The sequence below is a fragment of the Streptomyces sp. CNX435 genome (assembly GCF_059570575.1).
Genome location: NZ_JCANTA010000011.1, coordinates 1 through 56,292 on the forward strand (window position 1 = coordinate 1; position 56,292 = coordinate 56,292).

The 56,292-nt window shown below is 73.1% G+C and carries 55 protein-coding genes, 1 rRNA gene and 4 pseudogenes (1 of these 60 only partly in view); 28 read left to right on the forward strand and 32 right to left on the reverse strand.

The features are described from left to right. Positions 1-188, reverse strand: a 16S ribosomal RNA gene (locus T328_RS19085); the annotation flags it as partial. Between the two features lie 627 nt (positions 189-815). Here T328_RS19085 and trpS point away from each other — a divergent pair. Further along, a complete protein-coding gene (gene trpS, locus T328_RS19090; protein ID WP_496497296.1) occupies positions 816-1,892 on the forward strand; it encodes a tryptophan--tRNA ligase in 1,077 nt (358 codons plus the stop codon). Here the strand turns inward: trpS and T328_RS19095 are convergent. Beyond that, complete coding sequence (locus T328_RS19095) at positions 1,870-2,028, reverse strand: hypothetical protein (protein ID WP_496497297.1); 159 nt, start codon at positions 2,026-2,028, stop codon at positions 1,870-1,872. The genes trpS and T328_RS19095 overlap by 23 nt on opposite strands. 24 nt (positions 2,029-2,052) lie before the next feature. Beyond that, positions 2,053-3,900 carry a sensor histidine kinase gene (locus tag T328_RS19100; protein WP_496497298.1) on the reverse strand — a complete coding sequence of 616 codons (1,848 nt, stop codon included), beginning with the start codon at positions 3,898-3,900 and terminating at the stop codon, positions 2,053-2,055. 109 nt (positions 3,901-4,009) lie between these two features. Between T328_RS19100 and T328_RS19105 the strand changes: the two genes are divergently transcribed. Beyond that, positions 4,010-4,735 carry a DedA family protein gene (locus T328_RS19105; protein WP_496497299.1) on the forward strand — a complete coding sequence of 242 codons (726 nt, stop codon included), beginning with the start codon at positions 4,010-4,012 and terminating at the stop codon, positions 4,733-4,735. Here the strand turns inward: T328_RS19105 and T328_RS19110 are convergent. From T328_RS19110 to T328_RS19145, 8 genes and pseudogenes are all read right to left on the reverse strand, one after another. Next, positions 4,732-5,472: a response regulator gene (locus tag T328_RS19110; RefSeq protein WP_496497300.1), complete on the reverse strand. Its 741-nt coding sequence runs from the start codon at positions 5,470-5,472 to the stop codon at positions 4,732-4,734. The genes T328_RS19105 and T328_RS19110 overlap by 4 nt on opposite strands. An 11-nt stretch (positions 5,473-5,483) precedes the next feature. Continuing rightward, positions 5,484-6,311, reverse strand: a complete 828-nt coding sequence (gene proC, locus T328_RS19115) for a pyrroline-5-carboxylate reductase (RefSeq protein ID WP_496497301.1) — start codon at positions 6,309-6,311, stop codon at positions 5,484-5,486. A 222-nt stretch (positions 6,312-6,533) separates the two neighbouring features. After that, positions 6,534-7,716 (reverse strand): annotated as a pseudogene (locus T328_RS19120) (RNA-guided endonuclease InsQ/TnpB family protein). A gap of 168 nt (positions 7,717-7,884) precedes the next feature. Continuing rightward, positions 7,885-8,079: pseudogene (locus T328_RS19125) on the reverse strand (ATP-binding cassette domain-containing protein); the annotation flags it as partial. After that, the gene (locus tag T328_RS19130; protein WP_496497302.1) at positions 8,063-10,231 is read right to left on the reverse strand and encodes an MMPL family transporter; all 2,169 of its coding nucleotides are present in this window, start codon (positions 10,229-10,231) and stop codon (positions 8,063-8,065) included. The pseudogene T328_RS19125 and the gene T328_RS19130, both read right to left, overlap by 17 nt. A gap of 178 nt (positions 10,232-10,409) precedes the next feature. Beyond that, positions 10,410-10,703: a hypothetical protein gene (locus T328_RS19135; protein ID WP_496497303.1), complete on the reverse strand. Its 294-nt coding sequence runs from the start codon at positions 10,701-10,703 to the stop codon at positions 10,410-10,412. Beyond that, a complete protein-coding gene (locus T328_RS19140; RefSeq protein WP_496497304.1) occupies positions 10,700-11,104 on the reverse strand; it encodes an ArsR/SmtB family transcription factor in 405 nt (134 codons plus the stop codon). The genes T328_RS19135 and T328_RS19140 overlap by 4 nt, the downstream gene beginning before the upstream one ends. A 117-nt stretch (positions 11,105-11,221) precedes the next feature. After that, a complete protein-coding gene (locus T328_RS19145; RefSeq protein ID WP_496497305.1) occupies positions 11,222-12,436 on the reverse strand; it encodes an MFS transporter in 1,215 nt (404 codons plus the stop codon). Positions 12,437-12,579: 143 nt separating this feature from the next. Between T328_RS19145 and T328_RS19150 the strand changes: the two genes are divergently transcribed. Continuing rightward, positions 12,580-13,179 carry a TetR/AcrR family transcriptional regulator gene (locus T328_RS19150; RefSeq protein ID WP_496497306.1) on the forward strand — a complete coding sequence of 200 codons (600 nt, stop codon included), beginning with the start codon at positions 12,580-12,582 and terminating at the stop codon, positions 13,177-13,179. Between the two features lie 54 nt (positions 13,180-13,233). Here the strand turns inward: T328_RS19150 and T328_RS19155 are convergent, their stop codons facing one another. Together T328_RS19155 and ilvD are read right to left on the reverse strand one after the other, a co-directional pair. Next, positions 13,234-13,737 carry a hypothetical protein gene (locus T328_RS19155; RefSeq protein WP_496497307.1) on the reverse strand — a complete coding sequence of 168 codons (504 nt, stop codon included), beginning with the start codon at positions 13,735-13,737 and terminating at the stop codon, positions 13,234-13,236. Positions 13,738-13,849: 112 nt separating this feature from the next. Further along, entirely contained in the window at positions 13,850-15,712 is a 1,863-nt protein-coding gene (ilvD, locus tag T328_RS19160; protein WP_496497308.1) for a dihydroxy-acid dehydratase, read from the reverse strand. A gap of 171 nt (positions 15,713-15,883) precedes the next feature. Between ilvD and radA the strand changes: the two genes are divergently transcribed. Together radA and disA are read left to right on the forward strand one after the other, a co-directional pair. Continuing rightward, a complete protein-coding gene (radA, locus tag T328_RS19165) occupies positions 15,884-17,338 on the forward strand; it encodes a DNA repair protein RadA (protein ID WP_496497309.1) in 1,455 nt (484 codons plus the stop codon). Positions 17,339-17,447: 109 nt separating this feature from the next. After that, a complete protein-coding gene (gene disA / locus T328_RS19170; RefSeq protein ID WP_496497310.1) occupies positions 17,448-18,572 on the forward strand; it encodes a DNA integrity scanning diadenylate cyclase DisA in 1,125 nt (374 codons plus the stop codon). A 386-nt stretch (positions 18,573-18,958) separates the two neighbouring features. On the opposite strand, the gene T328_RS19175 is transcribed toward disA, so the two are convergent. Beyond that, positions 18,959-19,819 (reverse strand): hypothetical protein, encoded by an 861-nt coding sequence (locus T328_RS19175; RefSeq protein ID WP_496497311.1) that lies wholly within the window; start codon positions 19,817-19,819, stop codon positions 18,959-18,961. Between the two features lie 127 nt (positions 19,820-19,946). Here T328_RS19175 and T328_RS19180 point away from each other — a divergent pair, with 127 nt between their 5' ends. Next, entirely contained in the window at positions 19,947-20,540 is a 594-nt protein-coding gene (locus tag T328_RS19180; RefSeq protein ID WP_496497312.1) for a phosphatase PAP2 family protein, read from the forward strand. A 69-nt stretch (positions 20,541-20,609) separates the two neighbouring features. Beyond that, the gene (locus T328_RS19185; protein ID WP_496497313.1) at positions 20,610-22,478 is read left to right on the forward strand and encodes a sigma-70 family RNA polymerase sigma factor; all 1,869 of its coding nucleotides are present in this window, start codon (positions 20,610-20,612) and stop codon (positions 22,476-22,478) included. A gap of 209 nt (positions 22,479-22,687) precedes the next feature. Here the strand turns inward: T328_RS19185 and T328_RS19190 are convergent, their stop codons facing one another. Beyond that, complete coding sequence (locus tag T328_RS19190; protein WP_496497499.1) at positions 22,688-23,476, reverse strand: DUF3109 family protein; 789 nt, start codon at positions 23,474-23,476, stop codon at positions 22,688-22,690. 109 nt (positions 23,477-23,585) lie between these two features. Here T328_RS19190 and T328_RS19195 point away from each other — a divergent pair, with 109 nt between their 5' ends. The 3 genes from T328_RS19195 (at position 23,586) to T328_RS19205 (ending at position 26,216) form a co-directional block, all read left to right on the forward strand. Beyond that, entirely contained in the window at positions 23,586-24,512 is a 927-nt protein-coding gene (locus T328_RS19195; RefSeq protein ID WP_496497314.1) for a Ppx/GppA family phosphatase, read from the forward strand. A 200-nt stretch (positions 24,513-24,712) separates the two neighbouring features. After that, positions 24,713-25,525, forward strand: coding sequence for a sugar phosphate isomerase/epimerase family protein (locus tag T328_RS19200; protein WP_496497500.1), 813 nt, complete (start codon positions 24,713-24,715; stop codon positions 25,523-25,525). Between the two features lie 16 nt (positions 25,526-25,541). Further along, complete coding sequence (locus T328_RS19205) at positions 25,542-26,216, forward strand: TetR/AcrR family transcriptional regulator (RefSeq protein ID WP_496497315.1); 675 nt, start codon at positions 25,542-25,544, stop codon at positions 26,214-26,216. 38 nt (positions 26,217-26,254) lie between these two features. Here T328_RS19205 and T328_RS19210 read toward each other — a convergent pair whose 3' ends face one another. Continuing rightward, positions 26,255-27,172 (reverse strand): phosphoribosylaminoimidazolesuccinocarboxamide synthase, encoded by a 918-nt coding sequence (locus tag T328_RS19210; RefSeq protein WP_496497316.1) that lies wholly within the window; start codon positions 27,170-27,172, stop codon positions 26,255-26,257. A 58-nt stretch (positions 27,173-27,230) separates the two neighbouring features. Continuing rightward, the gene (locus T328_RS19215; RefSeq protein ID WP_496497317.1) at positions 27,231-28,334 is read right to left on the reverse strand and encodes an alkene reductase; all 1,104 of its coding nucleotides are present in this window, start codon (positions 28,332-28,334) and stop codon (positions 27,231-27,233) included. Positions 28,335-28,454: 120 nt separating this feature from the next. Here T328_RS19215 and T328_RS19220 point away from each other — a divergent pair, with 120 nt between their 5' ends. Next, entirely contained in the window at positions 28,455-31,229 is a 2,775-nt protein-coding gene (locus T328_RS19220) for a helix-turn-helix transcriptional regulator (protein WP_496497318.1), read from the forward strand. Between the two features lie 37 nt (positions 31,230-31,266). Here the strand turns inward: T328_RS19220 and T328_RS19225 are convergent, their stop codons facing one another. Beyond that, entirely contained in the window at positions 31,267-32,517 is a 1,251-nt protein-coding gene (locus T328_RS19225) for an outer membrane protein assembly factor BamB family protein (RefSeq protein ID WP_496497319.1), read from the reverse strand. A 172-nt stretch (positions 32,518-32,689) separates the two neighbouring features. Then, entirely contained in the window at positions 32,690-33,277 is a 588-nt protein-coding gene (locus T328_RS19230) for a TetR/AcrR family transcriptional regulator (protein WP_496497320.1), read from the reverse strand. 140 nt (positions 33,278-33,417) lie between these two features. On the opposite strand from T328_RS19230, the gene T328_RS19235 reads away from it, so the two are divergent. Beyond that, positions 33,418-34,200, forward strand: a complete 783-nt coding sequence (locus tag T328_RS19235) for an SDR family NAD(P)-dependent oxidoreductase (protein ID WP_496497321.1) — start codon at positions 33,418-33,420, stop codon at positions 34,198-34,200. 57 nt (positions 34,201-34,257) lie between these two features. Here the strand turns inward: T328_RS19235 and T328_RS19240 are convergent, their stop codons facing one another. Beyond that, a complete protein-coding gene (locus T328_RS19240) occupies positions 34,258-34,650 on the reverse strand; it encodes a nitroreductase family deazaflavin-dependent oxidoreductase (RefSeq protein ID WP_496497322.1) in 393 nt (130 codons plus the stop codon). A 173-nt stretch (positions 34,651-34,823) separates the two neighbouring features. Next, a complete protein-coding gene (locus T328_RS19245) occupies positions 34,824-35,852 on the reverse strand; it encodes a hypothetical protein (RefSeq protein WP_496497323.1) in 1,029 nt (342 codons plus the stop codon). A 91-nt stretch (positions 35,853-35,943) separates the two neighbouring features. On the opposite strand from T328_RS19245, the gene T328_RS19250 reads away from it, so the two are divergent. The 3 genes from T328_RS19250 (at position 35,944) to T328_RS19260 (ending at position 38,632) form a co-directional block, all read left to right on the forward strand. Then, positions 35,944-36,537, forward strand: coding sequence for a TetR/AcrR family transcriptional regulator (locus T328_RS19250; RefSeq protein ID WP_496497324.1), 594 nt, complete (start codon positions 35,944-35,946; stop codon positions 36,535-36,537). Positions 36,538-36,725: 188 nt separating this feature from the next. Then, positions 36,726-37,475 (forward strand): AfsR/SARP family transcriptional regulator, encoded by a 750-nt coding sequence (locus tag T328_RS19255; RefSeq protein WP_496497325.1) that lies wholly within the window; start codon positions 36,726-36,728, stop codon positions 37,473-37,475. 350 nt (positions 37,476-37,825) lie between these two features. Further along, positions 37,826-38,632: a hypothetical protein gene (locus tag T328_RS19260; RefSeq protein ID WP_496497326.1), complete on the forward strand. Its 807-nt coding sequence runs from the start codon at positions 37,826-37,828 to the stop codon at positions 38,630-38,632. Between the two features lie 105 nt (positions 38,633-38,737). Here T328_RS19260 and T328_RS19265 read toward each other — a convergent pair. Further along, positions 38,738-39,540 (reverse strand): annotated as a pseudogene (locus T328_RS19265) (MauE/DoxX family redox-associated membrane protein). 403 nt (positions 39,541-39,943) lie between these two features. After that, entirely contained in the window at positions 39,944-40,192 is a 249-nt protein-coding gene (locus tag T328_RS19270; RefSeq protein ID WP_496497327.1) for a hypothetical protein, read from the reverse strand. Positions 40,193-41,825: 1,633 nt separating this feature from the next. Here T328_RS19270 and T328_RS19275 point away from each other — a divergent pair. The 9 genes from T328_RS19275 (at position 41,826) to T328_RS19315 (ending at position 48,823) form a co-directional block, all read left to right on the forward strand. Beyond that, positions 41,826-42,128, forward strand: coding sequence for an urease subunit gamma (locus tag T328_RS19275; protein ID WP_496497328.1), 303 nt, complete (start codon positions 41,826-41,828; stop codon positions 42,126-42,128). A gap of 13 nt (positions 42,129-42,141) precedes the next feature. Further along, complete coding sequence (locus tag T328_RS19280; RefSeq protein WP_496497329.1) at positions 42,142-42,453, forward strand: urease subunit beta; 312 nt, start codon at positions 42,142-42,144, stop codon at positions 42,451-42,453. Beyond that, on the forward strand, positions 42,446-44,167 hold the full coding sequence (locus T328_RS19285; RefSeq protein ID WP_496497330.1) for an urease subunit alpha: 1,722 nt from the start codon (positions 42,446-42,448) through the stop codon (positions 44,165-44,167). Before T328_RS19280 ends, T328_RS19285 begins: the two co-directional genes overlap by 8 nt. Before the next feature lie 206 nt (positions 44,168-44,373). Then, a complete protein-coding gene (locus T328_RS19290) occupies positions 44,374-45,048 on the forward strand; it encodes an urease accessory protein UreF (protein ID WP_496497331.1) in 675 nt (224 codons plus the stop codon). A 73-nt stretch (positions 45,049-45,121) separates the two neighbouring features. Then, positions 45,122-45,841, forward strand: coding sequence for an urease accessory protein UreG (ureG, locus tag T328_RS19295; RefSeq protein ID WP_496497332.1), 720 nt, complete (start codon positions 45,122-45,124; stop codon positions 45,839-45,841). A gap of 98 nt (positions 45,842-45,939) precedes the next feature. Further along, a complete protein-coding gene (locus T328_RS19300) occupies positions 45,940-46,752 on the forward strand; it encodes an urease accessory protein UreD (RefSeq protein WP_496497501.1) in 813 nt (270 codons plus the stop codon). 464 nt (positions 46,753-47,216) lie between these two features. Next, complete coding sequence (locus T328_RS19305) at positions 47,217-47,504, forward strand: hypothetical protein (RefSeq protein WP_496497333.1); 288 nt, start codon at positions 47,217-47,219, stop codon at positions 47,502-47,504. A 35-nt stretch (positions 47,505-47,539) separates the two neighbouring features. After that, positions 47,540-48,166, forward strand: coding sequence for an SDR family NAD(P)-dependent oxidoreductase (locus T328_RS19310; RefSeq protein WP_496497334.1), 627 nt, complete (start codon positions 47,540-47,542; stop codon positions 48,164-48,166). 33 nt (positions 48,167-48,199) lie between these two features. Beyond that, on the forward strand, positions 48,200-48,823 hold the full coding sequence (locus tag T328_RS19315) for an NADPH-dependent F420 reductase (protein ID WP_496497335.1): 624 nt from the start codon (positions 48,200-48,202) through the stop codon (positions 48,821-48,823). 297 nt (positions 48,824-49,120) lie between these two features. Here the strand turns inward: T328_RS19315 and T328_RS19320 are convergent, their stop codons facing one another. The 8 genes and pseudogenes from T328_RS19320 to T328_RS19355 all read right to left on the reverse strand — a co-directional run bounded on the left by T328_RS19320 (position 49,121) and on the right by T328_RS19355 (position 52,755). Beyond that, positions 49,121-49,699 carry a hypothetical protein gene (locus T328_RS19320; RefSeq protein WP_496497336.1) on the reverse strand — a complete coding sequence of 193 codons (579 nt, stop codon included), beginning with the start codon at positions 49,697-49,699 and terminating at the stop codon, positions 49,121-49,123. A gap of 72 nt (positions 49,700-49,771) precedes the next feature. Next, complete coding sequence (locus tag T328_RS19325) at positions 49,772-49,894, reverse strand: hypothetical protein (protein WP_496497337.1); 123 nt, start codon at positions 49,892-49,894, stop codon at positions 49,772-49,774. A 71-nt stretch (positions 49,895-49,965) separates the two neighbouring features. Next, positions 49,966-50,255: pseudogene (locus T328_RS19330) on the reverse strand (DUF488 domain-containing protein); the annotation flags it as partial. Next, entirely contained in the window at positions 50,252-50,515 is a 264-nt protein-coding gene (locus tag T328_RS19335; RefSeq protein WP_496497338.1) for a cupin domain-containing protein, read from the reverse strand. The pseudogene T328_RS19330 and the gene T328_RS19335, both read right to left, overlap by 4 nt. A 314-nt stretch (positions 50,516-50,829) precedes the next feature. After that, positions 50,830-51,075 (reverse strand): type II toxin-antitoxin system RelE family toxin, encoded by a 246-nt coding sequence (locus T328_RS19340; protein ID WP_496497502.1) that lies wholly within the window; start codon positions 51,073-51,075, stop codon positions 50,830-50,832. A 5-nt stretch (positions 51,076-51,080) separates the two neighbouring features. Continuing rightward, on the reverse strand, positions 51,081-51,434 hold the full coding sequence (locus tag T328_RS19345; RefSeq protein WP_496497339.1) for a hypothetical protein: 354 nt from the start codon (positions 51,432-51,434) through the stop codon (positions 51,081-51,083). 218 nt (positions 51,435-51,652) lie between these two features. Continuing rightward, positions 51,653-51,892 carry a DUF397 domain-containing protein gene (locus T328_RS19350; RefSeq protein ID WP_496497340.1) on the reverse strand — a complete coding sequence of 80 codons (240 nt, stop codon included), beginning with the start codon at positions 51,890-51,892 and terminating at the stop codon, positions 51,653-51,655. 2 nt (positions 51,893-51,894) lie between these two features. Continuing rightward, the gene (locus T328_RS19355) at positions 51,895-52,755 is read right to left on the reverse strand and encodes a helix-turn-helix domain-containing protein (protein WP_496497341.1); all 861 of its coding nucleotides are present in this window, start codon (positions 52,753-52,755) and stop codon (positions 51,895-51,897) included. Positions 52,756-53,112: 357 nt separating this feature from the next. Between T328_RS19355 and T328_RS19360 the strand changes: the two genes are divergently transcribed. The 4 genes from T328_RS19360 (at position 53,113) to T328_RS19375 (ending at position 55,333) form a co-directional block, all read left to right on the forward strand. Further along, positions 53,113-53,502 carry an ATP-binding protein gene (locus tag T328_RS19360; protein ID WP_496497342.1) on the forward strand — a complete coding sequence of 130 codons (390 nt, stop codon included), beginning with the start codon at positions 53,113-53,115 and terminating at the stop codon, positions 53,500-53,502. After that, positions 53,499-53,918: a RapZ C-terminal domain-containing protein gene (locus T328_RS19365; RefSeq protein ID WP_496497343.1), complete on the forward strand. Its 420-nt coding sequence runs from the start codon at positions 53,499-53,501 to the stop codon at positions 53,916-53,918. The genes T328_RS19360 and T328_RS19365 overlap by 4 nt, the downstream gene beginning before the upstream one ends. Positions 53,919-54,035: 117 nt before the next feature. Beyond that, positions 54,036-54,263, forward strand: coding sequence for a hypothetical protein (locus T328_RS19370; protein ID WP_496497344.1), 228 nt, complete (start codon positions 54,036-54,038; stop codon positions 54,261-54,263). Beyond that, entirely contained in the window at positions 54,260-55,333 is a 1,074-nt protein-coding gene (locus tag T328_RS19375) for a hypothetical protein (protein WP_496497345.1), read from the forward strand. Before T328_RS19370 ends, T328_RS19375 begins: the two co-directional genes overlap by 4 nt. Positions 55,334-55,403: 70 nt before the next feature. Here the strand turns inward: T328_RS19375 and T328_RS19380 are convergent, their stop codons facing one another. Next, positions 55,404-56,292: the 3' portion of a N,N-dimethylformamidase beta subunit family domain-containing protein gene (locus T328_RS19380; protein ID WP_496497346.1), read on the reverse strand. It continues 563 nt past the right edge of the window; 889 of the gene's 1,452 nt are visible here — the last part of the coding sequence; the start codon falls outside the window, past its right edge; it ends in the stop codon at positions 55,404-55,406.

Sequence of the window (56,292 nt, forward strand, 5' to 3'; positions counted from 1 at the left end):
CGCCCAAAAGTGAACATCCGGTATTAGACCCCGTTTCCAGGGCTTGTCCCAGAGTGCAGGGCAGATTGCCCACGTGTTACTCACCCGTTCGCCACTAATCACCGGCCGAAACCGGATCATCGTTCGACTTGCATGTGTTAAGCACGCCGCCAGCGTTCGTCCTGAGCCAGGATCAAACTCTCCGTAAATGCATACAATGATCTGCAGCACTACAGAAACGAGTCTGCCTCGCTACTGCTGTGTCACTACATCAAACACTTGGCATCGACTACTTGGCACACTGTTGAGTTCTCAAAGAACGGACACTTCCATCAAAACCCTCACCAGGCTTCTCCGGGCGTTTCCCTTCGGTGTGCCATAACCGTAGCGGATTGTCCCCCCGGCGCAAAATCCGGCCACCCGCCGAAAAGAACCGGGCATGCCGATTCAACCCCGACGAAAGGGAGTCGATCACGAAACGAGTAGATGACACGAGCCGCCCCTCCGGGACGGCCACCGTCGCACTGCGGAACCTCACCGGCCCCGTGGCAACCCGGAGAACGTTACGGTTCCTTGACGGGCTTGTCAAGCTCCAACGGACGAGTCTCGGCCTCGGCCGGACAACGCGCCTGCGGCGTACCGCCGGGGGTACGGTAGGGAGCATGACAGCGCACGCGCGAACCCAGCAGTGGTGGGCCGCCTGACGGCGGCCGACCTGGGTGCGTGTGTGCGCATGACTTCGACGGCCGCCGATTCGGCGGCCGTTTCGCGTAGCTCCCTCGCTCGCCGGCCGTCGATGCGGCGGTCTCCGGCAGAGGACGAGAGGGACGACGACGATGACGACGGACGGACCGGACGGGCCGCGGGGCTCGCGCGTGCGGATCTTCAGCGGGGTGAAGCCCACCGGGCATCTGACGCTCGGGAACTACCTGGGTGCCGTGCTGCGCTGGGTCGAGGTGGATCAGCATCGGGCCGACGCGCTGTTCTGCGTCGTCGACCTGCATGCCATGACCGTCGCGTACGAGCCCGCGCGGCTGCGGCGGCTCAGTCGGCAGGCCGCGCAGCTGCTGCTCGCCGCGGGGCTCGATCCCGAGGCGTGCACCGTGTACGTGCAGAGTCACGTCGACGAGCACGCGCGGCTGTCGTACCTGCTGGAGTGCACGGCCGCGGACGGTGAGATGCGGCGGATGATCCAGTACAAGGAGAAGGCCGCGCGGGAGCGGGCCAGGGGCGGGAGCGTGCGGCTGTCGCTGCTGACGTATCCGGTGCTCATGGCCGCCGACATCCTCGCCTTCGGTACGGACGAGGTGCCCGTCGGCGACGACCAGGCGCAGCACGTGGAGCTGACGCGGGATCTGGCGCAGCGGTTCAACCAGCGCTACGGGCGGGTGTTCACCGTGCCGCGGGTGACTCGTCCGCCGGTCGCCGCGCGGGTGATGAACCTGCAGGACCCGGCGTCGAAGATGGGCAAGTCCGACGACGCGGCGGCGGCGCGGGCCGGCATTGTGCATCTCCTCGACGAGCCGGACACCGTGCGGCGGAAGGTGATGCGGGCGGTGACGGACAGCGGTGGTGAGGTGGCGTACGACCCGGAGGCGCGGCCGGGGGTGGCGAACCTGCTGGAGATCCTGGCCGGGTGCACCGGGCGGAAGCCGGTGGAGCTGGCCGGCGAGTACGCCTCGTACGGGCAGCTCAAGCGCGATACCGCCGAGGCGGTGGTGGAGACCCTGCGGCCGGTGCGGGAGCGGCATGCGGAGCTGAGCGCCGATCCGGCGTACGTCGACGGGGTGCTGCGGCGCGGGGCGGAGCGGGCGCGGGGGATGGCGCGGCCACGGGTGGATGCGGCGTACGACGCGGCCGGGCTGTTGCCCGCCTTCGGGGGTGAGGCCGTCAGTTCGCCGGGCGGACGGTGAGGCTGCCGTCGCCCGTGGTGGCCTTGATGCGGTGCGGGCTGTCGGGGTCGTGCGGGACGGTGACGTCGGTGCTGCCGTCGCGCAGGTCGGTGAACCTGGTACGACGCCTTCGGTACCTCGACCGCCAGCCCGCCACGCTACGGATGGGGCGCCGTACGGCCTACGGGTCGGCGTCGACCATGTCCTTGTGGGAGAGCCGGTCGTCGGTGAAACAGAGGCGGTAGGCCGGGTCGAGGGAGAAGAGTTCGGTGCGGTAGATGACGCAGTCGTCGGTGCCGGGCGGGTCGGCGGGGGCGGCGGAGGGGCGGGTGTTGACGTCGGCCTCGTAGGCGGGGAGGCGGCGCTCGACGCTGTCCCGGGGCTGGCCGATACGCAGCGTGTCGTACGTGTCGGCGTCGAGGACGGAGCGGTGGGAGGTGTAGAGATCGGCGCCGAAGAGCAGCGCGCCGAGGACGACGATTCCGACGACCGGGATCCAGATCGCGTCCAGGATGCCGCGTCGTACGCGGCGGCGCGCGGCGGCCAGTTCGCGCCGGGAGGCGTACTCGCGCGGCGGCGCGGGGGCGGCGCCGGGGGCGAGGGGGAGGCGGGCGGTGACGGCGAAGCCGCCGTCCACAGGCTGTGCACGGAGCGTGCCGCCGGCGAGGCGGACGCGCTCGTCCAGGCCGACGAGGCCGTAGCCGCCGGTGGTGGGTGACGTTCCGGGGGCCTTTGCCGCCTTTGCGGCGTCCGGTGGCGGCGGGGCGTTGACCACGGTGACCTCGACGTGGTCGGCGTCGCGGCGGAGGCGGACGGTCACGGGTGCGCCGGGGGCGTGCTTGGCGGCGTTGGTCAGGGACTCCTGGACGACGCGGTGGATCGCCCGGTCGGCCAGGGCGGGCAGAGGAGGACGGTCTCCCTCTCCGTCCCGTACCAGCTCCACCCGCATCCCCGAGGCCGCCGCCCGCTGGACCAGCTCCTCCACCCGGTCGTCCGCCGGATGCACCGGCGCGCCCTCGCCGTCCTCGCGCAGCAGGCCGATGACCTCGCGCAGCCGCTCGGTGGCGGTCGCCGCGGCCGTGCGCAGCTCGGCGGCCTCCTTGCGGGCGGCGTCGTCGAGGCCCGGGGAGACCTGGAGGGCTGCGGCGCGTACGGCGATGAGGGTCAGCTCGTGGCCGAGGGAGTCGTGCATGTCGCCGGCGATACGGGAGCGCTCGCGCAGCCGGGTGCGGTCGGCGGTCAGCTCCTGCTCGCGCTCCAGCCGCTCGGCCAGCTCCCAGCCGGTGCGGACGAGGGCGGCGTGCTGGCGCGCGTACCGGCCGAGGAGCCACGGCAGCACCATCGCGAAGAGCACGGTGATGACGAGCGTCGCCCAGCCGGCGAACGTGGCGTCGGGGACCGCGCGGGTGAGCACGAGGCCGGCCGCGGTGATCGTGCCGAAGAGGAGGAGGGCGTGGCGCGGGCGGTCCGTGCGGCGGCCGAGGAGGAAGGAGAGGGCGACCTGGGCGAGGACGAACTGGTTGGTGAACAGCTCGGGGGTCGCGGCGAGGGCGAGTGCGGCGGGGATCGCGGCGGCGAGCAGCGGGCGGGGGCGGCTGACGGCGACGGCGAGGGCGAGGAGGGGGACGGCGGCGATGCGTATCCAGCGCAGGTCGACGCCGGCGGCCTGCTCGACGCCGGGGAGGCCGCCGGCGGTGACGGCGGGGAGGGTGAGGACCAGCCAGAGGAGCAGGTCGGCGGCGCGTTCGCTGCGCAGGACGCGGCGGAGGGCGGTGGTGGGCTTGGGGTCGCGGGGCTTGGGGTCGCGGGGCTTGGGGTGGCCCTGGGGATCGGCTTGGCCGGGGGGCCCGGGGGTGCCGGACCTCCCGGAGGTCCCCGGGAGGCCGGGGGTTTCGGGGTGTTCGGGGTGTTCGGGGTGGCCGGGAGCGGTGTGGTCGCCGTCGGGGCGTACGCCCTTGGGGCGGCGGGGGCGTAGGCGGTCGGGCAGCGTGCGACGCAGGGTGCCGTGCGGCCGGTCGGTGCCGGTCATGCGGCCACGGTACGGGGGGCGGGGGCCGCCGGGCACCTGACGAAAGTCATGTGGAAGTCCTGACTTCGGTGCGCAGCGGCGCGCGGGCCGCGTTCCTAGCGTGACCGGCATGAATGACGCGATCATCCACGCCGTCGAGGGCGTGGTCAGCACCCCGTGGGTGTACCTGGCGCTTTTCGGCATCGCCGCGCTGGACGGCTTCTTCCCGGTGGTGCCGAGCGAGACGCTGGTGATCACGCTGGGGGTGTTCGCCGCGGCGGACGGGCAGCCGGACGTGGTGCTGGTGGCGGTGGTGGCGGCCGTGGGGGCGCTGACCGGCGACCACGTCTCGTACGCCATCGGCCGCCGCGCCGGTCCGCGGATCTTCGAGCGGCTGCGGGCGGGGAGCCGGGCACAGCGGGCGTACGAGCGGGTGGGGCGGATGCTGGCGGAGCGGGGCGGGCTGGTGCTGGTCGTGGCCCGCTACATCCCGGGCGGCCGGACGGCGGCCACGCTGACGACGGGGGCGACGGGCTTTCCGCGCCGGACGTTCACGCGCTACGCGGTCCTCGCGGCCGTGACCTGGGCGGTCTACGGCACGACGCTGGGATACCTGGGCGGCGCGGCCTTCGAGGACGAGCCGCTGCGGGGCGTGGCGCTGGGGCTGGGGCTGGCGTTCGGCATCACGCTGCTGCACGAGGGCGTACGGGCCCTCCGCCTGCGGCGCGCGGGGCACCCTGCGGGTGGCGGGGCGGTCGGCGCGGGGGCGCGCCTCGCGGCGGGCGGACACGGTGCGAGCGCCGACGGTGCGGACAGCGGGGGTGCGGACGCCGGGCGCGGTGGTGCCGCGGCTTAGCGCGGGGCCTGGGCCGCGGCGGGCGGGTCCTCCTCCTCGGTGCCGGCCAGGCCCGCCTCGTAGGCGAGGATCGCGGCCTGGACCCGGTTCTTCAGCTCCAGGCGCGCCAGCACCTGACTGACGTACGCCTTCACCGTGCCCTCCACGAGGTGCAGGCGCCCGGCTATCTCCGCGTTCGACAGCCCGGCGCCGACCAGGGCCAGCACCTCGCGCTCCCGCGGGCTGAGCGCCGCGGCACGCTCGCGCGCCTCCTTCTCGCGGGTCAGCCGGCCGCCGCTGACCCGCTGGATGACGCGGCGGGCGACGTGGGGCGAGAGGTACGAGGCGCCGCCGGCGGCGGCGCGGACGGCGGCCATCAGCTCGTACGGATCGCCGGACTTGAGCAGGAAGCCCGCGGCGCCGCTGTCGAGCGCGCCGGCGATGTACTCGTCCTCCGAGAACGTCGTGAGCATGACCACCGCCGTCCCCGGCGCGGCGCGGCGCAGCTCCGCGGCGGCGCCCAGGCCGTCGAGCACCGGCATGCGGATGTCGAGCAGGGCGACGTCGGGGCGGTGCCGCCGGGTCAGCTCGACGGCCTCGCGGCCGTCGCCGGCCTCGGCGACGACCTCGATGTCGTCCGCGGCGGCGAGGATCGCCCGCACCCCGCCGCGGACCATGGCCTCGTCGTCGGCGAGCAGGACCCGGATCGCCTCGCGCCCGGGCGCCTCCTGCGGTGACTGCGGTCGCTGCGGTGGCATCGCCGGGCCCCCTACGCGCGCTTGCCGCCGGAGGCCGGGCCCGTGCCCAGCTCCCTGCTGCGGTCGCGGGCCGCTTCGATCGCGGCGATCAGGGCCGCCCGTACGCCGTGGTTCTCCAGCTCGCGGATCGCGTTGATCGTCGTACCCGCCGGGGACGTGACCGCCTCGCGGAGCTTGACCGGGTGCTCGCCGCTGTCGCGGAGCATGACCGCCGCGCCGATGGCGGCCTGCACGATGAGGTCGTGCGCCTTCTCGCGCGGCAGGCCCAGGAGGATCCCGGCGTCGGTCATGGCCTCGACGAGGAAGTAGAAGTATGCCGGGCCGGAGCCCGACAGCGCCGTGGCGGCGTCCTGCTGGGCCTCGGGGACGCGCAGCGTCTTGCCGACGGGCTTGAAGATCTCCTCGGTCCGCGCCAGGTGCTGCTCCAGCGCGTGCTTCCCCGCGGAGATGACGCACATCCCCTCGTCGACGAGCACCGGCGTGTTCGGCATGACGCGCACGACCGGCGCGCCCTCCGGGAGCCGTTCCTCGAAGAAGCCCGTCGGGATGCCGGCCGCGGCGGAGACGACCAGCCGGTCCGCCGGCGTGTGCGGCGCGAGGTCGTCCAACAGCGTGCCCATGTCCTGCGGTTTGACGGTGAGGATGAGGGTGTCGGCGCGCTTGGCGGCGTCGGCGTTCGACACGGGCTCGACGCCGTAGCGATTGCGCAGCTCTTCCGCGCGGTCCGGGCGGCGGGCGGTCACGAGCAGGTCGTCGGGCGACCAGCCGGCGCGGATCATGCCGGAGAGCAGCGCCTCGCCGATCTTGCCGGCGCCGAGTACGGCGACTTTCTGGGTCATGCCGTCCATCCTCGCACCGCCCCCCGACACCCCGCCGAGTTATCCACAGCCCGGACGCGGCCACGGGTCGCGGCGTACGCCGCCGCAGGTCACGCCGTACGCCGCCGGAGCGTCACCGCCCCCAGGCCGAGCACCAGCAGCGCGCAGCCGCCGACCACCACGACGTCGCGGAGGAAGTCGCCGTTGACATCCTCCCCGCCCGGAGGGGCGGGGATTTCTGGCTCAGGCTGCCTGCGGGAGCGGCGCTCCCGGAGGTCTTACGCCCTCGGCACCAGCCGGGTTGAGACCAGCCCGGACCAGCATCACGTGTGCGGAGTTCTTGTCCCTGGGGGACACCGCTCCACAGGCGGTGCAGGTATACGTTCGCTCGGAAAGGGGGAGTGCGTGCTTGGTTCTCGCTCCGCACCGTGCGCAGTCCATGGTGGTGTGCGCGGGGTTGACCAGGTGCACTGTCCGGCCGTGCTTGCGTGCCATCTGAAGCAGCGCCGTCTTCGTCGCGGCGATCGCCGCGTCCGCGGCTTTACGGGCCATGGTCGACTTGGCCAGGAACTTGGGCCGGAAGTCCTCCACGGCAAGGTGGTCGTGGTCGGTCACGACACGCTTGGCCCATTTGCGGGCGGTGTCCTGACGCTGCCGGGCGATCTTCTTGTGCACCTTCGCCGCCTGCGCCTGCGCCCTGCGGTACCCCCGGATCTGCGCCTTACCCCTGGGCCGGCGGCGCCGGGCCATCTGCCGCTGGTAGCGGGCCAGACGCTGCTCAGCACGCTCGCCGTGCCCGGCATGCGGAAGGTCGTGCCGGTCGCTGGTGGTGGTCGCGATCTCCCGCACACCCCAGTCGATGCCGATCACACGCCCGGTTTCCCCCAGGGCCTCGGTCGTCGTGGCGACGACGAAGCTCGCGTGCCAGTGCCCGAGGCTGTCGCGGTAGATCCGCACCGAGGAGGGGGCGGTCGGAAGTTCGCGGGACCACACCACCGTCACGGCGATACCGCCCGCCGGGTGCAGCCGGCCGTCCCGAAGGCGGAACCCGCGCCGCGTGTAGTTCATCGACGGCCGCGCCTCACGCTTCTTCTTGTACCGCGGCATCCCCGCACGCCGGGGCACCGGCAGCCGGGCCTTGATGTCCTTCAAGGCTTTGGCGCGGGAGGTGGCGAAGTCACGGATGGTCTGCTGCTGCGGCACCGAACCCCCCGCGCGCAGCCACGCGTTCGCGGCACGGGCCCCGGTCAGCATCTTGTCCAGCCGCGCCGGGCCGCACTTCTCGCCTTCGGCGTGGGCCTTCTTCGACCGGGCGCAGCACTGTCGAGACCCACCGGCACCGCGCCCACTCGGCAAGCAGCGCCGCCTGCGCGTTCGACGACACCCGCAACCGGTACGTGTACCGGGCGTGCCCGATCACCGTCATACCCCCAATGATCGCAGGCCAGAAGGGAGTTCGTATCGTGTTTCGGCATAATGTCGGATACGTGGTGCACCGAGTTCAACCAGCGGGCGAATCGGCTAGTCCCGCCCTGCCCCGCAGGGGTCCGGATTCCTCTCCGGCCTGAAGGCCGGGGCATCCTCGGAGACACCCGGTGACGCAGCCGATGCGGTGGCGCAGGGAGGCGGCGCCGGCGGGTTCGCCGAGCACGTCGAGGGTGCCGGTGACGCGCGCCTGGGTGCCGACGACCGCGCGCATGAGGGTGGTCTTGCCGCAGCCGGAGGGGCCGAGGAGGTACGGACCACGCGTCCCGTCGTACGGGCCGCAGCCCTCAGGCCCGTACGCGATCCGCCTCCGGCTGCGCGCCCGCCGCGCCGCCGGACGCCCGGTCAGCCGCCGCGCGCTCCCCCACCCCCGCGGTCTCGCGGCGGAACAGCGCGCCCGGCCACCATGTCCACCGCCCCAGGTCGAGCGCCAGCGCGGGCACCATGACCGTACGGACGAGGAAGGTGTCCAGCAGCACGCCCACGCCCACCAGCACACCCATCTGCGCCATCGTCACCAGCGGCAGCCCGGCGAAGACCGCGAACGTCGCGGCGAGCACGATCCCGGCGGACGTGATCACCCCGCCCGTCGACGTCAGCCCGGCGATGACGCCCTTCGCGTGCCCGTGGACCGCGACCTCCTCCCGGACCCGGGTCATGAGGAAGATGTTGTAGTCGATGCCCAGCGCGGTCAGGAACACGAAGCCCATCAGGGGGATGGACCAGTCGACCGCGGCGAAGCCGAAGACGTGGTCGAAGAGCAGGTACGACGCGCCCAGCGCGGCCACGTTCGACAGCACGGCGGTCGCGAGCAGCACCAGCGGCGCCACCAGCGCGCGCAGCAGCCCGATCAGCACCAGGAAGACCACCACCAGCACGATCGGCACCACCGTCCGCAGGTCGCGGTCCGCCGCCCGCTGGGTGTCCAGCGCCTCCGCCGTCGTGCCGCCGACCAGCGCGTCCGCGCCGTCGACCGCGCCCACGGCGGCGCGTAGCGCGTCGACGGTGTCCTTCGCCTCGTCGCTGTCGGGTTCGTCGTCGAGGGTGACGCGCAGCGCGGCCAGTTCGCCGTCGCGGGTCGTCTCGCCGTCCGCGACGCCCGCGACGCCCGCGACGCCGGGCACCTTCCCGGCCGCCGCCCGTACGGCGTCTTCCGCGCCCGCGTGCGTGACGATGTCGGCGGGGTCGGAGGCGCCGGAGGGATAGTGCGCGGAGATGCGCTCCTGCGCGACGACCGACTCGGGCTTGTCCTGGAACAGCTCCGACTGCTTGAGCCCGAAGTCCATGCCGACGACGCCGACGGCGAGCAGGGCGGTCACGCCCAGCGACATCAGCCACGACCGGCGCGGCCGGCGTGCCACCGCGGCGCCGATCCGGGACCACGCCGTGCGGTGCCCGTGCGCGGGCATGCCGTGGCGCGGGACGAACGGCCAGAAGACCCACCGACCGAAGATCACCAGCAGCGCCGGCAGCACCGTCACCAGCGCGAGGAACGCGCACACCGCGCCCACCGCGCCGACCAGGCCGAGCGAGCGGGAGGAACTGATGTCGGCGAAGTACAGGCAGGACAGGCCGACCGCGATGGTGGCGGCGGAGGCGAGGATCGCGGGGAAGCAGCGGCGCAGCGCCAGCCGCATGGCCGCGTGCCGGTCCTCGTGGCGGTGCAGCTCCTCGCGGTAGCGGGCGATGAGAAGCAGCGCGTAGTCCGTACCGACGCCGAAGACGAGGACCATGAGGATCCCGGCGGACTGCGGGTCGACGGGCAGGGAGGCGTGCTTGGCGAGCAGGTAGGTGGCCGCCTGGGTGAGGACGGCGGCGAAGCCGACGGCCAGCACGGGCAGGAGCCACAGGACGGGACTGCGGTACGTCATCAGTAGGAGAACGGTGACGACGGCCAGGGTGGCGAGCATCAGCGTCGCGTCGAGCGAGTCGAAGACGGCGACGGAGTCGGCGAGGGACGCCGCCGGGCCGCCCACCGCCACGTCGACGCCGGGCGGGGCGCCGTCGGCGGCCACGTCCCGTACGGCGTCGATGGTGTCCCCGAGGTCGTCCTCGTCGGCGATCGGCACGACGGTCATGAGCGCGCCGCCGTCGTCGGACGGCACGGGCGGCGGCACGCGCTCGCCTTCGGCGACGTACGGCGCGAACGCCCGCACGTCGGCCGCCGCCTGCTGCCGGCCGGCGTCCGTCATCGTGCCGTCCGGCACGCTGTAGACGGCGACGGCGGGCATGATCTCGTCGTCGGGGTCGCCGCGGAACTTCTCCAGCTCCGTGTTCAGCTCGGCGGACTCCGCGCTGCGTGGCAGAAAGGCGTTGGGGCCGGTGTCCTCGACGTCGCCGAGCTTGCCGGCCAGCGGGCCGAGCGTGGCGACGAGGAGTATCCAGACGGCCAGTACCAGCCATTTCGTCCGGCGTCCTCCGGGGGCAGTCACGAGCTGCTTGATCCGAGCGGACATGGGATGGTCTCCTTCAAGAGAAGTGGATCGGGCGCACGGCTGCCCGGCACCGCGGCCGCTGTGGTTTGCCGACCAGGCCGTGGCGCGGGGGGTGTGCCGGGGATTGCTTCGTCCTCGTACGGGCCGGAAGTTGCCGCTTCCGGCCCGTGCGCGTATCGCTCGTCAGGCGGGGCGAGGGCTATTCGACCTCGCGCATCATCCTCTCCATCGAGGTGAGGGAGCGCCGCGCCTCGGTCAGCTCGTCGATGCTGCGGCGGTGGAGTTCGAGGTTGTCCTCCAGCAGCTGCTGGTACTTGATCGTCAGCTGCCGGTACTGCTCCTCGCGGGCCGCGATCATCTTGGCCCGCCAGGTGGCGGCGATCTGCCAGACGACCACGATCAGCAGCGCGAAGAACCCGGCCGCGGCGACCGCGCCGACGAGGGCGCCGACCGTGTCGCCGCTGTCGGCGAGGTGCACCGTCTGCTCGTTCATGAGGCTTCCTCTTTCACCGTCTCGGGCTTCCCGGTGCCGGTCTGGTCCTTCCCGGGCGGCGGGCCTTCGGGCTCGCCGTCACCGTCGCCGATGGTGCGGGCGGCCTCCTCGATCAGCTCGGGAGTCAGCTCGTACCGGAACGGGACCACCTCGTAGAACTTCATCGCCTTGCCGTCCTCGGACAGCTCCAGCGAGCCGGTGATGAGGCCCGCGGCCTCCAGCCGCTGCAGGTGCATGTGCAGCAGCGGGCGGCTCATGCCGATCTCGCGGGCCAGCCGGCTGACGTAGTTCCGGCCCTCGTGCAGCGCGGCGACGATCCGCAGCCGGTGCGGATTGCCGAGCGCCGCGAGGATCTTCAGCAGTTCGTCCCCGGTCGGGGCCGGAGCGGGCGTTTCAGCCATCTGCGGCCCCTTCGCTTCGTGCGTCGGTGTGTAAGTCAAAGCTGACAGGTGTCGGAAGTACCTGTCAAAGCGAACTGACACATGTCCGGGACGACTGGGGGTGACCCCGGGCACGGCTCAGGGTTTCCCCTGAGAAGCGCGCCGGGAAGCCGCCCCGAACAGCGCGAGCGCCACGGCCTGCGCCGCCGCCGCGCCGGCCGGCAGCGCGCCGCTGCCGAGCGCGTCGAGCAGCACGCCGCCGACCGCACCGCCGGCGGCGACGCCGAGGTAGACGGCGCTGCTGTTGAGCGCGAGGGCCTGGGCGCCGGCCGGGCCGGCGAGCCGCAGCAGCCGGGCGCTGGCGGCCGGCGGGATCCACCAGGCCGCCGCCGACCACAGCAGCAGCAGCGGCACCACGAGCACCAGCGGCGCGGGGCGCAGCGGCCAGCACGCGACGAGCCCGAGCATCACGAACGCGAACGCCCCGCAGCCCATCAGCAGCGCGCGCTCCGCGCCCCAGCGGTCGGCGGCGGGGCCGCCGAGCTGGCTGCCGGCGATGCCGGCCAGGCCGGCCAGCACGAAGATCACGCCGAGGCCGGTCGGGCCGATGCCGGCGAGGTCGCGGAGGTAGACGGCGAGGTACGTGAGCACGATGAGGTTGCCGAGTACGGCGACGGCGGTGCCGGCGAGGCCGACGAGCAGCGCGGGGCGGGCCAGCGGGGCCAGCCGGTCGGCCAGCCGCAGGGCCGCGCCGCGGGGCGGCTCGGGCAGCGTCGCGTACAGGGCGGCGAGGGAGGCGACGCCGAGGAGGCCGCCGAGGACGAACGCGCCCTGCCAGCCGGCGACCGCGCCGGCCCATGTGCCCAGCGGCACGCCGAGCAGCAGCGACGTGGTCAGCCCGGCGAAGACCACGCCCATGTAGCGGCCCTGCCGCTCCGGCGGCGCGAGGGCCGCGGCGGCGCCGAGGGCGCCGGGCAGCACGACGGCGGCGGCGAGCGCGGCGACGACGCGCAGCGCCATGAGGAGGGGGAACGAGTCGACGAGCGGCATGGCGAAGTTCGCTGCGGCGAACACCGCGAGGGCGACGGTGAACAGGGGCCGGCGGGGCCAGGTCGCGGTGACCACGGCGGCGACGGGGGCGGCGAGCGCGAACACCAGGGAGAAGACGGTGACGAGCTGGCCGACCGCGGCCTCGGGCACGTCGAGGTCCTCGGCAATGCCGGGGAGCACGCCCGCGACGAGGTAGTCGTCGGTGGAGAATGCGAAGGTCGTCAGCGTGAGCGCGAGCAGCCAGCCCGGCAGGGAGCGGCGGAGGGGGGACGCGGTCTGCTGCGGGGCGGGATTCTCGTCCATAGCCGTTAAGGTAACAGTCGTTACCTTAACGGCGTCCACCGGTTTACCGGCCGCCGTGTGCGTCCGTGTGCGTCCGTGCGTGCCCGTGTGCGTACGTACGACGTACGTACGCGGGCGGCCGGGTGAGACGTGCCAGGAGTGCCATGCCCAGACCCGCCGACCCGGCCCGCAAGACCGCCCTGCTCGACTCGGTGGTCGACTACCTCGTGGACCACGGGCTGGCCACCCTGTCCATGCGGCCGCTGGCCAAGGAGCTGGGCCAGAGCACGCGGGTGCTCACCCACCACTTCGCCGACAAGGCCGACCTGCTGGCCGCCACGCTGACGCGGCTGGACGAGCGGCAGCGGGAGTGGCTGGCGGGACTGCCCGGCGCGGACGGCGAGATGGGCATGGGCGAGGTCGTACGGGCCACCTGGGAGTACCACCTGACGCCCGAGCACCTGCCGCTCACCCGGCTCGTCCACGAGATCGAGGGGCTCGCCGCCGGCGACCGGCTCGGCGGGGCGACGTCGCGGCTGCTGGCGGACCGGGTGGAGTTCGTCGCGGGCTGGTTCCGCGACCGGGGCGTGCCGGCGGAGGCGGCGACGGGCTACGCGACGCTGCTCAACGCGGCCTTCGCCGGGCTGCAGATCGACATGCTCAACACCGGGGACCGGGAGCGCACCACGGCGGCGGCGCACCGGCTGGCGGACTTGGCGGACGGGTGGGTGGCGGCGCACGCGGGGGCGCGGGAGGGGGCGTAGCGGGGCCGGAGGAGGAACGGAGCGGGGGCGGCCCGGGGCCCCGCGGGGCGGGCGTCAGCGGCGCTTCTTGCGCTTGCGCTTTGCCGGGTTGCCCGTACGGGACGAGCGCCGCCGCTCGTGCTGCCGCAGCCGGTGCTCGTAGTCCGTGCGCAGCATCCGCTCGCCCGGTGCCTCGACGAAGCTCCGCACCGTGTACGCCAGCAGCACGCCGACGAAGCCGATGACCCGGATCGGCCGCCACGAGCTGTCCGCCGGCCCGGCGTCGTGCGGGCGGCTGAAGCCGTTCAGGGTGCGGGTGAAGGCCAGCGAGCTGCAGACCGCGAAGGCGACGATCATCAGTAGTTGTATGAGGCCGCCGCTGTCCGTCAACTGCAGGCCGTTGTACGACAGCGCCAGCACGAACCCGCCGCCGCCGGCGAGCGCGAGGGCCAGGACGGCGACGCCGACGCGGCGGGCCCAGTAGCCGCCCGAGCGGTCGACCCAGGTGGTGCCGAAGAACCGCAGGGGCTCGGGCTGGGGCGCGCCGTCGGGGCTCTCGGGCTGTTCGTTGTCGCTCACGCACCCGATTATTGCGAAGCCCTCCGCGGCGTGTCGCGCCCCCCTCGGACCGCGCGGGCAAGGGACGCGCCCCGCCCAGCCCGCCGCGCTCAGCCCGCCGCGCTCACCGCGCTCAGCCCTCCAGCTTGGTGACGTCCCGCACCGCGCCCTTGTCGGCGCTGGTCGCCATCGCCGCGTACGCCCGGAGGGCCGTGGACACCTTGCGCTCGCGGTTCTTCGGCGCGTACCGCCCGCCGAGGGCCGCGCGGCGCTCGGCGAGCGTCTGCTCGTCGACCAGCAGCTCGATGGTGCGGTTCGGGATGTCGATGCGGATCGGGTCGCCGTCCTCGACCAGCGCGATCGCGCCGCCCGCCGCCGCCTCCGGGGAGGCGTGGCCGATGGACAGCCCCGACGTGCCGCCGGAGAAGCGGCCGTCGGTGACCAGCGCGCACGCCTTGCCCAGCCCGCGGCCCTTCAGGAACGACGTCGGGTACAGCATCTCCTGCATGCCGGGGCCGCCCTTGGGGCCCTCGTAACGGATGACGACGACGTCACCCTCCTTGATCTGCTTGCCGAGGATCTTGTCGCACGCCTCCTCCTGCGACTCGCAGACGACGGCGGGGCCCTCGAAGGTGAGGATGGAGGCGTCGACGCCCGCGGTCTTCACCACGGCGCCGTCCGCCGCGATGTTGCCCTTGAGCACCGCGAGCCCGCCGTCCTTCGAGTACGCGTGCTCCAGGGAGCGGATGCAGCCGCCCTCGGCGTCGGTGTCCAGGGACTCCCAGCGCTCGGACTGCGAGAACGCCGTCGCCGACCGCACGCAGCCGGGCGCCGCGTGCCACAGCTCGACGGCCTCGGGCGACGGGGAGCCGCCGCGGACGTCCCACCGCTTGAGCCAGTCCGCGAGCGAGTCGGAGTGGACCGCGTGCACGTCCTCGTTGAGCAGGCCGGCGCGGTACAGCTCGCCGAGGATGGCGGGGATGCCGCCCGCGCGGTGCACGTCCTCCATGTAGTACGTCCCGGTGGGCCCTGCCTTTGCCACGTTGGGCGCCACCTTGGCCAGGCACGGCACCCGGCGGGAGACGGCGTCGATGTCCGTCAGGCCGTAGTCGAGGCCGGCCTCCTGGGCGGCGGCCAGCAGGTGCAGGATCGTGTTCGTCGAGCCGCCCATGGCGATGTCGAGCGCCATGGCGTTCTCGAAGGCGCTGCGGGTCGCGACGTTGCGCGGGAGGACGGTCGCGTCGTCCTGCTCGTAGTACCGCGAGGTCAGCTCGACGACCGTGCGCCCCGCGGCCTCGTAGAGCGCCCGGCGGGCGGTGTGGGTGGCGAGCACCGAGCCGTTGCCGGGGAGGGAGAGGCCCATGGCCTCGGTCAGGCAGTTCATCGAGTTGGCCGTGAACATGCCGGAACAGGAGCCGCAGGTGGGACAGGCGTTCTCCTCGATGCGCAGCACGTCTGCGTCGGAGACGCCGTCGTTCGCCGCGTCCACCATGGCGTCGATCAGGTCCAGCTTGCGGACCGTGCCGTCCACGAGGGTGGCGCGGCCGGCCTCCATGGGGCCGCCGGAGACGAAGACCGTGGGGATGTTCAGCCGGAGGGCGGCCATCAGCATCCCGGGGGTGATCTTGTCGCAGTTGGAGATGCAGACCAGGGCGTCGGCGCAGTGCGCCTCCACCATGTACTCCACGGAGTCGGCGATGAGGTCGCGGGAGGGCAGGCTGTAGAGCATCCCGCCGTGGCCCATCGCGATGCCGTCGTCCACGGCGATCGTGTCGAACTCGCGCGGCACCGCGCCGGCGGCCTTGACCGCCTCGGAGACGATGCGGCCGACGGGGGCCAGGTGCGTGTGGCCGGGGACGAATTCGGTGAAGCTGTTGGCGACCGCGACCACCGGCTTGCCGATGTCCTCGTTCGCTACGCCCGAGGCGCGCATGAGGGCGCGGGCGCCCGCCATGTTGCGGCCGTGGGTGACGGTACGGGACCTCAGCGCGGGCATGTTTCCCTCCCGGGGAGCGGCACATCTGAGCTTCCGAGCCTACGCCCCCTGCCCACCCTCCGGACCGTTTGTCCACAGTCCGGACGCCTGGCGCCGCGGCCGGCGGACCCGGCGCCGTACCCCCCTGTGGATAACTCGGGCGGTGTCAGCGGGTCCCGCTACGTTAGGCGCATGGCTTCCCGTAAAAGCGGCGGCAGGGACCGCCCCGCGTACCGCTGCGCCGAGTGCGGCTGGTCCACCGTGAAGTGGCTCGGCCGCTGCCCCGAGTGCCAGGCGTGGGGCACGATCGAGGAGGTCGGCGCGCCCGCGGTGAAGACCACGGCCGCCGGCCGGGTCACGACTTCCGCGCTGCCCATCGCGCAGGTCGACGCCCGCCGCGTCGAGGCTCGCGGCACCGGTGTGCCCGAGCTGGACCGGGTGCTCGGCGGCGGGCTCGTGCCCGGCGCCGTGGTGCTGATGGCCGGCGAGCCCGGGGTGGGGAAGTCGACGTTGCTGCTCGACGTCGCCGCGAAGGCCGCGGTCGGCGGGGAGCGCACGCTGTACGTGACGGGCGAGGAGTCCGCCGGTCAGGTCCGGCTGCGCGCCGACCGCATCGGCGCGCTGAGCGACGGGCTGTATCTGGCCGCGGAGACCGACCTCGCGGCCGTCCTCGCCCATCTCGACGAGGTCAAGCCCGCGCTGCTGGTGCTGGACTCCGTGCAGACCGTCGCCTCCGGCGAGATCGACGGCGCCCCCGGCGGCATGGCCCAGGTGCGGGAGGTCGCCGGCGCGCTGATCCGGGCGTCCAAGGAGCGCGGGATGGCCACGATCCTCGTGGGGCACGTGACGAAGGACGGCGCCATCGCCGGCCCCCGCCTGCTGGAGCACCTGGTGGACGTCGTGCTGCACATCGAGGGCGACCGGCACGCCCGGCTCCGGCTGGTCCGCGGCATGAAGAACAGATACGGCGCGACCGACGAGGTCGGCTGCTTCGAGTTGCACGACGAGGGCATCATCGGCCTCGCCGACCCCAGCGGCCTCTTCCTGACCCGGCGGGACGAGCCCGTCCCCGGCACGTGTCTCACGGTGACCCTGGAGGGCCGCCGCCCGCTGGTCGCGGAGGTGCAGGCGCTGACGGTCGACTCGCAGATCCCCTCCCCGCGGCGCACCACGTCCGGGCTGGAGACCTCCCGGGTCTCGATGATGCTGGCCGTGCTGGAGCAGCGCGGCGACATCCGCGCGCTGTCGAAGCGGGACATCTACAGCGCCACCGTCGGCGGCGTGAAGCTCTCCGAGCCCGCCGCCGACCTGGCCGTCGCGCTCGCGCTGGCCAGCGCCGCGAGCGACATCCCGCTGCCGAAGAACCTGGTGGCGATCGGCGAGGTCGGGCTGGCCGGCGAGGTGCGGCGGGTGACGGGGGTGGCCCGGCGGCTGGCCGAGGCGGCCCGGCTCGGGTTCACGCGGGCCCTCGTGCCCGCGGACCCGGGCAAGGTCCCATCAGGCATGAAAGTAAGGGAAGTTGCGAACATAGGGGACGCGCTGCGCGCGCTGCCGGCCGGCCGGCAGCGCACCGGCGGTGGTTCCCGTGAGCCGAGCGGGGAAGGGGAGCCGAGGGAGTCCCGGCAGCCCGAGGAGGCACGCCGGTAGACTTTGCCCCGGTCTCTTCCGTGCGGGGGAGCGCAGGGGGCTCGTGCGTGCGCCGCCGGCGCACGCGTAGAGCGCCGAAACAACGACCGGAGGATTCCGGAGGATTCCAGTGGCAGCAGGCGACCGGGCAGGCGCCCCGGGCAGGGCCGGCGGCAGTCCCGGTTCCGACGCCGCGGTGCGGGCCGCGCTGAGCGCGGTCGCGCCCGGCACGGGGCTGCGCGACGGCCTGGAACGGGTCCTGCGCGGCAACACCGGCGGGCTCATCGTGCTGGGCACGGACAAGATCATCGAGTCCATCTGCACCGGCGGCTTCGTGCTGGACGTCGAGTTCACGGCGACCCGGCTGCGGGAGCTGTGCAAGCTCGACGGCGCCGTCGTCGTCGACGAGGACATCACCCGGATCGAGCGCGCGGGCGTGCAGCTGCTGCCCGACGCCTCGATCCCCACCGAGGAGACCGGCACCCGCCACCGCACCGCGCAGCGGGTGTCGATCCAGAGCGGCTTCCCCGTCGTCTCCGTCAGCCAGTCGATGCGGCTGATCGCCCTGTACGTGGACGGGCAGCGGCGCGTGCTGGAGGACTCCGCCGCGATCCTTTCCCGGGCGAACCAGGCGCTGGCCACCCTGGAGCGGTACAAGCTGCGGCTGGACGAGGTCGCCGGCACGCTCTCCGCGCTGGAGATCGAGGACCTGGTGACCGTGCGGGACGTCTCCGCCGTCGCGCAGCGGCTGGAGATGGTGCGCCGGATCGCCACCGAGATCGCGGAGTACGTGGTCGAGCTGGGCACCGACGGCCGGCTGCTGTCCCTCCAGCTCGACGAGCTGATCGCGGGCGTCGAGCCGGAACGCCAGCTGGTCGTACGGGACTACGTCCCGGAGCGCACCGGCCGCCGCCCGCACACCGTGGACCGCGCGCTCACCGAGCTGGACCGGCTCTCCCACGGCGAGCTGCTCGAACTGCCCATCGTGGCCCGCTCGCTGGGGTACACCGGCGTGCCCGAGACCCTGGACTCCGCGGTCTCGCCGCGCGGTTACCGGTTGCTGGCCAAGGTGCCGCGCATCCCCAGCGCCGTCATCGACCGGCTCGTGGAGCACTTCGGCGGCCTGCAGAAGCTGCTCGCGGCCAGCGTGGACGACCTGCAGACGGTCGACGGCGTGGGCGAGGCGCGGGCGCGGTCGGTGCGCGAGGGGCTGTCGCGGCTGGCGGAGTCGTCGATCCTGGAGCGCTACGTCTGACCGCCGTACGCGGGTGCCGCGGGCAGGGCGGCGCGGTGCGCCTGCCGCGGGCGCTGCGATGCGCCGTACCCGGGCCGCGGTGGGCCATACACGGGAGCCACGGTGCGCCATACGCTTTGGCGCCGCGGTGCGCAAAATACGCGGTCGCCGCGGTGCGCCATACCCGAGCGCTGCGGTGCGCCGTACGCGGGTGGCGCGGGCGGGGCGGCGCGGGTGCCCCGGGTGGGAGCGGGACGCCGGGAAACCGGCGAGACGCAGCCGGGCGACGGATGGGGGGTACGCCGTCAGCGGGCGATACGCGGGGGCGCGGGGACGTACCGTCCTTCGGGTCGTCCGGCCCGGCCGCGTGTAGCGCCTAGCGCCAACGTGACGTACCCGCAGGGCCGCTACGCCTTCTCCAGCACGAACGGCGCCGTGGCCGTCGCGAACCCCGCCGCGCTCACCTCGGCCTCGTAGCTCCCCGCCCCCGCGGTGCCCGCCTTCGGCGTCGCGCAGCGCGGCTCGCTCGCCCGCATGTCCCACTCGTACGTCCGCGAGACCTCGCTGCCCGCCGGCACCGCCAGCAGGATCGGGTCGGTCGTCCACGGGCAGTCGTCCGACGCCCACCACCGGTTCTCGCCGCCGGTCGCCGCCGAGATCGTGAGCACCGCCGAGGTCGGCGAGAAGTCCAGCTTGCAGTCCTTGGCACCGGAGTTGACGGCGGTCAGCTCGAACACCGGCCGCTCCCCCGGCGCGTACGAGCGCTCCTCGCTGCGCAGCGTCAACTCCACGTCGTCCGCGGCGCAGCCGGCCATCGCCGAGCCGGCCGGCACGGCGTCCGAGCCCGCCCCGAAGCCGCCGCCCGCGGAGCCCGCGCCGCCCGCGGAGCCGGCGCCGCCGGCGGAGCCGCCGTCCTCGCCGTCACCGGAGCCGTCGCCCCCGTCGGTGTCGCCGGAGCCGTCCGATCCGCCCGAGCCCTCGGAGTCACCCGAGCCGCCGTCCTCGTCACCGGAGCCGCCGGAGCCGCCGCTCGTCTCGTCCCGCCCGCCGGGCGGGTTGTCGATCACCGACGAGTCGTCGGTCGGCCCCGGAGTGATCGACGCGGCCGGGTCCTTGCGCTCGCCGGCGGTGTTCTCATTACCACCCCCGAGGTTGACGACCACGATGGCGAAGAGCACGAGCACAGCGAGCAGGCCGAGCAGAACCGCCCGACGTCGCCAGTAGATGGCGGACGGCAGCGGACCCACAGGACGGCGGAAAGATCCCACGCGGAAACCTTACGAGACTTGGGGCGCAAGGCGGTCCCGTACCCGCCGCGCGGTCTGACTTTCGTCAGGGGAGCGTACTGACTTTCGCCGGAAGTGGTGAACCGGTCACGCTTCGTACCGTCCCGGGATGAACGAAGAGCTGTATCGAGACGTCACCTCCCTCGCCCGCCACACCCCCGACTGGCTGCACGCGCTCGCCGAGTACGGCACGGACGCCGGCCTGGTGCTGCTGGCCGCGCTCTTCGCCGCCGCCTGGTGGGCGGCGCCGCGGCGCGCGCCGGTGGTCGCGGGGGCGGCGGGCACGGTGGCGGCGTACGGGCTGAGCGAGTTGCTGAAGGCGTGGGTGGAGCGGGAGCGGCCGTGCCGGGCGGTGCGCGGGGCGGCGGAGCCGCTGGCGGACTGCCCGCCGCCGGGCGACTGGTCGTTCCCCAGCAACCACGCGACGATCGCCGGCGCCGCGGCGGTCGCGCTGGCGCTGGCGTGGCCGCGGATCACGGCGTGGGTGCTGCCGTTCGGCGCGCTGCTGGCGGCGTCGCGCGTCTTCGTCGGCGTGCACTATCCCCTCGACGTGGCGGCCGGGCTCGCGCTGGGCGCGGCGGTCGCGACGCCGGGCGTGGTCCTCGCGCGCGTACGGATCGGGGGCGCGCACGCTCGCCGCGGGGCGCCGCGGCGTACGCCGCGAACACCTTCGCGGCGACGACGTCCCCCATTGAGTGAGTAAGTCACCCGTAGGGGTGAGAGGCGCCCAACTACCCCGATCCGTACGCGACCATGCGCCTACGTTCGCGGGGTGACGAGCCGCAGCCACCCCGAGCCCGCCCGGCAGCCGCCGCCGGCGCAGCACCCGCCCGCGCAGTACGAGCCTTACCTGGACGGCCTGTTCACGTACTGCATGTCGGTGCTGTGCGACCACGACGACGCGGTCGCCGCCCTCGGCGACGTACTCGCGATCGCCGAACGCCAGCCGCGGCGGCGGCCCGCGACGCCCGCCGAGTGGCGGCCCTGGCTGTACTCGCTGGCCCGCTGGGCCTGTCTGCGCCGCATGGAGCGGAAGCCGGCACCGCGCACGGCACCGCGGACGTCACATCGGTCGACGCCGAAGCCGCCGCGCCGGTCGGTGCCGAAGCCGGCCCTGCGGCCGGCCGCGGAGAAGCGTTCCGCCTCCGCCGAAGAGAAGCGTTCCGCCTCCGGCACGGAGAAGCGTTCCGCCTCCGGCACGGAGCCCGCGCCGAAGGCCGTGCCGGAGCCCGCCGCCCAGGAGCGCCGTCGCGAACTGGCCGCGCTCGCCTGGCCCGAGGCGGCCGGCACCACACCGGAGCAGCGCGAGGCGCTGGAGCTGGCCGTACGGCACCGGCTGCCGGCCGACGAACTCGCCATCGTGCTCGGCATGGACCCGGACGCCGCCCGCGTGCTGCTGTCCACCGCCGTCGCGGAGGTCGAGCGGACCCGGGCCGCGCTCGCCGTCGTCGACCAGCACGGCTGCCCCGCGATCGCCCGCCTCGCCGGCGACCGCCGGCTGTTCCTCAGCGCCGCCCTCAGCCGCGAGCTGGTCCGGCACGTCGACGACTGCGCCGACTGCCGCCGCGCCGCCGAGCGCGCCGGCGCCGGCTGGGCCTGGCCCGGCACGCTGCGCGCCGCGCGCCCGGACGGCCCGCTGCCGGTGCTGCCGGCGCCCCGCGCCGCCGCCCACGCGGCGATGCTGCACGCCCAGCGCACGCGCTTCGCACACCCGCCCCGCTTCGACCGCCGCGGCTACCCCCGCGACCCCCGGCACCGCGCCGCCCGCCGCGGCCGGCTGCGCTCGCGGGTGGTGACGTCGACCGCCGTGGCCACCGTCATCGCGGCGCCGGTGCTGGCGCTGTGGGCCGCGAACCGCGATGCGCCGGCCACCGGCGAGGCGCAGTCCGGCTGGCCGCCGCCGAGCGCGGGCGCGGGCGACCCGGAGTCGCTGGCCGGCCGACCGGTGGAGAAGGCCGGCAGCGCACACGACGGCCCCTCGCCCGGGCCGCCGTCCGACCACCGCGGCAACCGGCCGGACGTGTCGGTCGAGGTCATGGACCACGGCGGGCGGGCCGCGGGCCGGCCGGAGGTGGGCCCGGGGCGGCTGACGGTGGAGGCGTGGCCGAGCGGGGAGATCACGTACCTCCGGCTGCGGGCGTCCGGCGGCACGGCCGTCGACTGGCGGCTCGGGACGGACGCGCCGTGGCTGCGGTTCAGCGCGACGTACGGGACGCTGCGACCCGGCGAGTCGACGACGGTCGCGGTGGCGGTGGCGAAGGCGGGCGAGCCGCGGGGCGGCTGGCAGGCGCGGGTGTACGTGTCGCCGGGTGAGACGGCGATCCTGATCAGCGGCTCGGGCAGCGGTCGTACGGGTACGGGGCCGGGGTCGCCGGACCCGTCCCGCCCACCATCGGACCCGCCGGACCCGTCACCGTCGGACCCCGACCCGTCACCGTCGGACCCCGACCCGTCACCGTCGGACCCCGACCCGTCACCGTCGGACCCCGATCCGTCGCCCTCGGACCCCGACCCGAGCCCGTCGGACCCGGACCCGAGCCCATCGGACCCGGACCCCACGCCGACCGCCTCCGACGGCAGCGCGAGCCCGCCGGCCTCGTCGCCGCCGCCCCCGGCGCAGGCACCGTCGCCGACAGGCTGACAGCTTGGGCAGCGCCGCCCCGGCCCGCCGTACGTCCCCCGCGCCCCCACCCCACGGGCCGGCGACCCGGCTCCACCCGCCTCGGCCCGGCGCAACCCGACTCGCGCCCGCCCCGGCGAGGCACCACCCGCCGCAGCCCCGCCCAGCCCGTACCGCCCGGCCCGTACCGCCCACCCCCCGCCGGACGCCCCCGTACCGCCCGGTCCTCCTCAGTCCGCCGGGTGCGGCGCCGGCAGGGCCCCGTGCTCCGCCGCGCGCAGCCGCTCCGCGCACAGCGCCGCCAGCCGCTCGTACGCCTTCTCCCCCATCAGCGCCACCAGCTCCGGCCGGTACGACTCGTACACCGGCCGCCCCCCGCCGTGCGCCGACGGCGCCGACGTGCACCACCAGTGCAGGTCGTGCCCGCCCGGACCCCAGCCGCGGCGGTCGTACTCGCCGATCGAAACCACGAGCACCTTCGTGTCGTCCGGCCGCGTCACCCACTCGTACGCCCGCCGCACCGGCAGCTGCCAGCAGACGTCCGGCTTGGTCTCCAGCGGCTCCCGACCCTCGCGCAGCGCCAGCAGGTGCAGCGCGCAGCCGGCGCCGCCGGCGAAGCCGGCCCGGTTGTGGAAGACGCAGGCGCCGTCCACCCGCCGCGTCTTGCGCTCGCCGTCCTCGTCGGTCTCGATCCAGCCGCCCCTGCTCCGCCCCTCGTCGTGGTACTGCCACAGCTCGGGCGTGAGCCGCCGGACGTGCCGGGCGACCCGCTTCTCGTCGTCCTCGTCGGAGAAGTGCGCGCCCAGCGTGCAGCAGCCGTCGTCGGGCCCGGCCGCGTCGATGCCCTGGCAGCCGCGGCCGAAGATGCACGACCAGCGTGACGTCAGCCACGTCAGGTCGCAGCGGAAGACCTGTTCGTCGTCGGCGGGGTCGGGGAACTCCACCCACGCGCGGGCGAAGTCCAGCCCGACCTCCTCCGCCCGCGCGGCGGCGACCTCGCGCCCGGCGTCCTCGCGCACGGCATCCTCGCGTGCGACGACCGAAACGGCTTGCGTTTTGCCCTGTTTCTTCCTCTTGCTCACGAGACCCAGCGTACGGCCGCCCGACGACGCGCTAGCGTTTCCCGTTATGCGACTCGGCGTTCTCGATGTGGGCTCCAACACTGTGCACCTGCTGGTGGTCGACGCGCACCCCGGTGCCCGCCCGCTGCCCGCGTACTCGCACAAGGCGGAGCTGCGGCTCGCCGAACTCCTCGACGACGAGGGCGCGATAAGCGATCACGGGGTCGAGCGGCTGATCGCCACCGTGCACGAGGCGCTGCAGGTGTCCGAGGACAAGGGCGCGGAGGACGTGCTGCCGTTCGCCACCTCCGCGGTCCGCGAGGCGGCCAACGCCGAGGCCGTGCTCGCCCGGGTCGCCGACGAGACGGGCGTGAAGCTGACCGTGCTGACCGGCGAGGAGGAGGCCCGGCTGACGTTCCTGGCCGCGCGCCGCTGGTTCGGCTGGTCGGCGGGGAGGCTGCTGGTCCTGGACATCGGCGGGGGGTCGCTGGAGATCGCGTACGGGATCGACGAGGACCCCGACAAGGCGGTCTCCCTGCCGCTCGGCGCCGGCCGGCTGACCACCTCCCGGCTGCCGGGCGACCCGCCCGACCCCGACGACGTACGGGCGCTGCGCCGCTACGTACGCGCGGAGATCGCCCGGGTCGTCAGCGAGTTCAGCCGGCTCGGGGAGCCGGACCACGTGGTGGCGACGTCCAAGACGTACCGGCAGCTGGCGCGGATCGCGGGCGCGGCCCGCTCGGCGGAGGGGCTGTACACGCACCGGGCGCTGACGGCGAAGGCTCTGGAGGAGTGGGTGCCGCGGCTGGCCGCGATGCCGGTAGCGGAGCGGGCGGAGCTGCCGGGGGTGTCGGAGGGCAGGGCGCGGCAGCTGCTCGCGGGGGCGCTGGTGGCGGAGGGGGCGATGGACCTGTTCGGGGTGGACACGGTGGAGATCTGTCCGTGGGCGCTGCGCGAGGGGATCATCCTGAAGCGGCTGGACCAGCTCCCGTGACCCGGCGGGCCGCGCGCGAGGCCGCGTACCCTGTCCCCGTGGCAGGAGCATCCCGTTACCGGACCGACGAGCACGACGAGACCGGCGAGACCGGCAAAACGGACGGGCGTGGTACGGAGACCGCAACGAAGACCGGGGCCGGAACCGAGACCCCCACCGGCGGCGACGCCGACCCCCGGGCCGCCGCCGGCGGGGTCCGGGTGCCGGACGCGCGGGTCACCCTGTCCACCGCCTCCGTGTATCCCGAGTCGACCGCGACCGCCTTCGAGACCGCCGCGCGCCTCGGCTACGACGGCGTCGAGGTCATGGTCTGGACCGACCCCGTCAGCCAGGACGTCGAGGCGCTGCGCCGGCTCTCCGACCACCACGGCGTCCCGGTGCTCGCCATCCACGCCCCCTGCCTGCTGATCACGCAGCGCGTGTGGGCGCGTGACCCGTGGGAGAAGCTGCGGCGCGCGCAGTCCGCCGCCGAGCGGCTGGGCGCCGAGACCGTGGTGGTGCACCCGCCGTTCCGCTGGCAGCGCTCGTACGCGCGCGACTTCGTCCGCGGCATCTGGCGCATGGCCGACGAGACCGCCGTGCAGTTCGCCGTGGAGAACATGTACCCCTGGCGCTACCGCGAGAAGGAGATGCTCGCGTACGCGCCCGACTGGGACGTCACCAACGAGGACTACCGGCACCACACCCTGGACCTCTCCCACACCGCCACCGCCCGCAACGACGCGCTGGAGATGGCCGACCGCATGGGCGACCGGCTGTGCCACGTGCACCTGGCCGACGGCTCCGGGTCCGGCAAGGACGAGCACCTGGTGCCCGGCCGCGGGAACCAGCCGTGCGCCGAGATGCTGGAGCGGCTGGCGGCCCGCGGGTTCGGCGGGCAGGTCGTGGTGGAGATCAACACCCGGCGGGCGATGTCGGCGGCGGAGCGCGAGTCGGACCTCGCGGAGTCGCTGGCCTTCACCCGGCTCAACCTCGCGGCGGCGGTCCCGCGGGGCAGGGGCACGTCGTCATGAGACCCGGGAGAGCCGCGTGAGGCCCAGGAGAGCTGCGGACGACCCTCCCAAACGGGGCCGGGGGCGGCCCCGGCGCGGCGCCGTCGAGGACGGGCCCGGCACCCGGGACCGGATTCTGGCGACGGCCCGTACGGAGTTCGCCGAGCTCGGCTACGACAAGACCTCCATCCGCGGCATCGCCAAGTCCGCGGGCGTCGACCCGGCGCTGGTCCACCACTACTTCGGCACCAAGGAGCAGGTCTTCGAGGCGGCCCTCGAAGTCACCTTCGCGCCCGCGATGGCCATACCGGACATCGTCGTCGCCGGGCCGATGGACGGCGCGGGCGAGCGCATGACCCGCTTCTTCTTCGGCGTCTGGGAGAACCGGCTCTCGCGCGAGCCTTTACTGGCCGTCATCCGCTCCGCGGTGAGCAACGAGACGGCCGCGGCCATCTTCCGCCGCATCGTCACGCGCAACCTGCTGCGCCGGGTCACGCCGTCGCTGCCGCAGCCGGACGCCGAGATGCGGGCGGAGCTGGCGGTGGCGCAGCTGGTGGGGACGGCGATGCTGCGCTACATCATCAGGCTGGAACCGATGGCCTCGGCCGAACCGGAGGAGCTGATCGGGCGGCTGGCGCCGATCGTGCAGTACCACCTGACGGGCGGAGAGCCGACGACACAACCACAGCCACAACCGCCGACGGAGGGCTAGGAGCCCGGCCCCACGAGACCCCGCTCAGGACCCCCCGCTCAGGAATCCCAGCGCTCCCCCGTCAGCCGCTCGTACGCCTCCACGTACTTCGCCCGCGTACGCTCCACCACCGCCGCCGGCAGCGCCGGCGGCGGTGCCTCGCCGCGCCGGTCCCAGCCGGACTCGGCGGAGCTGAGCCAGTCGCGTACGTACTGCTTGTCGAAGGCCGGCTGCGGCCGGCCCGGCAGCCAGTCGTCGATGGCCCAGTAGCGGGAGGAGTCCGGCGTCAGCACCTCGTCGCCGAGTACCAGCTCGCCCTCGCCGATCGCGTCGCCCGTGTAGCCGAACTCGAACTTCGTGTCCGCCAGGATCAGCCCCCGCTGACGCGCGACGTCCCGCCCGCGCCCGTACACCTCCAGCGTCACCCGGCGCAGGTCCGCCGCGACGGCCGCGCCGAAGCCGCGGACCACCTCCTCGTACGTGACGTTCTCGTCGTGCTCCCCCACCTCCGCCTTCGTCGCCGGCGTGAAGACGGGCGCGGGCAGCGCGGAGGCGTCGGTGAGGCCCGGGGGCAGGCCGACGCCGCAGACCGCGCCGGACTCGGCGTACTCCGCGAGCCCCGAGCCCGTCAGATAGCCGCGGGCCACGCACTCCACCGGCACCATCCGCAGCGGGCGGCACACCAGAACGCGCCCCGCCCAGTCGGCGGGGGCGCCCTCGGGCAGCTCGGTGGAGAGCACGTGGTGCGGCACGATGTCGGCGACGCGGTCGAACCACCACAGCGACAGCCGGGTCAGGATGCGGCCCTTGTCGGGGATCTCGGAGGGGAGCACCCAGTCGTACGCGGACATCCGGTCACTGGACACCATCACCAGCCGGCCGGCGGCGTCCTCGTACAGGTCGCGGACCTTGCCGGTGTGCAGGTGCACCAGGCCGGGCACCTGGACGGGCTGGGGCTTCTCCACGAAACCGGTCACGGATTCCTCCGGGGTTTGCCGATGCGACAGTCCAATTGTCCCGCATCGCCGCCCCGGTTCATCCGGCGGCGGGTGCCACCTGCGCGAGCGCCGGGTAGTCCGTGTACCCGCGGTGGTCGCCGCCGTAGTACGTCGCCTCGTCGGCCTCGTTGTACGGGCCGCCGGCCCGGGCCCGGGCGAGCAGGTCCGGGTTGGCCAGCCAGCGCCCGCCGAGGGCGACGACGTCCGCGACGCCCGCCGCCAGCAGCTGCTCCGCGTCCGCGACCGGGTCGATGCCGCCGTGGTGCATGGAGTTCAGCATCAGCGGGCCCGCCCAGTCGCGGCGTATCTGCTCGGTCACGCCGCGCAGCTCCGGGGTCGCCTCCAGGAGGTGCAGATAGGCCAGCGGATACGGGGCCAGGGCGGTGAGCAGCGCCGCGTACACCTCGGCCGCGTCGCTCTCGGTGACGCCGTTGGCGCCGTTGGCGGGCGAGATGCGCAGCGCGGTGCGGTCCGCACCGATCGCCTCGCTGACCGCCCGTACCGACTCGACCGCGAAGCGGATGCGGTTCTCCGCCGGGCCGCCGTAGGCGTCGGTGCGCCGGTTGGCGCCGTCGCCGAGGAACTGGTGGATGAGGTAGCCGTTGGCGCCGTGCAGCTCGACGCCGTCGAAGCCCGCCTCGATCGCGTTGCGCGCGCCGGCCGCGAAGTCCCGGACGATCTCGCCGATGTCGCCGGCGGTCAGCTCGCGCGGCACCGGGTGCGGCAGCATCCCCTGGTCGTTGGTGAACAGCGACTCGCCGGAGGCGAGGGCCGACGGCGCCTCCGGAAGCCCGCCGTCCGGGTAGAGGTAGGGGTGGCCGACGCGGCCGGCGTGCAGCAGCTGCAGGAAGATCCGGCCGCCGGCGGCGTGCACCCGGTCGGTCACCTTCCGCCAGGCGGCGACCTGGGCGGCGGTGTGGATGCCGGGCGTCTGGATGTAGCCCTGGCCGCGCACGCTGGGCTGGGTGCCCTCGGTGATGATCAGCGCGGCCCCGGCCCGCTGCTCGTAGTAGTCGGCGTGCAGCTCGGACACCAGTCCGCTGTCCGCGGTGGCCCGGGAGCGGGTCATCGGGGCCATCGCCAGCCGGTTCGGGAGGTCGAGGCGGCCGACGCGGACGGATTCGAAGAGTGCGTTCGTCATGGGTCGAACGTAGGAAGCGGGGAATGCCCGCCGGATCCGTAGCGCTTCGGTAGTGGCATACCGTAAACCGTCCCGCCGACCCACCCGACCCACCCGACCCACCCACGTAGGTAATGACTGGTGATTCTGTACGGGCGTGAGAAGGAACTGGCCCGGCTCGACGCGCTGATCGGCGCGGCCGAGGACGGCCGCGGGCAGAGCCTCGTGCTGCGCGGCGAGGCGGGCATCGGCAAGTCGTCGCTGCTCGGGTACGCCGAGGACGAGGCGCGGCGGCGCGGCTTCACGGTGCTGCGCGGCGTCGGCTGGGAGGCCGAGCGGGGGGTTGCGTTCGCGGCGCTGCACCAGTTGCTACGGCCCGTGCTCGACCGCGCCGGCAAGCTGCCGCAGCCGCAGGCGGACGCGCTGGACGCCGCCGTCGGCACCGGCGCCGCCGCCGAGCGCGACCGGTTCCTCGTCGGGCTCGCGGTGCTGTCGCTGCTCGCCGAGGCGGCCGAGGACGCGCCGGTGCTGTGCCTGGTGGACGACGCGCAGTGGCTCGACGAACCGTCCGTCGACGCGCTGCTGTTCGCCGCCCGCCGGCTGGGCGTCGAGCGCGTCGCCCTGCTCTTCGCCGCCCGCGGCACGCAGGCCGGCGGGGACGACCGCTGCGGCGAGGACCGCTTTCCCGCCGCCGGGCTGCCGCAGGTGGGGCTGTCCCGCCTCGGCCGCGACGACGCGCTGGCGCTGCTCGCCGGCCTCGACGTGCCCGCGGCGGTACGGAACCGGGTGCTGGACGAATCCGCCGGAAACCCGCTCGCGCTGCGCGAGTTCGGCGCCGCCGGGCCCGCCGCCGCCCGCCGGCAGGCCGCCGGGCACCCGCTGCCCGCCGCCGACCGGGTGCTCGCCGCGTACCGCAGCCGCGTGCTGGAGCTGCCGGAGCGGACCCGCCTGATGCTGCTCATCGCCGCCGCCGACTCCCGCAGCACCCTGCGGTACGTGATGGCCGCGGCCGGGCGACTGGGCGTCGGGCCCGCGGACCTGGCGGCGGCGGAGCAGCAGGGGCTGGTGACCGTGGCCGGGGAGGTCATCGAGTTCCGCCACCCCCTGATCCGTACCGCCGCCTACACCGCCGCCCCGCTCGCCCGCCGCGTCGCCGTGCACGAGGCGATGGCCGCCACCTCCGGCGACGCCGACTGCCGCGCCCGGCACCTGGCGTCGGCCGCGCTCGGGCCCGACGAGGCGGTCGCCGCCGAGCTGGAGGGCTCCGCGCGGCGGGCGCTGGCCCGCGGCGGACCCGCGGCGGCGGCCGACACGTACGCGGAGGCCGCCCGCCTCACGCCGGACCGTCAGGCGCGCGTGCGGCGGCTGACGGCGGCGGCGTGGGCGGCGCAGCATGCGGGGCACGCGGAGCGGGCGGCGCAGTTGGCGGAGGAGGCGTACGGGGAGACGGCCGACCCGCACCGGCGCGCCGAGCTGGCGTACATCGGCTCCTTCTGGCTCTTCGAGAAGGACGCCGCCGCCGAGGCCGCGGCCGTACTCCTCAAGCACGCCCCCGACTCCGTGGCGCACGGCCCGGCCATGACGCGCACGGCGGCCACCTACGCCTGGTTCGGCGGCGACGCCGCGGCCGTGCACCGGGCCGCGGCGCTGCTCGATCGGCACGATCGGCACGGGGACGGCGACGGCGGGAACCGCGCGGTGCGCGGCCTGGCCCACCTCGCCCAGGACGACTTCGCCCGCGGCCTGCCGCTCCTGGCGGACGTGCTCGCGGAGGCGCCGGCCGGCTCCCCGGCCCGGCTGCAGGCCATCTCCGCCGGCTCGTACCTCGCCGACGCCACGCAGCTCCCGCTGATCGCCGAGGAGATCGACCTCGCCCGCCGGGAAGGCGTCATCGGCCGGCTGCCGTACCTCCTGCACGTACTCGCCCGGCACCAGATCTACGCCGGGGACCACCGCGAGGCCGAGGCGACCATCGCCGAGGCCGGCACCATCGCCCGCGACGCGGGCCTGCCGGCCCGGATCGCCCGCCTGCACAACCTCCTCGCCCGCATCCCCGCCATCGAGGGCGACGAGGACCGCGTACGGTCTCTGGTCGTCCCGGCCCTGAACGCGGGCGGCAACTACGGCATCACCGCCCTGGCCCTCCTCGACCTCGGCCTCGGCCGGTACGAGGACGTGCTGAAGCGGCTCGCGGAGGCCCGCGCGGGGGCGGCGCGGTACAGCGCGGCGCTGCTGTTCGCGACGGCGGACGAGGTGGAGGCGGCGGTCCGGCTGGGGTCGCCGGAGCGGGCGGGGGCGGCGGCGCGGCGGTTCGCCGCGTGGGCGGCGGCGAGCGGGCAGCCGTGGGCGCGGGCGGTGGCGCTGCGGAACGAGGCGCTGCTGGCGGAGGCGGACGGGGGCGCGGAGGCGGACGCGGGCGCGGGCGCGGAGGAGGCGTACGGGGGCACGGAGGCGTTCGGGGGCGCCGAGGCGGCGTACGCGGAGGCGACCCGGCTCCACGCGGAGGCGCCGGACACCGGGCGCCCCTTCGAACAGGCCCGCACGGAGCTGCTGTTCGGCGAGTACCTACGCCGCGAACGCCGCCGCACGGAGGCCCGCACCCACCTGCGCACCGCACTCCGGCTCTTCGACCGCCTCGCCGCCACCCCCTGGTCGGACCGCACCCGCGCGGAACTTCGCGCGGCCGGCGACGTCCAGGCCACGGCCCGCGCCACCGCCCCGGACCCGGCGGACCGCCTGACCCCCCAGGAACTCCAGGTCGTCCGCCTCGCGGCGGAGGGCACCAGCAGCCGCGACATCGCCGCCCGGCTGTTCCTCTCCCCCCGCACGGTCGAGTACCACCTGTACAAGGCGTACCCGAAGCTGGGCGTCACCTCCCGCCGCGAACTCCCCGCCGCCCTGGCGGCGATGACATAGGACCCGGCACCCTGCCCGTACGGCCCGTACGGCCGCGCTACCGCTTGTACGCCTCGATCCGCAGCGCTTCCTCGCCGACCTCGGGCTCGGCGAGGACGTACAGCGTGCCGTCGTCGGCGCTGGTGGCCAATGCCTGTGCGGAGCCCATGTCCTGCGGCAGCACGCCCGCGGCCTTCGGCTCGCCGCCCTGCCGCGCGTCCCACAGCGCCAGGCGCTCGCCCGTGGCGTTCACCCCCTCGACCGCGCGGTTCTGGAACGCGACCAGCTCCCCGCCCGACCCGTTCCCGGCGGCCACCGGTTCGGGAGCGAAGTCGAACTCCTGCTTCCACAGCTCCTTACCCGTGGCCAGATCGATGCCCACGTAGTCGTTGGTGGCGTCGTCGTAGGTGGTGACCAGCACCGAGTCCCGGATGGTGAAGTCCCCCGGGTCGAGGTGCAGATACCCGTCGGGCCGGTCCAGCGGCAGGTCGGCCAGGACCTTGCCGCCCTCGCCGAACGACACCAGTTGCTCCTGCGTCGCGACCGTCAGCGGCTCGTCGGCGAGGATCTCGACCTGGGACGGCTGGTCCTCTTCGGTGAAGTCCGGCACGTTCCACAGCTCTTCGCCGCTGCCCGCGTCGTACGCGGCTATGTAGTTCTCGGCGCCGGTCAGATCGGGGCAGTCGACGACGGCGACCAGGTGCCGGGCGCTGTGCCGCCAGTCGGTGTAGAAGTCATCGCACTGCTCGCCCACCGTCACCTCGGGGGTGGGCAGTTCCGCGCCGTCGATCGAGAAGCGGTGCAGGCCGTCCTCGATCAACTCGACCGTGACCGTCTCCTCGCCCACGCTGACGGGCATGACGCCGGCGGCGGGATACGCGCTGTCGCCGGCCGTCAGATCCTCGCTCCACAGCAGCTCGCCACTCGCGGTGTCGACGACCCCCAGCACCGAGCAGGCGTCCCCGCCGGCCTGCGCGCCGGCCGGGGCGAACAGCACGGCGCCGACGCCGTCGCCGTTGACGGTCGGCGAGGCGGCACACGGCGCGCCGGCGCCCTCCGGTGCGGCCAGTTCCCAGGCGACGTCGCCGGTGGCGGCGTCGTGGCCGGTGACCCCGCTGGTGGTGATGCTGACGACCACGTCACCGGCGACCCACAGGGGTGGCAGCCACACGTCCTGCGGCCGGTGGTCCACGGTCTCCGTCCGCCACCGCTCCGCCAGCTCGGGCCCGCTGTCGGCGGCATCGCCGCCCTCGCCTCCGTCGTCCCCGCAGCCCGCGGCGGCCAGCACCACGGCCGCCGTACCCAGCAACGCCCAATTCCTTGCACTCGCACCCATACCGTCGATCGCGTCCTTCTCTTCCGTCTCATCCGTCTCAATGAACTCGGGTTCTTCGGACGCGAGTCCGGAGAGAACGGTTCCGCCCCGGCCACCGGGCGCGTGATGGCCGCCTCAGGGGTGGCCGCCCCAGAGGGATGCCGCCTCAGGGGGCGGCCGGTCTGCCGAAGCCCTGCAGCAGGGTGTCGACGACGCGGGTGGCGAGCGCGTCCACGGCGGCGTCGGTAGCCGGAGCCTCGGCCGCCGCCTCGTGGATGAGCGCGTAGTAGACACGTCGCACCCAGTCCAGATCAGCGTCGGACCGGAGCAGGCCGCCGTCCCGGGCACGTGCGAACAGCCGCTCGCACGAGGCCAGTACCTCGGCGTGTACGCGCACGGTGTCGGCGTCGCCGGTGGAGACGGCGCTTATGGCGAAGCCCCAACCGGTCTTCACGCGCAGCACGTTCGCGGTGACCTGGAAGAGCACGACGGCGGGCGGGGCGGTGTCCGGCCGGGCGGCCTCCACGGCTTCCCGGAACCGCTGTGTCGCCCACGCGACCAGCGCCGTGATCAGGGCGTCCCGCGACGCGAACCGCCGGTGGACGGTGGTCCGTGCCACCCCGGCGGCCTCGGCGATCTGCTCGATGGTGGCGGCCGGGTTCGCGGACAGCACCCGCTCGGCGGCTTCGAGGATCGCGCGTACCGTCCGCTCGGTGTCGGCGCGCAGGGGCTTCGCGGAGGCGGGGGTCGCCATGGGGTGCGGGTCCTTCCGGCCGTGGTCGTTGTGCATCAGCGTACGCCCGTGTGGCGACTCCCCAATAACTTGCAACATTTATGATGCATGTTATAGCTTTTCAGCATCGCCAATGACGCAATATCGGCACGGAGGATCACATGGACCTGCATCTGAACGGCAAGACCGCCCTGGTCACGGGCGCCAGCCGGGGCATCGGGCTGGCCGTCGTCCGAGCCCTGACCGCCGAAGGCGTCCGCGTCGTCGCGGCGGCCCGCACGCCCACCCCGGAGCTGGCGGCGACCGGGGCCGTGCCGACGGCGGTGGATCTGTCCGGCCCCGCCGGAGCCGAGCGCCTCGTGGGCGAGGCCGCGGCCGAACTGGGCGGCATCGACATCCTGGTCAACAACGTCGGCGGTGGCGACGGAGACCTGACCGGCGGCTTCCTCGACCTGACCGACGAGCAGTGGGCGGAGGTGGTTGATCTCAACTTCTTCGCCACCGTGCGCGTCACCCGCGCCGCCCTGCCGGCCCTGCTGGACGCCCGCGGCGCGATCGTCAACGTGTCCTCGATCGGCGCCCGCGTCCCGCACGACGGGCCCGTCCCCTACACCACGGCCAAAGCCGCTCTGACCGCCTTCGGCAAGGCGCTCGCCCACGAGTTCGGCCCGCGGGGAGTGCGCGTGAACACCGTCTCGCCGGGGCCGGTCCGTACGGCGATGTGGGAGAGCCCCACCGGCTACGGCGCGCAGCTGGCCGCCTCCCTGGGGATTCCCCACGCCCACCTCCTGGCCGGACTCCCCACGGCCGCGGGCATGGTCACCGACCGACTCGTCGAGCCGGAGGAGGTCGCCACCCTCGTCACGTACCTCGCCTCACCGCTCGCCGCCTCGACGACCGGCGCCGACCACCGCGTCGACGGCGGAGCGGTCAAGACCGCCTAGTCGGGTGCGGGTTCGGCGCACGTGCCGCCCCGGTGCCGCCGGGGCCCCACGCGCGCGTCAGTCCGCCGGGTCTTCGACGGCCGTGAAGGTGGCGTAGTCGCGGACGCGTACGAGCGTCATGAGAGCACGTGACCAGCGTGGCAGCAGCCGTCGTCCCGGCTCGCCGTGGACGCGTTCGGGCCGGGTGAGTTCGTGGCGCCGACCACGGCGGACCAGATGTCCGCCACCGGCCGCGAGCACGTTCTGGATCCAGTGGACGTCCTTGCCGTACGCCAGGGCGATGACCCAGCCGGTGTCCGTGCGGAATGCCTGCACCGGCGTCTGGTACTGCTTCGCGCTGCGGCGGCCAACGTGTTCGACCACGGCGAGGGGTGGCATGCGGCGGGCAAGTGGGAGCACGGCCGGGTTGACGGTGCGGCTGATCCGGCGGAAGGCGCGCGGCATGGTCATGTCTGGATCTCCTTGTACACCGGCGGGTCGGGGCGCTCGGGACGGGGGTGCTCGGGGCACGGGGTTCGCGGGCCCGGGGTTCGCGGGTCCGGGGTGCTCGGGTCCGGGGTGCTCGGGTCGGGGTGCGGGGCGTCCGGCGGCCCCGGGCGGGTCCTGTCCGGGGCTCCGCCGCCTCAGGCAGGGGCTTCCTGCGGTTGTGCGCGGGGCGGCTGCGGATCGCCGGCCGGTGCTGAGGAGCGGCGGCGTGGCGTGCGCCGGAGCCCGGCGGCGTACAGGGTGATGCCGCCGGCCAGCCAGCAGACGAGCACGAGTGCCGGGCCGAGGCCGCCGGCGCCGTCGAAGTAGGCGACGGAGCGCAGCAGGCTCCCGGTGGCGCCGGGAGGCAACAACTGGCCGAGCGTTCCCCAGCCGGCCGGCAGCAGCTCGGGGGCGCTGGACAGACCGGACAGCGGGTTGCCGAGGACGATGAGCACGACTGCTCCGCAGGCCAGGCCGGCGTTGCCCAGGGCGGTGCGCAGGCCGAGGATCGTCCAGGCGGTGGCGGAGATGCCGAGGATCGCGGCGCCCGCGGTCATCCGGTAGTCGCCGTCCAGCGAACCGAAGGCGAACTGGAGCAGCGCCGTCAGGCTCAGGCCGCCCAGGACGGCGAAGGCCGCCGCCGCCGCGGCCTGGCGCCGGGCCCCTCGGACGGCCGCGAGCACGGCAACGCCGCCTATCCAGCCGCCGAGGGCCAGCGGGAGTGCCCCGGCCGCCAGGCCCGCGCCGGTGGGATCGTCGCCCGGCAGCGGACGTACGTCTTCCACGGGCCTGACGGCCCTCCGGCCCGTATCCAGGCTGCGCGCCAGCACCTCCAGCTCTTCGGCCACCGCGGGGCCGGCCGCGGTGGCCACCAGCAGTCTGGTCTCCGTGGAGGACGTCACGAGGGCGCCGTATACTTCCCGGTCCATGATCAGCGCGCGGGCGTGCGCGGCGTCTCTTGCCGTGTGCAGTTCCCAGGCGTCCGGCTGCCGCGAGGTCAGCTGCTCGCGCACGGCCGTGGCCGAGGACGGCTCACCGCCGACGGCAAGGGGCACCTGGTGCGGCCCCGCGTTCAGGGGCGGCAGCGCGAAGGCCGACAGGAGGACGACCAGGAGCGCCGTCAGAACTCCGACAATCACCCCGATTCGGCCCCAGTCCGTCGCCGCCGGGCTCGGTTCCGCCATGGGAAGCACCTCCAGATAAGAAACTCTGAGTATCTTAAGCCGTGGCGCAGGCAAGCACAATAAGAAACCCGGCGAACCTTAAGGAGTGGGGATGACCGAGCCACCCGCAACCCGGCGCCGCGGCAAGGCGCTGGAGACGGCCATCATGCAGGCGGTGTGGGACCAGCTCGCCGACGTCGGCTACGCGGCCATGACCGTCAAGGACGTGGCCGCGCGGGCCCGTACGAGCAAGGCGGTGCTCTACCGCCGCTGGCCGAGCCGCGCCGAACTGGTCTTCGCCGCGATCATCCACGGCGTGCCGAACCCGGACGACCTCCCCGACACCGGCACGCTCCGGTCGGACACCGCTCAGCTGCTCCAGCAGATCGCCGACAGATTCGCCGACGTCGACACCGACGTGCTGTGGGGGCTGCTGGCCGAAAGCGCCCGCGACCCCGAACTCCTCGGCCTGATCCGCTCCGAACTCCTCAGCGACGTACACCGCGGCCCCACGGCAGTGCTCGTCGAGCGCGCCGTCGCCCGCGGCGAGGTCGATCCCTCGCGGCTGACCGAGCGACGCATCGCACTGCCGCTGGATCTCCTGCGCAACGAGATCCTCGTACGGGGATCGATCACCCCGGAGGCCATCGCCGAGATCGTCGACGAGGTCTTCCTCCCGCTGGTCCGCCCGAATCCGGCGAGCTGAGGACCACCGGTCTTGTAGAAACCTTGACGGACTCTCGCAAGCGCCGGTGAACCCTTCCGCTGCCTCCCGCCCTGCTGTTAGCTACTCCCGCGAGCACCGTTGCCGCAGTTCAGCCAGGTCCAGCGGGTTTCCCGTGGCCTTCGAACCAATGAGCGCCGACAGGCGCTGCCTCAACGCCAGGGGGGATCGTGCCCCGAATCCAGTTCACTGTCCAACTCCTCGGCAGCTTCGAGGTGTCCGGTCTCGGCATGGCCCCGATCCGGATGTGGCCGAAGCCGCGCACACTGCTGGCCCAGCTGCTGGTGGCCGACGCGCCCGTGCCGTTGCGGCGGATCCTCGGCGAGCTGTGGCCGGGCGGCGAACCGGAGTCCGCCGCCGCCAACGTCCGCGGCTACGTCCACATCATCCGCCAGGAACTCGGCCAGGGCACGGTCCAGACCCTGCACGGCGGCGTGTACCGGCTCTCCCTGCCCGAGGTCCGGGTGGACTCCCGGATCTTCCTCCGCCTGCTCGGAAGGGCCCGCACGACCGCCGACCCGCGGGAGCGCACAGCCCTCCTCGGGCAGGCGCTCGCCCTCTGGGAGGGGCCGGCCCTGAGCGGCGTCCCGCAGGGCCCCATGCTGCGGAACTGGGTCGCGTCCATGCGCGGCCACCGGCGGCGCGCCCTGCTCGACCTCGCCGAGCTGCTGGTCCGCGGCGGCCAGTGCGGCGACGCCCAGTACCTGCTGCGGCAGCACCTGCTGGAGTGGCCGGAGGACGAGGCCGCGTACGTGCTGCTGATGCGCGCGCTGTACGCGGCGGGGGACGGCGGCGGCGCGCTGACCGTCTACCGGCAGGCGTACGACGAACTCGCCGAGACCGGCCTGCGACCGGGCCCGCGGCTGGAGGCCGCCCAGAACGCCATCCTTCACCACCAGCCGCTGCCCGCCGACTCCTAGATGAACGAGTCCGATGTTCTCAGGGGTCGTAGTCGATCAGAGCCGGGGGTGCGGGAGAGGTACGCGGCGCTGTTCGACGCGTATCCGGAGCAGGCGATCCCGGGGACGGACGTTGTCAGATTCTGCGAGATTCCGTACCAGGACTTGCTGGCACGATCGGCACAGTTTATCGGCCGATCGGCATCCGCAGAAAAAGGTGTACGCCTCCTCTGCTTCACGCAGGGCGTGGGGCCTACTGGGGGCACGTGCGGGACGAGATCAAGGACGGATTTGACCACGCGCGTCGCATCCGCAGGCGCGCCTGCCGACCGGCCCGTCACAGAGCCATCGCGAACAGCAAGGACACACGCATGCAGACAAAGACACGGGTGGTGGGCGCCGCCGCCATAATGGGGGCCGTTCTGCTGCCCCTCGCGGCGTCGACAGCCTTCGGCGAACCGGAGTCGACGAGGGCGCAGACGGGGACCGCACGGGCCTGCTCCGATGAGCTCCCGGACGATCCCACTGCGGCGACCAGCCGCTTCCTGACGCTCGTCCGGACGCTGGAGGACCAGGGCCGCACGCAGGCCGAGATCGACGCGAAGCTGGCCGCGGACAACTGCCTGGAGCGTGTGGACGGCGGGGGCGATGAGGTAGGCACCCTCGCCAACCCGGACGAGGAGATCAAGATTTCCAAGCCGGAAATCTACAGTGTCGTCGGGAAGAACCTCTATATGGCCCGCGGCTCCTGGAAGTGGATCGAGGTCCCCAACAAGGTCAAGGGATACGACGCCTTCGGCCTCAGCTTCAGCAAGAAAGTCGCTCCTCAGTCCCACGTCCTCCAGTACGACGGCGAGCACTTCAAGAAGAAGACGACCAGTCAGGCGGAGACGTCCAACTCCTACGGATCAGGGTTCATCTTCAACGAGGGCCCGAGGAACCCGGTGTACGACGACATGCAGGGCCGGACAGGCACCATCGGCGTCAGCTTCAAGGCCGCAAAGAAGGGCTGCTCGAACCACCAGGTGTTCACGAAGTACGGCCACACCTGGAACTCCACCAGCGTGACCGGCATAGCCGTCGGCACCACATCGATCGGCTTCACCTGGTCGGACAGCGGCAGCAAGTGGCAGCAGGCCAGCCTGCCCAGCAGTGAGGTGAAGGTATGCCGGAGGTAGCAGCGGCATAGGCGACGGCGGTCGGCGCCGCCCGGAGGGGGCGCCGACCGCCGTGGCGGTGACCGGGCAGGAGCCGCCCGGCCGGCGCCCCCTCCGGCACGCGCGTCAGAGCGCGTCAGGGTTACGCCCCGGTGCCACCGGCGGCGGGGCCCGCACCACAGCCGTCGCCCGTGGCGCAGGCGCACCCCCCGTCGCGCCGCGCCACGGGCGACATCCACGCGGGGACGGACCACGGCCCGCACCGAGGCGACAACGCGGCGATGCGGCAAGGCGACGCGGCATGCGGCTACGTGCCACGTCGGCGGACGGCGACGGGGCTACGGGGCGGCCGTGCCGAAGCGCCGCAGCCTGGCTAGGTCCGCGGGGCCTCGGTCCGCGGAGACGCCGCGAAGAGCGCGAGAAGTCGTCGAAGCGGATGACGAACAGGGCGCAGAACAGGCCCCCGGCCACCGCCGAGACCACCGCGGCGGCGTTGTCCACGGCCCCCGGGCCGAGCGCGTTCGCCGCCAGCCCCGTCGTGGCGAATCCGGCCAGCACGAGGTCGCGTGCCAGGTGCGCGTGCCCCAGCGGGGCGGTGCCGGCGCCGAAGCAGCGGCACCGCACGTCGCTGCCCGTCCGTAGCCGGCGGTCGATCACCGCGGCCAGCACGAGGAGAGTCCCGGCGGCCAGCGCCAGCCGGCGGGAACCGCGGCGGGCACGGCCAGCAGCAGCACGATGGCCGCCTCGCACACCAGGTACGCCACGCCCAGCGCCCGCCGGCGGCGGTAGAGGCGTACGGGCAGCAGCGCGCCCGTCGCCTCGGCGAACTCCCGGAAGTCCGCGGGGCGGAGCTTCGACACCAGCACGGCGGCGAAGACGACGCCCAGGAGCACCCGGACGGCAAGGTCGAGATACTGGCCGAGAGGCACGAACAGCAGCCGGTCGCAGGCATCGGCAGCCCACTCGGCAATCGCGGTGAGGGACTTCGCTCCGGCCAGGACCGCGCAGGCGGCGACCGCCGGGACATATGGCAGCGAGTGACGGCGCCCACACCCACAGCTCCGGGCCCGACCGCGAGAACGACGAAGCCCTGGGGGGATGGTGTCCCGTCACGTTGGAGGGGATCAGGCGTCCCTGGAGGGCTTCGGGATGCCCGTGCAGCGTGCCCGTGCAGCGTCGCTGCGCGGGCAGCAGCCGGGCGAGGAAGTCCACGATGCGGTGGGTGGCATTGAGTGTGCAGCTCAGGTGAGCGAGGTGACGCCTCTGATGGCAGCGGGGGTGATCTTGACGGGCCTGCTCTGCCGGGGTTGCAGGTCTGTCCGCGGCCAGGGCTCACCAGAGGATCATCTCGCCGGGATAGACCTGCTGGAGGTGTTGGGTGCCGGGGGCGGTGAACCTTCGGGCGGGTGGAGCCGTAGTGATGATGTCTCCCCCTGCACCGAGGCGGGAGACAACGGCGGTTGTTTTGTACCGGAAGGAGTTCATTGTGCCGGATAGCGGGGCGGCGGTGTCGGCCGATGCGGCACGTGCGGATGCGCTGCGGGAATTCTTCAGGACGAACGGCGACACCAGATTGCCCACCAAGGATACCCCCCTAGAAATTTTTCTGCGAAACGCGAGCCCCAAAGGGACATCTCATCTGGGGCCGTTGGCGGCGGAGGCGCTGAGGGAAACCAGATTTGCAGGCCGGGTGCAGGACGTGGAAGGCAATCCCGAGAAGTTCAAATTCCTCCCCATCAGGAACGTCGAGCCGAAGCTGACCGATGAGCAGTGTGTGGCTGCGCTGGAGGAACACGCCGCTCCGTACCGCGCGAGGGGCGAAGCCGTCCCATGGCCCTCCAAGGGAAGCCGCGTAGGAAACCGTCTGGATAACGCGAGGACCGGTGGGGGATCTTATCTGGAGCCGAAGACGGTGGAGTGGCTGAGGAGAAACGGATTTGAAGACCGGGTGGCGAAGGAGCCCTACAAGCCCGGGAGGTACAAGACGGTTCCCCTTCGCTCTCGCGAGAGGGTGACCGGTGATGAGTACGTGCCGGGGCTGGGGCCGGGGGAGTCTTCCGGCGCTGGAGTGGCCCAAGCGCTGGGCGGGTACGGCGGTGGCTACGGGGCCGGTGTCCCGCAGGGTTCCCCGTCGTTGGAGGCTGTGGCTCCGGGTTTCCAGCCACCTCAGTACAGTCAGTGGCCAGGCGGTTACGCAAAGTACGACGCCGCCCCGGTGCCAGGTGGTCCTTCACCGCAGATCCTTCCGTCGCTCAGTCAGGATCCTTATGTGCAATGGCTGGACCAGGCCGGCGGTGAGCCCGGGGCCGGTGTCCCGCAGGGTCCCCCGCCGTTGGAGGCTGTGACTCCGGAATTCCAGCCGCCTGAGCACGATCAGTACGGTCAGCGGCGAGGCGGGTCTGCAGAGTACGACGCCGCCCCGGTGCCAGGTGGTCCTTCACCGCAGATCCTTCCGTCGCTCAGTCAGGATCCTTATGTGCAATGGCTGCACCGGGCCGGCGGTGAGCCCGGGGCCGGTGTCCCGCAGAGTCACCCGTCGTCGGAGACTGTGGCTCCGGAATTCCAGCCGCCTCAGTACAGTCAGCGGCAAGGCGGGTACGCAGAGTACAGCGGCCCGGGGCCCGGTGGTCCTTCACCGCAGAACCCGTCGTTCAGGCAGGATCCTCATGTGGCGCTGGGCCGGGGGATTCCCGCGGATTTCACTCCGGGAGCCGACGGTCACCGCGTTGACCACTCGTGGCAAGAACAGACTCCCGGCAGCCACCACGCTCGCACTCAGCCGCCGAATGCTGGTCGGCGGCGTGGTGGTCAAGCGCGCTGATGTGCTGTGTATCGCACGGCACTTGGCCGGCCGACATCGCACCGTGATGGTCCGGGCGGGTGGCCGCCGGGCCCGGCCGTGCGGACTGAACACCCGCCGCAAAGCGGTCCGGGCCCGCTACCACCGGCAAGCCCACCGGCGGCTGGGACGAGACCAGGTCCCCTCCACACCTCCCGGCCGCTCAGGACGCAACGAAGCCGCGCCCCCTCGACGTAGCCGGTCAGGGAGCTGCGTCCGGGCAGATGGCGGCGGATGCCGAGGCGTTCCAGCACCGTGGTGGAGGCGCGCTGTCCCCATTCGGTAACGCGCCGGAAAAACTCGCGGGCTACCGTGGCCGGACCCCGGGCCGGGACGGCGCCGGGGGGACCGGAGCCGGAAGGGCGGGTGGGACGCGTGCGACTGACTCCCCGGGAACAGGAGCGGCTGCTCATCCACGTGGCCGCGGACGTGGCCGAGAAGCGCCGGGCGCGCGGACTGCGGCTCAACCACCCGGAGGCGGTCGCGCTCATCACCTCCCACGTACTCGAAGGCGCCCGCGACGGCCGCAGCGTCGCCGACCTGATGATCTCCGGCCGCAAGGTCCTCACCCGCGACGACGTCATGGACGGCATCCCCGAGCTGCTGCGCGACGTACAGGTGGAGGCGACCTTCCCGGACGGCACCAAGCTCGTCACCGTCCACGACCCCATCGACTGACGGAGGCCCGGCCGTGATCCCAGGAGAGATCCGCTACGGCGACGGGGCGATCCGCCTGAACGAGGGCGCGGACGTCATCCGGCTCACCGTGCTCAACACCGCCGACCGGCCCGTCCAGGTCGGCTCCCACTACCACTTCGCCGAGGCCAACCCGGGCCTGGAGTTCGACCGTGCCGCCGCCCGCGGCAGACGTCTCGCCGTCGCCGCGGGCACCGCCGTGCGCTTCGAGCCCGGCGTGCCCGTGGCGGTCGAGCTGATCCCGCTCGCGGGCCGGCGCGTGGTGCCGGGGCTGCGCGGCGAGACCCGCGGAGCGCTCGATGGCTGAACTGTCCCGTGCCGCGTACGCCGACCTCTTCGGGCCGACCACCGGCGACCGCATCCGGCTCGCCGACACCGACCTGCTGATCGAGATCGAGGAGGACCGCGCCGGCGGCCCGGGGCGCGCGGGCGACGAAGCGGTCTTCGGCGGCGGCAAGGTCATCCGCGAGTCCATGGGCGTCTCCCGCGCCACCCGCGCCGACGGCACCCCCGACACCGTGATCACCGGCGCCGTCGTCCTCGACCACTGGGGCGTCGTCAAGGCCGACGTCGGCATACGGGACGGGCGTGTCACCGCGCTCGGCAAGGCCGGCAACCCCGACGTCATGGACGGCGTCCACCCCGAGCTGGTCATCGGCCCGGAGACCGAGATCGTCGCGGGCAACGGCAAGATCCTCACCGCGGGCGCCGTCGACGCCCACGTCCACTTCATCTGTCCCCAGCTCGCCGACGAGGCGCTCGCCGCCGGCGTCACCACCCTCATCGGCGGCGGCACGGGCCCCGCCGAGGGCAGCAAGGCCACCACCGTCACCCCCGGGCCGTGGCACCTCGCCCGGATGCTGGCGGCCATGGACGGCGTCCCCGTCAACGTCGGCCTGCTCGGCAAGGGCAGCACCGTCTCCGCCGAGGCCCTGCACAGCCAACTCCGCGGCGGCGCCCTCGGCTTCAAGATCCACGAGGACTGGGGCGCCACCCCCGCCGTCATCGACGCCTGCCTCGCCGTCTGCGAGGAGACCGGCGCGCAGCTCGCCCTCCACAGCGACACGCTCAACGAGGCCGGCTTCGTCGGCGACACCCTCGCCGCGCTCGCCGGCCGCACCGTCCACGCGTACCACGCCGAGGGCGCCGGCGGCGGCCACGCCCCCGACATCATCACCGTCGTCTCCGCCCCCCACGTCCTGCCCAGCTCCACCAACCCGACCCGCCCGCACACCGTCAACACCGTCGAGGAGCACCTCGACATGCTGATGGTCTGCCACCACCTGAACCCCGCCGTGCCCGAGGACCTCGCCTTCGCCGAATCCCGCATCCGGCCCTCGACCATCGCCGCGGAGGACGTCCTGCACGACCTCGGCGCCATCTCCGTCATCTCCTCCGACTCCCAGGCCATGGGCCGCATCGGCGAGGTCGTGCTGCGCACCTGGCAGACCGCGCACGTGATGAAGAAGCGGCGCGGCGCACTGCCCGGCGACGGCCGCGCCGACAACCTGCGGGCGCGCAGGTACGTCGCGAAGTACACGATCAACCCCGCCGTCGCCAACGGCGTCGACCACGAGATCGGCTCCGTCGAGCCCGGCAAACTCGCCGACCTCGTCCTGTGGGACCCGGCGTTCTTCGGCGTCAAGCCGCAACTGGTGGTCAAGGGCGGCCAGATCGCGTACGCACAGATGGGCGACGCCAACGCCTCCATCCCCACCCCGCAGCCCGTCCTGCCGCGCCCCATGTACGGCGCCACCGGCCGCGCCCCGCACGCCAACTCCGTATCCTTCGTCTCGCCCCTCGCGCTGGACGACCGCCTCGGCGACCGCCTCGGGCTGGGCAAGGCGCTGGTCGCCGCCCGCTCCACGCGGTCACTGACCAAGGCGGACATGCGGCTGAACGACGCGACCCCGGACGTACGGGTCGACGCCGACAGCTTCACCGTGACCATCGACGGCGACGTGGTCGAGCCCGCCCCGGCGGCGGAGCTGCCCATGGCCCAGCGCTACTTCCTGTTCTGAGCCATGCCGCCCGCGCCGCCGCCGCCTCGGGTTCCTCTCCGCGACCGGTCGCGGGGAGGGGACGCGCGGGCGCGAGGCGTGGGGGTACGGGGCATACGGATGCGAGGCCTGCGGCGACGCGACATGCGGACCCGGGGCACGCGGGTAGGCATGCGTGCACGTGGCGTGCGTGCACGTGGCATGCGGAGGCGGGAAGGGGGCCGCACGTGACCCGTGCCGCGCTGCTCGTGCTCGCCGACGGCCGCTTCCCCGCCGGCGGCCACGCCCACTCCGGCGGCGCCGAACAGGCCGTCGCCGCCGGGCGGATCACGGACGCCGCCGGGCTGGCGGCGTACTGCCGCGGCCGGCTGCACACCGCCGGTCTCACCTCCGCCGCCCTGGCCGCCGCCGCCTGCGCCGGGGCCGACCCGCTCCGCCTCGACGAGGCCGCCGACGCCCGCACCCCGTCCCCCGCCCTGCGCGCCACCGCCCGTCGCCTGGGCCGCCAGCTGCTGCGGGCCGCCCGGGCCGCCTGGCCGTCCGCGGAGCTGGACGCCCTCGCCGAAGCCCGCCCGCGCGGCGTCCACCAGCCCGTCGTCCTGGGCCTCGCCGCCCGCGCCGCGGGCCTCGGCCCGGGCGACGCCGCGCACGCCGCCGCGTACGAGGCGATCTCCGGGCCGACGACCGCGACCGTACGGCTCCTCGGGCTCGACCCCTTCGAGGCCACCGCCGTCCTCGCCCGCCTCGCCACCGAACTGGACGACGTCGCCGCGCGGGCCACGGCGGCGGGTGTCCGCGCCGTCGCCGACCCCGGCGACCTGCTGCCCGCGGCGGGCGCCCCGCTCCTCGACATCGCCGCCGAGGAGCACGCCGCCCGGGCGGCGCGGCTCTTCGCCTCGTAGGCAGACCTCGGCAGACCTCGTACGGACCTACGGACCTACGGACCTACGGACCTACGGACCCCAGGGAGACGGCATGCACCTCGACCACTCCGAGACCACCACTCCGCAGCGCTACACGTACGGCGCCCCCGCGCGCCGCCCCGTCGAACCCCCGACACCGGCCGGACGTGCCACCACCCGCCGCCGGGCCCTGCGGGTCGGGCTCGGCGGCCCGGTGGGCTCCGGCAAGACCGCCACCGTCGCCGCGCTGTGCCGGCTGCTGCACGACGAGCTGTCGCTGGCCGTCGTCACCAACGACATCTACACGCGTGAGGACGCCGAGTTCCTGCTCCGCGAGGCCGTGCTGCCGCCCGAGCGGATCGCCGCGGTGGAGACCGGCGCCTGCCCGCACACCGCCATCCGCGACGACATCTCCGCCAACGTTGAGGCCGTCGAGGAGCTGGAGGCCACGGTGGGGCCCCTCGACGTGGTCCTGGTGGAGTCCGGGGGCGACAACCTCACGGCCACCTTCTCCCGCGGCCTGGCCGACGTGCAGCTCTTCGTCATCGATGTCGCGGGTGGCGACGACATACCCCGCAAGGGCGGGCCCGGCGTCACCACGGCCGACCTGCTCGTCGTCAACAAGACCGACCTCGCCCCACACGTCGGCTCCGATCTCGCGCGCATGGCGCGCGACGCGCAGGCCCAGCGCGGTGACAAGCCGGTCGTGTTCACCTCGCTGGCGCGGGAGGGCGGCGTGCAGCCGATCGCGGACTGGCTGCGCGGGCGGGTCGCCGCATGGCGCGCGGCGTGAGGAACGCCGGGGCCGCGCGCGCCGACGGTACGGGCGGCTCCGCCCCGCGCCCGCCGGGCCGGGCGGCTCCCCGCCCCCGCCCGTCCGCCGTCGGACACCTGCCCGGGCACGTGCCCGAGCACGTGCCCGAGCACGTGCCCGCCACCGGAGTCCGCGCCCACGCCCGTATCACCGCCGCCCCCGACGGCCGCGGCGGCACCGCACTGCCGGAGCTGGCCGGGGCCGGGCCGCTCGCCCTGCGCCGGGTCCGCGCGGGCGCCGGGGAGGCGCGGGTGTGCCTGGTCGGGGCCATGGCCGGGCCGCTCGGCGGCGACCGGGTACGGCTCGACGTACAGGTCGAGGCCGGCGCCGCCCTGTGCGTCACCAGCGCCGCCGCGACCCTGGCCCTGCCGGGTGCCGCCGGCGGGACCGCCCGCTACGACGTGCGCCTCGCCGTCGGCGACGGCGCCGAGCTGCGCTGGCTTCCCGAGCCGCTGGTCTCCGTACGCGGCAGCAGGCTCCACGTGACGTACCGCGTGGACCTCGCCCCCACCGCCCGCCTGGTGCTCCGCGAGGAGCAGGTGCTCGGCCGCGCCGGCGAGCCGCCCGGCCGGCTCGTCTCGCGCCTCACGGTACGCAGCGGCGGCCGGCCGCTCCTCGACCAGGCCACCGACTTCGGCCCCGGCGTCCCCGCGTGGGACGGCCCGGCCGTGCTCGCGGACAACCGCGCCGCCGGTCAACTGCTCGTCGTCGCCCCCGAGTTCGCCGACACCCCGGCGGAGCCGTACGTCGTCGCCCCCGGCCGTGCCGTGATCACCCCCCTCGCCGGCCCCGCCGCCCTCACCACCGCCGTCGCCCCGGACGCCCTGCTCCTCCGCGCCCTGCTGGACGCCGCCCACACCCGCACCGCGCCCCCGCACGGAACGGCCTAGCCGGAAGCCGGGCCGGTTTCAGCGAGTGCGGCGCCAACCCGTGCCGGTGGGTTTACACATGCCCGCATGGCGAGGCTGAGTCTGCGGATCGCGCAGACCCGATCGGTACAAGCGGTGGTCAACAAGGGGCGCCGACAGGCGCGCAGAGGCAACACGGCGGGTGCGGCGGAGGCGTTCCAGCTGGCCGCCGCGTCCGGCGACACCCGCTCCAGCGTGCCTGCGGCCATGCACCTGTGGCTCCTGAGATCCGGGACCGGTGACCTGCGGGCCGCCGACGAGGCATATCTGCTGGCGGCCGGTCTCTGGGCCGAGAACGGGTACGCCAAGGACGGGTCCGTCGCCGACAAGAGCCGGGGGTTGGCGGCCATATCGCGGGCTATCAGCCCGAGTTCATCGGGTCCGCGCGACGGGCTTTCCGCCGGGGCATCGATTCCGGGGATCCGGAGTCCGTGTCGCTCGCCGCGATGGGTCTCGCCAGACTGGAGGCGCAGGATCTGGAGAAGATGTACGGCCTCGCCGATGCCTCGGCGGGCCTGACGGTGATCACAAGCTCCCTTCGGCGCGTGATCGACGCGGGTCTCCCCGACTACGTCCCCGCCGCCGCGAGCGCCCTCGCCCGCGACAGCGAGCGGGCCGGCGACGTCGACATGGCCCGTGTCGCGCTGCGCGCCGCCATGGACTTCGCCGATTCTCCGGACGTCTGCCATGCCGTGTCGCTGCGGCCTTCAGCAGGCGGGCGGCCAGTTCCGTAGAAGCCGGCAGGTCCGGGCCAGGTGCCGGGCGGCTGGTGTCGCGTACCAGCGGGTGCAGCCGCACGACCGGCAGCGCGTCCAGCCCGGCCGCCGGCGTCCAGGGCGACGCCGCCGACCTCGACGACCTGGACCACCTGTACGACACCGTCAAGCGGGAGAAGGGCAACCTCGACGTGCTGTGGGCCAGCGCAGGCGGCGGCGAGCCCGCCCCGCTCGGCGAGATCACCGAGGCCCAATTCGACACCTGGTTCGGGCTCAACGCCCGCGGCACCCTGTTCACCGTCCAGAAGGCCCTCCCGCTCTTCAACGACAGCGGCTCCATCCTCATGACCGGCTCCAACGCCTCCCTCGGCGCCTTCCCCGGCCTCAGCGTCTACGCCGGCAGCAAGGCCGTCCAGCAGGCGTGGGCCCGCGTCTGGCTCAACGAGCTCAAGGACCGCCGCATCCGCGTCAACGTCCTGACCCCCGGCCAGGTCGCCACCGCGAAGCAGGCAGAAGTCTTCGACGAGGCCAGCAAGCGCCAGTTCGAGTCCCTCATCCCCCGCGGCCAGATGGGCCGCCCCGACGAACTCGCCACCGCCGCCCTCTTCCTTACCACCGACGACTCCAGCTACGTCGACGGCATGGAACTCGTCGCCGACGGCGGCACCACCGCCATCTAAAACGAACAACGCACAACCAGGGAAGGACATCTCATGAACAACATCAGCATCATCGGCACCGGGAACATGGCCCGCACCATCGGCACGCGGGCGATAGCGGGCGGCAACACCGTCGAGGTCATGGGCCGCGATCAGTCCAAGGCCGCCGACCTGGCCAAGGCTCTCGGCGGCGGCGCCACGACGGGAGAATGGGGCACCGCCCCGGCCGGGGACATCGTCATCGTGGCCCTGTTGTACGACGGCGTCGTGCCGGTCGTCGCCCAGTACGGAGACGCTCTCGCGGGCAAGGTCATCGTCGACATCAGCAATCCCTTCAACTCCACGTTCGACGGGCTTGCCCACCGCGAGGAGACCTCGATCGCGCAGGAAGCCGCCAAGGCGGCCCCGGCCAGCGCCAGCGTGGTGAAGGCGTTCAACACCATCTTCCGTCATGTCCTGGAGAAGGGTCGGCCCGACGTCTTCATCGCCGGCGACGATGCGCAGGCCAAGGCACGTGTGGTGGCGTTCATCGAGAGCCTCGGGCTGCGCCCGCTGGACGTCGGCGGCCTGAGAATGGCGCACTGGCTGGAAGGAGCGGGCGTGGTCACGGTGGGCCTCGCCAACCACGGGGTGGGGAACGTGGACTTCGCCCTCGGCATCACCGAACTTCCCGTCTGAGCACTCGGTTGACGGATCACCCGAAGGACTCGCCAATGAAGCTTGGCTTCACACTTCGCCTGGGGGCTGTTGTGTGCACGTCGTGACCCAAAACCGGGCCCAGGATGGGTGATTTGACCGGCTATAGAAGCACGGATGTGGTCCCTTCGTGGCTCCCCAACCCACGTTGCCCGGCTCCCACGCGAGCCCCAGCACCCCGGGCGCGGCACCCCCGGAGCCCGGCGCCCGCCCCGGCCCACGCGCCAGGCGGCGTGCTCGAAACCGGCGCACGTGCCTGGTCAGGCAGCCTGCAGCGGATCACCAGCCCAGCGCCAGCTCAGGGCGGATATCCGCAATGAGCTGCTTGCCTGCGGTCTCATTGAGCCGGTCGGCTGCACATTCTTCAAGGAAGAACAGCACCATGGCCTGACCGTTCTTCATCGCATAGAACCGCTGGCCGTCGTGCTCCAACTCTTCCATCATTCGGCTGACCACCATCAGGTCGGCCCAGTCATCTTCGACCTCGATGTCCCAGCGGCGTCGGCGGCCGTCGGCGGCGTACTCGATCCACGCCTCCCCCGAGTCGAGATCAACATGGTCTCGCAGATCGGTGAAAGCCTCTGGCCGACCGGCGATCCGGCACAACCGCCCGGCGATCTCGACGTAAGCGCCCGACCCGTGGACACACTCGGTGTCGAAGTTCCACGCCCGGTCGCAGAACCACCGCCCCCACGGCTCCGCCTCGACCTCGACACCGAACGCGAACAGCAAAGCCGCGAACGGCTCACGCTCATACGCCGCACGCGGACGCGAATACAAAAGCTCGGCAATCGTCCTGCCCGCCGCAAGCGACAGGCCCAACTCCGCCAACTCAGCCAGCTGATCCTCAAGCTTCACGGTCCGTGACCGTAGCGCGCCAGCACAACACAATCAAACCCGGTGAACGTTCGTGGTCAGTCGCGGCGTACATCAGGTCCGGCAGGAACGGGCGTCCGCGATCCGGGTCGGCCTGGACAGCCACCACTTCCAGTCCCAGTCGCCGTTGACCTCGGCGGCATGCGTGTGGACTCGCGTCCCCCTGTCCGCGGCCACCCCCACTCCTGACGAACCCTCCTGGGCGTTCACCGTCCCGGCCGTTGCGAGACCCACCACCGGGAACAGCCGTAGCCGCGGAAGGAGGCGTTCTCCCAGAACGTGTCCGGGGAGTCCGGCGCCGCCCTGCGGAAGCCGCCGAGGCGCGGTTCCCAGCGGTACGCGATGTCCGTACGTGGCAGCCACTCCGCCAGGGCGTCGCGGCCCACGTCCGGGTTGCGGCGGCTGCCGGGGGCGGTGCGTACGTCGACCACGGACCGGACGTCCGCGCCGTGGAGGAGGGAGGCGAGCCGGTCCTGTCGGCCGTGCCGTGGCCGACCGTCAGCAGCGCGGCGGGGGCGCCCGCGCGGACGTCCGTCACCCGCGGATGGCGACCGTGAGCAGTACCGCCGCGTCCTCGACGCCTTCGAGGGCGTGCCAGGCCGGCGGGATGGTGATCAGGTCTCCCCTCCGGCCGTCCCAGGAGTCCGCGCCGCTGACGAGTCGTACACGACCGCGCAGCACCAGCAGCGTCGCCTCGGCCGGGCTGTCGTGCTCGGCCAGCGACGAACCGGCGGTCAGGGCGATGACGGTCCGGGGCTGTAGCTCGATCTCCCGATCCGGGCCCGCCGCTTCCCACATCGGAGGGTAGTCGTTCCTCCAGACCCGGAAGCTCTGTGCGGAAGCTGGCGACGCAAGAATATGGCTAACTCGGCTGCGCGAACGAGCACTTGAGGAGAATGGCCGCAACGGACGCGCCTCCGCCAGCAACTGGAGAACTGAGGTATCAAGATCGCGCCCGCCGGCCGGTGGAACGCCGCGAACTCAAGCCCGAATCCCACCCGAGTCGGAGCCGTGACGGCGGTGCCTCGCTGCGCCACGGCGAAGGAGCGCGACCGCCGCTCCACGCTGCGGCGTAGAAGGCGCCCGGCCTGCCCACCGGTCAGGCCGCGCCGCTACCTGACCGGTGGGCGGCCCAGGATGTCGATGGACAGCACCAGCGGCTTTCTCTGCTTGATCGTGTACATGATGCGATACAGGCCGACGCGGATGCGGTAGGTATCTCTGCCGTAGGCGTGCGCGCCCGCAGGCTCCGGGTCGTTCGCCAACAGGTTCACCGCATCCAGGATCTGATCCGCACCTTCCGGATCATCTCGGCGGTACCGGTGGAAAGCCTGCTTGGCCTTGCTGGACCACTCCACCGAGCTCAAGCGGCGACCTCGTCGGCAGCCAGCTCCTTCAGCAGCTCGTCATGCGACACGTACGGCTGCCCGCTGTCCCGCACCTCATAGGCGCGCGCCAGGTCGGCCAGCTCCAGTAGGCCCTCCCGCTCCTGCAGGTCGTCCCCGGCGGTCTCGACCACTGCCTGCGTCCACCAGTCGGCCAGGAAGACATCGAAGTCGTTGCCGTTGTCGAGCTTGACCAGGTCGGCGTAGAAGGCGGCGCGCAGCTCGGGCTTGCGGAGCGCGGCATCGACGGCCTGAACGGTGCGGGCGATGGGAGGAGCCTTCCGCCCGAGGTCGCTTTCGGCTCGGTTAAGAGCCTGCTGCCAGGTGCTCATCGTGGTCCTCCGTGTCGCTGGTGCTCTCATCTTCGACGGTCGGCAGCCGGGCCGGCAAGGCGCCCGGCGGGTCGCTGCGCGTCGGGCGAGCGCGCGCTGCCACCCGTCGCTTCGAACTCCCTGCCGGACCAACTTGAGCCTGGTCTCCCGCCTGTGAGCGAGGAACCGGGCTCACGTTGATGCGCCTGTGGAAAAGGCCGCCAGGCGTGTCGAGTCCTCTACTTCAGCAGGTGATCGAACTCGCCGGCCTTGGCACCATCGAGGAACGCGGCTAGTTCGGTGCGCGTGTACATCAGCGGGGGGACGTCGGGGTGCTTGCTGTCGCGTAGGGCTACCCAGCCGTCGCCCGCAGGGGCGAGTTCTACGCAGGCGCCGTTCTCGCCGGACGCCGTCGCCTTTATCCACGTCAGGTCGCCGGGGTTCACGGCCGGGGGTGTGGGGTTGCTGGATCGCGTCATGGTCACTCCTTTGTAGCGAGTTCGGCCAGGCGTGCTGCCGACTCATCGGGGTCGAGAGCACCCGCCCTCAGGAGGTCGAAGGTGTGGACAAGCATGCGGGTCTGCCTGGCGCGCTCCAGGAAGTTGTTCCCGGCAGGTGATTCGACGAAGCCCACGACGGGATCGGAGGCGCCGAAGTTCAGCAGGGTGAACGCGCCCAGCATGCCCGCGTGTGCGTCGGAGTCCAAGGGGTGGATCTGCAGGGTGACGTTCGGCAACTCGGCTGTACTGAGCAGGTGGGCCAGCTGATCGCGCATGACCACCTGGCCGCCGACGGGGCGCAGGAGCGCAGCCTCGTCGACCACGGCCACCAGCTCTATCGGGTTGGACCTGGCCGTAAGTCGCTCCTGGCGCTGCATACGGACCCGAGCGAGCCGGCCGACGTCGTCCGCGGTCTTGAGGCCGCTGCTGGAGAGGACGGCTCGCGTGTATGCCTCGGTTTGCAACAGGCCCGGCACGTAGCCGAGTTCCCACGCGCGGACTACGCGGGCGTCGTATTCCAGGCCCACGTAGACACCGAGGCCCGAGGGGAGGACCGTCTCGTATTCCGCCTGTTCCCACCAACCGACTTCGCTGGCCTCCTTCCGGATCTCCAGCATCTTCGCGCGTTCGTCCTCGTCGGTGACCCCGTACAGATCGAGCAGGCCGCGCAGCTCGATCATCTTCGGAAGGCCCTGGCCGAGTTCGATGCGGCTGATCTTGGAGTTCGAGCACTCCAGGTAGTTGGCTGCGGCGAGTTGATCGAACTCGGCCTTCTCGCGGAGTCGTCGCAACTCGGATCCCAGCCGGCGGCGCCGGACCGTGGGGCCGCTCGGGTCGCTCATCCGCTGTCCTCTCGTGCCTTTCCGGCCGCGTCCTCGTCGCGTGCTTGCGGGGCGCAAGTCTGCCGTACCGCCGGTCAGTTGGTGTAGCGAGTCCGTCACTCTCCGGGAGCTTGTCCCTCGTGAGAGGGAACTTCACGACCTTGGCTTGCCCGTTGGGATCCCAGGAAGGATTCTAACCGGAATCTCATCACCAACAGTAGTCAATCGGAAGCAGTCTGTTGATCAATGCTGCCGAGTGGACCACCGAGAGCGAGGCGCCTCATGCCCACGACGCGTAGCCCTTTACCGACCTGCACACGGGCCTCCGTCGTGCTGCCCGGCGGCTCCAGGACAACGCCCGGGTGTGCTCGGGACATCGTGCGGTCCTGGCTGGTCGCCTGGCAGGTCCCGGCCGGGCGGACGTACGACACCCTGGTGATCGCCAGTGAGCTGACGACCAACGCGCTGGTGCACACCGACAGTTCCCGGATCGTCGTGGCCGTCCAGATCACCGGCCGGGAGCTGCGGCGGCTGACGATCAGGGTGATCGACCAGGGCCCGTCCCGGCCGGGCTGGATCGACCGCCGTCCCGGCCGGAACGACCAGGTCGACGGGAGTGACGGCTTCGCCCTCTCCGGCCGTGGGCTGTCCTTGGTCGAGGCACTTGCGGATCGGTGGGGGGCGGTCCGAAGGCTCGCGGGCACCAGCGTGTGGGCACAACTGGCTGTCCCCGCGGCCCACTCACTATGCGAAAGGAACCAACGATGAGCAAGGCTTTACAGCTCGGTGCACGTCCGAGCAGCGTCACGGACGGGCCTGTCGCCGTACGCCTCGTGAGCTTCAGTTACCCGCACGGTCCCATCCCCGACGCGCACATCGTGCTCGACCTGCGCACCCACTTCGACGACTCGCCGGTGCGCCGCGGCTTCATCGACCTCACCGACCCTGCCGAGCGCGCGTACGCCCTGGTGACGGAGACGGACGGACTTCCCGAGTTGGTCGAGGGTGTCATCCCCGTGCTGGCGTCCTTCCGCAGCGGGTGCGGGTCGGATGACGGGCCGGTTACCGTGGCCGTGGGATGCGCCGACGGACAGCTGTCCGCGGCCGTCGCGATCGTGATGCAACGGCGATTGAACAACGGCCTGGTGCTCGTGACAGTGGAACACCGCGAACCCGAGGGCTGAAGCCGAGTCGGAGCCGAGCCCTCCGGCCCAAGGCCCCCTCTCTCCACCCCGGTTGGCGAGGCCGGACGGCCCGCTGGCAGAGTCCGATGTCAGACGGGTCCCCTAGGGTCTGTCGGCATGAGGAAGACGACTTTCGTCGACGAGACGACCGAGGTGGGCCGATCCGACGGCTGGGAGCTGGAGATCTCCGAAGAGCGGCTGACCGTGCGTGAGCCGATCCGGCGGCGGGTCTTCCAGAAGGTGGCCGACTGCAACGCGCGGCCGTCCGAGGTGTTCCAGGGCCTGGCCCAGCCCGAGGACACCGAGGTGACGTCCCTGAAGCCGGTTCCGCTGGTGGGGGGTTGAGCGCGATGGAAGGTGTTCCCCACCACGTCGCCGCGGGTGACATCGAGCTCGCGGACAGGACCCTCAACGCCATGGGAGTCGCCGACAGCGGCTATCGGGGCGTCGGCTGGTCGGAGCAGCTTCTGGACGAGCTGCGTGATCTCCCTCATGAGCGTCGTCGCAGTCTCGCCCGTTCCCTGGTCGAGCGGTACCACCGACTCGACGAGGAGGCCGCCGAGTTCCGGGCGCGGACACTGCTTCTGGCCGGGATCCTCGCCGCGGATCTCCCCGGGGACCCACTGTCCGCCGAGCGCATCGAGGTTCTCGACGACCTCGGCGAATGCCACTCCTTCTGGTACGAGGAGCATTTCTCGGTTCTGGTGGAGGCGGAGTTGGCCGCCGGCCGTTCCCTCACGCCGGCTGCGATTGCCGCCTTCCGGCGCAGTGGCATGGAATACGGCTTCCCGACCGCACCACTCGGCCGTGCTGGTGAGAAACCCACCGACCCGGTGCTCAACGTGGGCGAGAAGTGGGCCGAGCGTGCCCTGGAGCAGGTGGGTCCCGGTCCCGACGACCCGTGGCGGGCGCTGCTCGCGCACGCGCTCACCGCCACGTCCGCCAAGCCCAGCGCGAAGTGGGACAGACTGGCTCGGCAGCACGTCGAACCGCTGGGCCCGGAGCTGGTGCGGGAGAAGGCGGTGTCCTGGCTCGCTCTGGTGGGCGTTCCGCGTACCTTCCGTGTGAAACCCGTGTTCTGCGAAGACCGGCACTTCAACGAGGTCTTCGACCCGTACAACGCCCTCGCGCTGCGTGGCCTTGCCTGGCTGTTGTCGCTGCTGCCACCGCATTCCGACACAGCTCGTGCGCTTGGAGCGTTGGTGGAGACCTCGCTGCAGAAGGTGCCTGGGCGGGGCCCGCGCAGTGCGAAGGTGGCGCATGCGGGCGCCCTCGCCCTGGGCCGGATCGACAGTGAGCCCGCGCTGGCCGAACTGGACCGCCTCGCCGCCCGGGTGACACACAAGGCCACCGCGAGGGTGATCGCCACCGCCCTGGAGGCACACGCGACTGCCCTTGGTCTGGGAGGGCGGTGAGCGAGTCACCGGGGTCAGCGCCGGAGGAGGTAAGAATGCTGGAGCGGCCCTCGTCTGATGATGAGTGCGCTCAGTCGCGTTTGCAGATCCGGTCCAGCAGGGTCGCCGTCGCCCGCTGGATCACCGGGTTCACATGGTCCGGCCGGTCCAGCGCCGGCGACCACGCGAACGTACCCGCCGCGAACACCAGTCCGCCCGCCGGCGTCTCGTACAGCGACGTCTCCTGATAGCGCCGCACCCCGCGGCCGTCCGCGTACGGCGAGTGCGCCAGCAGCTTGCGCTCCGTGTGCTTCGGCAGCGGCGCGCGCGGGAAGTAGCGGTCCGCCTCGCCCGCGACCAGGCCGGGCAGCTCGTCGCCCTCGCGGGCGCCCGTCGTCTCCCACAGCCAGTGGTCCGCGTTCCGTACGACCAGCGGTCGCGGCTCCGGCACCCGGCCCACGTACTGCACGCCCAGCAGCTCCTGCTCCGGCTCGCCCTGATCGCGCCAGAGCGCCGGGCGGCCCGGGCCCTGGCGCTTGGCGCAGTGCAGCAGCCGGTCGGGCTCGCCGGCCGCGGAGGGGGCCAGGCCGACCTGCCAGTACATGGTGTTGGCGGAGAGGAACACCAGCGACGTGCCCGCGTCCCGGGCCCGCTCCGCGGCCCGGCGCATGCGCACCGTCCAGTACTCGTCGTGGCCGGGGCAGACGATGCCGCGGTAGCGCGTGGGGTCGGCCCGGCCGGCGTGCAGGTCGCGGGCGTCCGCGTACGCCAGGTCGTAGCCGTAGCGCTCCGCCCAGCGGATGAAGTCGTAGGCGTGGCCGACGTGCAGCGGCAGCCCGGCGCCCGCGTAGGGGCGGTCGAAGGAGACGGTGGTGGCCGCCTCCGGCTCGCCGAGGAGGCGGCCCTCGTCGTCCCAGGCGTGGTAGAGGCTGGCGCCGGTGCGGCCGTCCTCGGGGTAGAGGTTGTACGCCTGCCACGTG

Excerpts from the sequence above, each read along its gene's own strand:
- trpS (WP_496497296.1), top strand. The coding sequence starts at position 816 with ATGACGACGGACGGACCGGACGGGCCGCGGGGCTCGCGCGTGCGGATC.
- T328_RS19100 (WP_496497298.1), bottom strand. The coding sequence starts at position 3,900 with ATGACCGGCACCGACCGGCCGCACGGCACCCTGCGTCGCACGCTGCCC.
- T328_RS19105 (WP_496497299.1), top strand. The coding sequence starts at position 4,010 with ATGAATGACGCGATCATCCACGCCGTCGAGGGCGTGGTCAGCACCCCG.
- T328_RS19110 (WP_496497300.1), bottom strand. The coding sequence starts at position 5,472 with ATGCCACCGCAGCGACCGCAGTCACCGCAGGAGGCGCCCGGGCGCGAG.
- proC (WP_496497301.1), bottom strand. The coding sequence starts at position 6,311 with ATGACCCAGAAAGTCGCCGTACTCGGCGCCGGCAAGATCGGCGAGGCG.
- T328_RS19130 (WP_496497302.1), bottom strand. The coding sequence starts at position 10,231 with ATGTCCGCTCGGATCAAGCAGCTCGTGACTGCCCCCGGAGGACGCCGG.
- T328_RS19135 (WP_496497303.1), bottom strand. The coding sequence starts at position 10,703 with ATGAACGAGCAGACGGTGCACCTCGCCGACAGCGGCGACACGGTCGGC.
- T328_RS19140 (WP_496497304.1), bottom strand. The coding sequence starts at position 11,104 with ATGGCTGAAACGCCCGCTCCGGCCCCGACCGGGGACGAACTGCTGAAG.
- T328_RS19145 (WP_496497305.1), bottom strand. The coding sequence starts at position 12,436 with ATGGACGAGAATCCCGCCCCGCAGCAGACCGCGTCCCCCCTCCGCCGC.
- T328_RS19150 (WP_496497306.1), top strand. The coding sequence starts at position 12,580 with ATGCCCAGACCCGCCGACCCGGCCCGCAAGACCGCCCTGCTCGACTCG.
- ilvD (WP_496497308.1), bottom strand. The coding sequence starts at position 15,712 with ATGCCCGCGCTGAGGTCCCGTACCGTCACCCACGGCCGCAACATGGCG.
- radA (WP_496497309.1), top strand. The coding sequence starts at position 15,884 with ATGGCTTCCCGTAAAAGCGGCGGCAGGGACCGCCCCGCGTACCGCTGC.
- T328_RS19180 (WP_496497312.1), top strand. The coding sequence starts at position 19,947 with ATGAACGAAGAGCTGTATCGAGACGTCACCTCCCTCGCCCGCCACACC.
- T328_RS19195 (WP_496497314.1), top strand. The coding sequence starts at position 23,586 with ATGCGACTCGGCGTTCTCGATGTGGGCTCCAACACTGTGCACCTGCTG.
- T328_RS19215 (WP_496497317.1), bottom strand. The coding sequence starts at position 28,334 with ATGACGAACGCACTCTTCGAATCCGTCCGCGTCGGCCGCCTCGACCTC.
- T328_RS19230 (WP_496497320.1), bottom strand. The coding sequence starts at position 33,277 with ATGGCGACCCCCGCCTCCGCGAAGCCCCTGCGCGCCGACACCGAGCGG.
- T328_RS19235 (WP_496497321.1), top strand. The coding sequence starts at position 33,418 with ATGGACCTGCATCTGAACGGCAAGACCGCCCTGGTCACGGGCGCCAGC.
- T328_RS19240 (WP_496497322.1), bottom strand. The coding sequence starts at position 34,650 with ATGACCATGCCGCGCGCCTTCCGCCGGATCAGCCGCACCGTCAACCCG.
- T328_RS19245 (WP_496497323.1), bottom strand. The coding sequence starts at position 35,852 with ATGGCGGAACCGAGCCCGGCGGCGACGGACTGGGGCCGAATCGGGGTG.
- T328_RS19250 (WP_496497324.1), top strand. The coding sequence starts at position 35,944 with ATGACCGAGCCACCCGCAACCCGGCGCCGCGGCAAGGCGCTGGAGACG.
- T328_RS19260 (WP_496497326.1), top strand. The coding sequence starts at position 37,826 with ATGCAGACAAAGACACGGGTGGTGGGCGCCGCCGCCATAATGGGGGCC.
- T328_RS19285 (WP_496497330.1), top strand. The coding sequence starts at position 42,446 with ATGGCTGAACTGTCCCGTGCCGCGTACGCCGACCTCTTCGGGCCGACC.
- ureG (WP_496497332.1), top strand. The coding sequence starts at position 45,122 with ATGCACCTCGACCACTCCGAGACCACCACTCCGCAGCGCTACACGTAC.
- T328_RS19305 (WP_496497333.1), top strand. The coding sequence starts at position 47,217 with ATGGGTCTCGCCAGACTGGAGGCGCAGGATCTGGAGAAGATGTACGGC.
- T328_RS19315 (WP_496497335.1), top strand. The coding sequence starts at position 48,200 with ATGAACAACATCAGCATCATCGGCACCGGGAACATGGCCCGCACCATC.
- T328_RS19335 (WP_496497338.1), bottom strand. The coding sequence starts at position 50,515 with ATGTGGGAAGCGGCGGGCCCGGATCGGGAGATCGAGCTACAGCCCCGG.
- T328_RS19345 (WP_496497339.1), bottom strand. The coding sequence starts at position 51,434 with ATGAGCACCTGGCAGCAGGCTCTTAACCGAGCCGAAAGCGACCTCGGG.
- T328_RS19350 (WP_496497340.1), bottom strand. The coding sequence starts at position 51,892 with ATGACGCGATCCAGCAACCCCACACCCCCGGCCGTGAACCCCGGCGAC.
- T328_RS19355 (WP_496497341.1), bottom strand. The coding sequence starts at position 52,755 with ATGAGCGACCCGAGCGGCCCCACGGTCCGGCGCCGCCGGCTGGGATCC.
- T328_RS19365 (WP_496497343.1), top strand. The coding sequence starts at position 53,499 with ATGAGCAAGGCTTTACAGCTCGGTGCACGTCCGAGCAGCGTCACGGAC.
- T328_RS19370 (WP_496497344.1), top strand. The coding sequence starts at position 54,036 with ATGAGGAAGACGACTTTCGTCGACGAGACGACCGAGGTGGGCCGATCC.